The sequence below is a fragment of the Flavobacterium hydatis genome, from assembly GCF_000737695.1.
GTDB lineage: Bacteria > Bacteroidota > Bacteroidia > Flavobacteriales > Flavobacteriaceae > Flavobacterium > Flavobacterium hydatis.
This window is the reverse complement of sequence record NZ_JPRM01000034.1, coordinates 1-46,423: the sequence shown is the minus strand read 5'-3', so window position 1 is coordinate 46,423 and position 46,423 is coordinate 1. Positions and strand designations below refer to the sequence as shown.

Annotated in this window: 33 protein-coding genes; 5 read left to right on the top strand and 28 right to left on the bottom strand. The window is 32.8% G+C overall.

Annotation, left to right across the window (positions count from 1 at the left end):
- Positions 1-105: 105 nt before the first annotated feature.
- Entirely contained in the window at positions 106-2,040 is a 1,935-nt protein-coding gene (locus tag IW20_RS18660; protein WP_240478513.1) for a discoidin domain-containing protein, read from the top strand.
- A 355-nt stretch (positions 2,041-2,395) separates the two neighbouring features.
- Positions 2,396-3,778: a M20/M25/M40 family metallo-hydrolase gene (locus tag IW20_RS18655; protein WP_035625912.1), complete on the top strand. Its 1,383-nt coding sequence runs from the start codon at positions 2,396-2,398 to the stop codon at positions 3,776-3,778.
- A 70-nt stretch (positions 3,779-3,848) separates the two neighbouring features.
- On the opposite strand, the gene creD is transcribed toward IW20_RS18655, so the two are convergent.
- The 14 genes from creD to prmA form a co-directional block, all read right to left on the bottom strand.
- Positions 3,849-5,210 carry a cell envelope integrity protein CreD gene (gene creD / locus IW20_RS18650; protein ID WP_051885954.1) on the bottom strand — a complete coding sequence of 454 codons (1,362 nt, stop codon included), beginning with the start codon at positions 5,208-5,210 and terminating at the stop codon, positions 3,849-3,851.
- 21 nt (positions 5,211-5,231) lie between these two features.
- Positions 5,232-5,549, bottom strand: a complete 318-nt coding sequence (locus tag IW20_RS18645) for a hypothetical protein (RefSeq protein WP_035625909.1) — start codon at positions 5,547-5,549, stop codon at positions 5,232-5,234.
- Between the two features lie 3 nt (positions 5,550-5,552).
- Positions 5,553-6,005 (bottom strand): hypothetical protein, encoded by a 453-nt coding sequence (locus IW20_RS18640; protein WP_035625906.1) that lies wholly within the window; start codon positions 6,003-6,005, stop codon positions 5,553-5,555.
- Positions 6,006-6,068: 63 nt separating this feature from the next.
- Positions 6,069-6,365 carry a winged helix-turn-helix domain-containing protein gene (locus tag IW20_RS18635; RefSeq protein ID WP_035625903.1) on the bottom strand — a complete coding sequence of 99 codons (297 nt, stop codon included), beginning with the start codon at positions 6,363-6,365 and terminating at the stop codon, positions 6,069-6,071.
- Positions 6,366-6,368: 3 nt separating this feature from the next.
- Positions 6,369-7,058 carry a YiiX family permuted papain-like enzyme gene (locus IW20_RS18630; protein ID WP_035625900.1) on the bottom strand — a complete coding sequence of 230 codons (690 nt, stop codon included), beginning with the start codon at positions 7,056-7,058 and terminating at the stop codon, positions 6,369-6,371.
- A 32-nt stretch (positions 7,059-7,090) separates the two neighbouring features.
- Positions 7,091-7,696: a hypothetical protein gene (locus tag IW20_RS18625; RefSeq protein ID WP_035625897.1), complete on the bottom strand. Its 606-nt coding sequence runs from the start codon at positions 7,694-7,696 to the stop codon at positions 7,091-7,093.
- 83 nt (positions 7,697-7,779) lie between these two features.
- Positions 7,780-8,685 (bottom strand): hypothetical protein, encoded by a 906-nt coding sequence (locus IW20_RS18620; protein WP_035625895.1) that lies wholly within the window; start codon positions 8,683-8,685, stop codon positions 7,780-7,782.
- Positions 8,686-8,702: 17 nt separating this feature from the next.
- Positions 8,703-9,521, bottom strand: a complete 819-nt coding sequence (gene kdsA / locus IW20_RS18615; protein ID WP_035625892.1) for a 3-deoxy-8-phosphooctulonate synthase — start codon at positions 9,519-9,521, stop codon at positions 8,703-8,705.
- An 825-nt stretch (positions 9,522-10,346) separates the two neighbouring features.
- Positions 10,347-10,682 (bottom strand): hypothetical protein, encoded by a 336-nt coding sequence (locus tag IW20_RS18605; protein ID WP_035625887.1) that lies wholly within the window; start codon positions 10,680-10,682, stop codon positions 10,347-10,349.
- A 93-nt stretch (positions 10,683-10,775) separates the two neighbouring features.
- Positions 10,776-11,225, bottom strand: a complete 450-nt coding sequence (locus tag IW20_RS18600; protein ID WP_035625883.1) for a hypothetical protein — start codon at positions 11,223-11,225, stop codon at positions 10,776-10,778.
- 311 nt (positions 11,226-11,536) lie between these two features.
- Positions 11,537-12,214 carry a lysoplasmalogenase gene (locus IW20_RS18595; protein WP_035625881.1) on the bottom strand — a complete coding sequence of 226 codons (678 nt, stop codon included), beginning with the start codon at positions 12,212-12,214 and terminating at the stop codon, positions 11,537-11,539.
- 9 nt (positions 12,215-12,223) lie between these two features.
- Positions 12,224-13,495 (bottom strand): sterol desaturase family protein, encoded by a 1,272-nt coding sequence (locus IW20_RS18590; protein ID WP_035625879.1) that lies wholly within the window; start codon positions 13,493-13,495, stop codon positions 12,224-12,226.
- 70 nt (positions 13,496-13,565) lie between these two features.
- The gene (locus IW20_RS18585) at positions 13,566-13,841 is read right to left on the bottom strand and encodes an ATP-dependent Clp protease adaptor ClpS (protein WP_035625878.1); all 276 of its coding nucleotides are present in this window, start codon (positions 13,839-13,841) and stop codon (positions 13,566-13,568) included.
- Between the two features lie 34 nt (positions 13,842-13,875).
- Complete coding sequence (prmA, locus tag IW20_RS18580) at positions 13,876-14,712, bottom strand: 50S ribosomal protein L11 methyltransferase (RefSeq protein WP_035625876.1); 837 nt, start codon at positions 14,710-14,712, stop codon at positions 13,876-13,878.
- A gap of 113 nt (positions 14,713-14,825) precedes the next feature.
- Here prmA and IW20_RS18575 point away from each other — a divergent pair, with 113 nt between their 5' ends.
- On the top strand, positions 14,826-15,968 hold the full coding sequence (locus IW20_RS18575; protein WP_035625874.1) for a hypothetical protein: 1,143 nt from the start codon (positions 14,826-14,828) through the stop codon (positions 15,966-15,968).
- Complete coding sequence (locus IW20_RS18570; RefSeq protein ID WP_035625872.1) at positions 15,925-18,273, top strand: hypothetical protein; 2,349 nt, start codon at positions 15,925-15,927, stop codon at positions 18,271-18,273. Before IW20_RS18575 ends, IW20_RS18570 begins: the two co-directional genes overlap by 44 nt.
- A 404-nt stretch (positions 18,274-18,677) precedes the next feature.
- Here IW20_RS18570 and IW20_RS18565 read toward each other — a convergent pair whose 3' ends face one another.
- The 6 genes from IW20_RS18565 to IW20_RS18540 all read right to left on the bottom strand — a co-directional run bounded on the left by IW20_RS18565 (position 18,678) and on the right by IW20_RS18540 (position 28,008).
- Entirely contained in the window at positions 18,678-20,693 is a 2,016-nt protein-coding gene (locus IW20_RS18565) for a DUF349 domain-containing protein (protein WP_035625869.1), read from the bottom strand.
- Positions 20,694-20,898: 205 nt separating this feature from the next.
- A complete protein-coding gene (locus tag IW20_RS18560) occupies positions 20,899-22,302 on the bottom strand; it encodes a glycoside hydrolase family 1 protein (RefSeq protein WP_051885952.1) in 1,404 nt (467 codons plus the stop codon).
- Between the two features lie 361 nt (positions 22,303-22,663).
- Positions 22,664-23,413, bottom strand: coding sequence for a shikimate dehydrogenase family protein (locus IW20_RS18555; protein WP_035625866.1), 750 nt, complete (start codon positions 23,411-23,413; stop codon positions 22,664-22,666).
- Positions 23,413-24,810, bottom strand: a complete 1,398-nt coding sequence (locus IW20_RS18550; protein WP_035625864.1) for a tetratricopeptide repeat protein — start codon at positions 24,808-24,810, stop codon at positions 23,413-23,415. The genes IW20_RS18555 and IW20_RS18550 overlap by 1 nt, the downstream gene beginning before the upstream one ends.
- Before the next feature lie 266 nt (positions 24,811-25,076).
- Positions 25,077-26,270, bottom strand: coding sequence for an aspartate aminotransferase family protein (locus tag IW20_RS18545; RefSeq protein WP_035625861.1), 1,194 nt, complete (start codon positions 26,268-26,270; stop codon positions 25,077-25,079).
- 136 nt (positions 26,271-26,406) lie between these two features.
- Complete coding sequence (locus tag IW20_RS18540; RefSeq protein WP_051885958.1) at positions 26,407-28,008, bottom strand: OstA-like protein; 1,602 nt, start codon at positions 28,006-28,008, stop codon at positions 26,407-26,409.
- A 765-nt stretch (positions 28,009-28,773) separates the two neighbouring features.
- Here IW20_RS18540 and IW20_RS18535 point away from each other — a divergent pair.
- On the top strand, positions 28,774-30,645 hold the full coding sequence (locus IW20_RS18535) for an alpha-amylase family glycosyl hydrolase (RefSeq protein ID WP_035625852.1): 1,872 nt from the start codon (positions 28,774-28,776) through the stop codon (positions 30,643-30,645).
- A 167-nt stretch (positions 30,646-30,812) separates the two neighbouring features.
- On the opposite strand, the gene IW20_RS18530 is transcribed toward IW20_RS18535, so the two are convergent.
- The 8 genes from IW20_RS18530 to IW20_RS18495 form a co-directional block, all read right to left on the bottom strand.
- Positions 30,813-31,328, bottom strand: coding sequence for a cupin domain-containing protein (locus IW20_RS18530; protein ID WP_035625850.1), 516 nt, complete (start codon positions 31,326-31,328; stop codon positions 30,813-30,815).
- Between the two features lie 12 nt (positions 31,329-31,340).
- A complete protein-coding gene (locus IW20_RS18525; protein ID WP_051885946.1) occupies positions 31,341-32,963 on the bottom strand; it encodes an alpha-glucosidase in 1,623 nt (540 codons plus the stop codon).
- Positions 32,964-33,117: 154 nt separating this feature from the next.
- A complete protein-coding gene (locus IW20_RS18520) occupies positions 33,118-34,836 on the bottom strand; it encodes a hypothetical protein (protein ID WP_035625846.1) in 1,719 nt (572 codons plus the stop codon).
- Positions 34,837-35,043: 207 nt separating this feature from the next.
- The gene (locus tag IW20_RS18515; RefSeq protein ID WP_081912514.1) at positions 35,044-36,330 is read right to left on the bottom strand and encodes an MFS transporter; all 1,287 of its coding nucleotides are present in this window, start codon (positions 36,328-36,330) and stop codon (positions 35,044-35,046) included.
- A complete protein-coding gene (locus IW20_RS18510; RefSeq protein WP_035625843.1) occupies positions 36,330-37,388 on the bottom strand; it encodes a glycoside hydrolase family 130 protein in 1,059 nt (352 codons plus the stop codon). The genes IW20_RS18515 and IW20_RS18510 overlap by 1 nt, the downstream gene beginning before the upstream one ends.
- Before the next feature lie 84 nt (positions 37,389-37,472).
- The gene (locus tag IW20_RS18505) at positions 37,473-38,957 is read right to left on the bottom strand and encodes a RagB/SusD family nutrient uptake outer membrane protein (protein ID WP_035625841.1); all 1,485 of its coding nucleotides are present in this window, start codon (positions 38,955-38,957) and stop codon (positions 37,473-37,475) included.
- A gap of 10 nt (positions 38,958-38,967) precedes the next feature.
- Complete coding sequence (locus IW20_RS18500) at positions 38,968-42,054, bottom strand: SusC/RagA family TonB-linked outer membrane protein (protein WP_035625838.1); 3,087 nt, start codon at positions 42,052-42,054, stop codon at positions 38,968-38,970.
- A gap of 199 nt (positions 42,055-42,253) precedes the next feature.
- Positions 42,254-46,423: hybrid sensor histidine kinase/response regulator transcription factor (locus IW20_RS18495; RefSeq protein WP_035625835.1), on the bottom strand; the 4,170-nt coding region annotated here is incomplete at its 5' end.

The following is a 46,423-nucleotide window of genomic DNA, read 5'->3' as shown; positions in this document are numbered from 1 at the left end:
TTTTTTACACATAAAATCTATGTTTCTATGTGTTGAACAAAAAAATATTGATTATTCTCAACATATAAGATTCTATTAAACTTATCTATAAAATATAAAACGATTATGATGAAAAATAACTATAAACTATATTCAATAGCAGTTTTGTTGCTTTTGGTTGGATGTAAAATTCATACATCAGAACCTAAAACGAACCTTTTTGGAAAAACAGAATGGTTTGATCCAAATAAATCAGCATCAACATATTGTAACCCGGTAAATATTGGATACAATTACACGACCGAAAATCATAACAGAATCCCCGAATCTCGCCGTTCGAGCGCAGATCCAGTGATTATTACCTATAAAAACGAATACTATTTATTTGGTACCAATCAAGCAGGATTCTTTTGGAGTAAAGATATGTCCAATTGGGAATTTGTTTATGGTAGTTTCCAGAGACGACCGGCTGATGATGACCAATGTGCACCTGCAGCTTGGGTTGTAAATGATACCATGTTTTATGTAGGTTCAACCTGGAAAAAAGACCATCCTATTTGGAAAACTGCTGACCCAAAATCGGGTCGATGGACAAGACATGTCGATACGGCAATGTTGCCAACTTGGGATCCAGCGATTTTTCAGGACGACGATAAAAAAGTGTATATGTATTATGGTTCAAGCGGGAAATTACCTCTAGTTGGTACCGAAGTCGATTACAAAACATGGCTACCGGTAGGAAATCAGGCAGATTATGCAAAACTATACGCAGCAACCGAAGTAGAGGATATTCAGTATCCTTATGGCGAAATAAAAGAAGTTGTAGGTTTAGATCCTGCAAATCATGGTTGGGAACGTTTTGGCCCTAATAATGATATGGAACCCGCACCTTGGGGTAATTTTATCGAAGGAGCTTGGATGACCAAACATAATGGGAAATATTATATGCAATACGGAGCACCAGCTACAGAGTTTAAAGGCTACGCCAATGGAGTACATGTAGGAGATAATCCGTTAGGCCCATTTGTGTATCAAAAACACAACCCAATGTCGTATAAACCAGGAGGCTTTGTAATAGGCGCAGGACACGGAAATACTTTTGCCGATAATTATGGGAATTACTGGAATACAGGAACGTGTAAAATCTCTATAAAAGACCGTTTTGAGCGTCGTATAGATATGTTTCCGGCAGGATTTGATAAAGACGATGTAATGTATTCTATTACATCTTATGGCGATTACCCAATAGTATTGCCAACCAAACAACGTGATCAGACCAAAGGAGCTTCTGCAGGCTGGATGTTGCTTTCGTATAAAAAACCAGTAACCGTTTCTTCATCAGAAGAGTGTATGGAAGTTGAAACACATAGAGTTGATAATGGCGGAAAAAAGGTATTTGAGAAATTCTGTTACGATGCTAAGAATTTAACCGATGAAGATATTCAAACCTATTGGTCAGCAAAAACGAGCAATCCAGGCGAATGGTTACAACTTGATTTAGGTAGAAAGATGCAAATAAACGCTTTGCAGATTAATTATGCCGATCATAAAGCAACGCAATACAATAAGGCAATGGATATTTATTATCAGTATAAAATATTCATGTCCGACGATGCTGTAAATTGGACTTTGGTTATAGATAAATCAAGAAATGACAAAGATGTTCCACATGATTATGTTGAGCTAACAAAACCAATAAAGGCACGTTATATAAAAATGGTGAATATCCATAATGCTTCGGGATTATTTGCAGTATCAGATTTTAGAGTTTTCGGAAACGGATTGTTAGAAAAACCAAAATCAGTTTCGGAGTTTAAAGTAGATAGAAGTTCTACAGATTCTCGTAATGCAATGATTTCATGGAAAAAACAATCAGATGCAATTGGATATAATATTTACTACGGAATTGATCCAGATAAATTATACAACAGCATAATGGTTTATGATAACGGTTCATACGACTTTAGAGGTTTAGATAAAGGAATAAAGTATTATTTTACTATCGAAGCCTTTAATGAAAATGGTATAGCGCAAAAAAATCAGATTATAGAAGTAAAATAATTTAATCTGTTGGCTGTAATTAATTTTAGCACATAGAAACATAGGTTTTATACGCTCAAAAAAGGCGTTACACTTGATTTAAATACACATAGCTTGAGCTATGCGAAAGAAATGTATTTCTTTTTTGATTTCTTTCTACACATAAAATCTATGTTTCTATTTGTTAAATAAAATTTTATAACTCGAGCTAAGTTTACAGACAAAGTAATTGTACCTAACGGATTAATTTAAATTTAATCTTCAGAAAAGGTTATAGAAAATCTCATGGAGTTGTAAAGAATTTTGTTCCTTTGTGAAACTGATTTGAGTAAAGTTAAAATCAGAATAATTAACCAAACAAAATGCTATATAACCAATGAAAAAAACATCTTTATTAACTGTTTTGCTTTTAACAGGAATGGTGTCATTTGCACAAACACCAGATGAACAAAATTTAAAATCAATTTACAAAGCAGCGCTAACCCAATCTAAATGTTATACTTGGTTAGAATATCTATCCAATGATATCGGCGGACGATTATCTGGTACAAAAAATGCCGCAGATGCAGTACAATACACTAAAAATCAATTAGAAAGTATTGGACTAGACAGAGTATATCTTCAAGAAGTTATGGTACCACATTGGGTTCGTGGAGAAAAAGAAACAGCTTATATTTTAGACAATAAAGTAAAAACTGTTGTGCCAATTACAGCTTTGGGAGGTTCTATAGCTACACCAAAAACTGGAATTACTGCAGAAGTAATCGAAGTTAAGGGAATAAAAGAATTAAACGAACTTGGAGACAAAGTAAAAGGGAAAATTGTATTCTTTAACAGACCAATGGATCCTGAAAATGTTGAAACATTTAAATCATACGGAGGTTGCGTAGATCAAAGATATGCAGGAGCAAAAGAAGCAGCTAAATTTGGAGCAGTAGGAACAATTGTTCGTTCGATGAATTTAAGATTAGATGATTATCCACATACAGGAGCACAAAGTTATGGCGATTTACCAAAATCTGAATACATACCAACGGCTGCAATTAGTACAAATGGCGCAGAATTATTGAGTAAATCATTAAAGAAAAACCCAAGTTTAAAATTTTACTTTAAGCAATCTTGCGAGCAATTACCAGATGTATTGTCTCATAATGTAATTGGAGAAATAAAAGGAACAGAACATCCAGAAAACATTATGATTGTGGGCGGACATCTTGATTCTTGGGATTTAGCCGATGGTTCACATGATGATGGAGCAGGAGTTGTACAAAGTATGGAAGTAGTTCGTATCCTTAAAAACTTAGGATATAAACCTAAAAATACAATTCGTGTTGTCTTGTTTATGAACGAGGAAAACGGAGGTAGAGGTGGAGCTATGTATGAAGAAATGGCACAAAAAAATAAAGAGAACCATATTTTTGCTTTAGAGAGCGATTCAGGAGGATTTAGTCCAAGAGGATTCTCTTTTGAGACAGATGATGAAAACTTCAAGAAAATCGATAATTATAAAGGTTTATTTGAGCCTTATTTAATACATAGTTTTGTAAAAGGACATAGTGGTTCTGACATCGGACATTTAACTTCGGCTAAACCACTTGTAAAAGCGGGATTAAAACCAGATTCACAACGCTACTTTGATTATCACCATGCAGCCAATGATAAATTTGATGCAATCAACAAAAGAGAACTAGAACTTGGAGCAGCTACAATGGCTTCATTAGTTTATCTAATTGATCAAAACGGAATTTTGACTAAATAGTCTCACTATTTATAAATAAAAGCAAAAGCCACTTATAATTAAGTGGCTTTTGTTTTTTATATTGATTTTACTATTTACCCCAATCTATTTTTCTAGAAAAGTACATCACGGCTGCAAGAATTAAAAATAAACCAATGCTGCCTACTAATAATGCATAATTCTCTAATTGGATAATAACATAAATAAAGGTGTATAATCCGGTGAGTGAAGACCCAATGAATATCGGAAACTTTTTATTCTTTAAAATTGAATATGAATACGCTGTAATAAGCGATATAACAGCTATACCAGATAAAATATACGCTTTGGTAAAATTACTATGCTCAGTTATCGAAATTAATAAAGTATAAAACATAATAAGAGCCAAACCAATCATCGAATATTGGAAAATATGAATACTAATTTTGCTCATGTTCTGGATTAAAAAGAAAATCAAAAATGTAAGCCCAATCACAAGAAAACCATATTTAGAGGCACGCTCATTTTGTTGGTATTGATCTACAGGAATTACAAAGTCAACCCCAAAACTATACGAACTTAAATCAGGCAGAATATCAAAAGCTTGTTGAGAGAATGCTCTATTGATATGTAAAATTTTCCAATTAGCAACAAATCCAGTTTCGCTGATCTTTTTTGTTTTATCATCTGGCAAGAAATTACCAGTAAAGCTTGGAGAAGCCCAATTAGATTTCATTCCAACATTAGTAGTTTTTCCAATCGGTACAATCTTAATTTGCTTGCTACCATTGTATGTAATACCAAAACTATAATCAGTTTTAGGAGCTGATAGTATTTTTGTTAAATCGATGTAACCTGTTTCTAGCGCTTCGGTAGTATCAGATTTTGACGAATTATATACAGGTTCAAAAACATAGTGAGAACTTCCGAATTTAATCTTCACTTCCTCTTTAATACTTTTTAGATTCGTCGTTTTAATTAAGATAGTTGCTTTGTTCCACTGAATGGCTTCTGGAGCAATATTTTTGCTGCTAAAATCTGGTTGGACATAATTACCTTTAAACTGCATATTAGTTGTAAATACAGCCGATTCGTAATTGTTTCTATTCAATATTTTTGTGTCAATATTCGAATTGATATTCAATTCTTGAGGAAAAAAATAAGCATATTTTGTAGAAGCTACTTTTTGCTTAACCGTTTCTTTCGTCTTTTCATTAATCGTTACAGTTTCGTCATAAGAAGTATAAGGAACCTTTAAAATAGGGCCGTAGATATAGACACTTTCTCCCCATTTATCATTGATTTCGGTAATAACATCGTTTTGTCTATAAGAGCGTTCCGAAATTAAATTCTTCACATATTCCAGAGGAATTAGCAAAAATAGAGTAAGCAAGCCTACCATAATCATCTTGGCAGTATTAGACTGAAAAATAGAAGCTGGTTTTGGAGTTTCGTTTGTTTCGTTTGTTTCCATTGTAAAGGTGTTTTTAAGGTTTTATAATAAATTAAGTTTGATAATTATTGTATAGTACAAAAGCGCAATAGGTATGTTTGATAATAGAATTAAAATTTTGCGACCGATATAATCCCTTTGGTTTGGTAGAGAAATGAAACTCGCTACTAAATGAAATAACATGATAGTATTAAGAAATAAAGCGGCAACGGTAAAAAGAAAGCCAACAATCAAGATATAAGAGTTGTCTTTTACGAGTACAAACAGTGCAAAAAAGAGCGAACAAATTATAAGACTACCAATGGTTAGTTCAGTTGATGCTCTACCTTCAAATTTTTCTTCATTAATTAAGTTTTTCATAGTTTAGATTTTAAAAGTTTTTTGAATGGATTGAATAGGGGTGAATAACATTTTGGAGAAATCCAAATAATAAAAAGGCATCGCTTCTTTTCCTCTTTTATATTGCTTTAAGAAATAACCAAGTTGGGTAGGATAGAAGATAGTTCCTGACAGAATAACCATAAACAAATACAAACTCTTTTTGCGATTGCCGAAAAGATAATATTGCATCCCAATTTCATCTACTACCGTAATCCCTGTATTTGTTAGAACATGAATGATGTCATGATCTTCTAATTTGGCTTGAATGTCAAAATTGTTTCTATGAAGAAAATCTCCCAAACCATATCCTAAACTTCCTTCCGGATAAGCAAGTAATTCAGTCTTGTTAATTTCCCATGGCACATTTTTCTTCATGTATTTCTGATACGGTTTTCGGGATAACTCGTACATTTTTTCTATTAATAAATCCTTCATATTTTTTGGTTAGTTATTTTTAAAAGTACTTTGTATTTCAAAGTAAATAGGTAAAAAAAAGGCTCACTTCTTCTGAATCAATTTTTCAAGAGCGTCAATGTGTGCAACAAATGCAAGTTTACCATCTTTGGTGGCCCTATAACTAGTGTTGGGCTTTTTGCCAATAAATTGTTTTTGTATCTCGATATAGTTTTCCAGTTCCAATGCTTTAGCATGACTCGCAAGATTACCATCCGTAACGCCCAAAAGCTCTTTCAGAGTACTAAAATCAGCCGAATCATTGACCATCAATACAGACATGATTCCAAGTCGAATTCGATGGTCAAAGGCTTTATTTATATTTTGAATGATGCTTTTCAATTTTTAATAGGTATCAATTACGGTTTTTAATAATTTCGAATCTACAATGTTCGAGGGAGCAACAACATCTTCCTCAAGCGGAATATTATTACCATATCGTTCTTTTAATATTGCTTTAACTCTAGGGTCTTCTAGATTAAAATCTTTTAATTTCTGTAACGGACACAACTCAATATCAGCGCCATTTTTATAAATCTTCCAGATTAACTCAGAGCAATACATTTTAGCATCCGACCAGCCAAAATGAGGATCATAATCGCTATTTAGAAAGTTACGACTATAAATCTCCATTTTTTCAATAGTAGTAGGAGTTAAGGCGGTAGTATCTTTAAGTCTTTTTACAAGATAATTTTGATCCTTACCATGCTGAATCCATTCGTCCAGAGGAGTTAATCTTACTGGTTGAACAGCTTCAAAAACAAAGCGTTTACCATCTAAAATATAAACAATTCCGCAATGAGAGAATTTAGATTTTGTAGCAATTCTTACGGCTTCACATTGACTAGATTCAGAAGTTTGAAAAATTAAATCGCCTGCATGAATTTTGTCCAACAAATTTTCCTTTAGCTTTGGATTTTCAGTTGTTGTTTTCGAAAAAGGATTGTTCGGAAAAAACTGTTTTGTAATGTATAAAGCAAAGCAAAAGCTGATTATCAAGGTAACCCCAGCGAAAATGTATTTAAATTTTTTCATGTTTTACTTTTTTGAATTAAGACAAATAAGAATTATTTTCTATCGTATTTAAAGTGCATAATGCTTCCGTACAGAATATGACAAACTCCAAAACCAAGTGCCCAGAATTCTAATGCATAACCAGAGAATTCAGTAGCAATTAATCCCAGGATAATTATAGTAATTCCTAAATAACGTACATCTCTCAAAGTATATTTACTGGCATTTACGCAAGCCAATCCGTAAAATAGGAGAGTGACAGGAGCGATTAAACCATAGTAACCATTTCGGAGCAAAAGTAAGCCGAAAATCCCACCAGTAACAAGCGGAATCAAAAAATTAACTAATACCCTTTTTGAAGTAGAATTCCATATTTTTTCACCTTGCTTTTTGGCTTTGCTAGCAGTCAATATTGCAGCAGTTACAATAGAGAATAATAATACCAAAAAAGCAGTTAACACGATTAACTTAAACGTTTTACTTTCTAGAGTTACATAATAACTCGTATGACTCTCAATAAGACCATTGGCGATATGAGCGCCAATAAGAGCATATATTCCTGCCATAATTCCTGATAAACCACTTAATGAAATAAACTGTGAAGATTTATTCATCATGTTTTTAATTTCAGTAATATCCTGTAAATATTTATCTTCCATATAAAGTACTTTGAATTACAAAGTAAATGATAAAAAAAATAGTCACCAAATAAAATGATGACTATTTTTTATGAATTTAAAAGTTATAATCTGAAGATACCTCCGAAAGCAATAATTCTCTGGAAAAAGAAAAAGTCTTGAGAAGCACTATCATCATTACTTTGAGTAGTTTTAATGTCTTGCATATTAATATAACCACCTTTTAACTCCCCTTGAATATAAAAGTGTTTAAAGAAAGTTAAGTTAATTCCCGCTTTTGCAGACAGACCATATCCAGAAATATGAAAATCATCATGACGATCTTTTCCTAAAAGAGTTGTATTTGTTTTAGGATATAAAATTCCGGCACCTAAACCTTCAGTCAAATTAATTTGAAATTTATCTGTATTAGGTAAGCCAAACCATTTTGAAATATCATCATGTCTTGAAACCTCTGTATTAACATAGTTCAGACCATCTGTATGTTCGTACATTAAAAAAGCAGGAGGATTTTGAACAGTACCTTTATCAATACCACCTTCTTGAGCGCCATACAAAGACATATCTACTGGTGTATTATTGTAAATGCCGTTGTAAAAAGATCCAGCTTGATCTGCAGGTAAGTTAATATATCCATTAACATTAGCTGTTTGGTTTTGACTCATTACATATTTCATGTGGTCTACACCAATGGTTACACTGTAATGGTCGCTAAAAAAATAACCTAAACGTAAATTAGTTTGTGGAATAGTCATTCTTGCAGGATTAACATAATCCATATGCCATCCTTTTGGTTTGTCATGAGCAGACATATTCTCTACTGTAAAATTGTAATCTTTCCCTCTAAAGGTAACGTCTGATTTGCTGTAGCTTTCTCTGTTACCACCCCAGGAAACAAAGAACTTTCCTTTATTATGTGCAGTATATTTTTCTTGTAACGGTATTTCTTCTTGTGCAAATGTGTTTACTGAAAAACACAACAAGAAAAATAATATAAAATTAGTTTTCAAAGTATTAAGTATAAAAATTAAAATTGATTAATAGTTTTTCTGATGGCAACTAATTTTGTCATTAAATCTTCAAAATAGTCTAAATGCAACATATTTGCACCATCACTTTTGGCATTAGCTGGATCAAAATGAGTTTCGATAAAAATTCCATCAACACCTACAGCAATACCAGCTTTTGCAACAGTTTCGATCATATCAGGTCTTCCGCCAGTTACACCTACAGTTTGGTTAGGTTGTTGTAATGAGTGAGTTACATCAAGAACCGTAGTAGCATATTGTTGCATAGTAGGGATTCCTCTATAATCTACAATCATGTCTTGGTAACCAAACATAGTACCACGATCAGTAACCATTACGTTTTGGTTGTTGCAATCCAATACCTTTTGTACAGCATGTTTCATGCTTTCAGGACTCATAAATTGCCCTTTTTTTAGGTTTACAACCTTTCCAGTATTAGCCGCCGCCACAACAAGATCAGTTTGGCGCACCAAGAATGCAGGAATTTGTAAAACATCTACATATTGAGCAGCCATATCAGCATCCTCGTTAGTGTGGATATCAGTAACAGTAGGAACATGAAAAGTTTCAGAAACTTTTCTTAATATTTTTAATGCCTTTTCGTCACCAATTCCAGAGAAACTATCGATTCTAGAACGGTTGGCTTTTTTAAATGATCCTTTAAATACATAAGGAATCTCAAGTTTGTCGGTAATACCGATTAATTTTTCAGCAATACGCATTGCCATTTCTTCACCTTCTATGGCGCAAGGCCCTGCTAGTAAAAAGAAGTTACCGCTATCTGTATGCTTAATTTGTGGAATATGTTGTATGTTCATAGTTTGTAATTTTTGAAAGTGCAAAGGTAGTTAGGATTTGCGATTTACAGATTAAGAATTAAGTTTTTTTTAAGAAGACTCTCCACACTATCGATGTACTATTTTTTATTTAAAAATGCTTTTTCATGGATTTGCAGCAGCTTTCGCTGGTAGCTTTATAAATTCATGAAAACCAGCTTTCTTAAAAAATGATTTCCACTTTTATTAGGGCAATATTAGGGCATCGAAATAAACTAATCAATGACATTTATCATATATAGCGTATCAGGTTCTTTATGTTTTTCTTTAGTGTATTTGTTAGTATAAAAGCAGCGATGATAAAAAATCAGAATTTGAATAAAAGATATAATACGGAAATACAATTTATAGATAAAACAAAGAAAATGACAAAGGCAGTTTTTGTTTTTAATATATTGCTTAATTGTATTTTATGATTAGAAATTATTTAAGTTGTCTAAGCTTCTTCTTATGAAATTTTTTGACAAAATACTGTATAATAATTGTTATTGTAAGTAAAATGAAAAGTAAGAATTCGAGTATAATAAATGCAAAGAGTCCAGTCCCGCATTTAAATTGATTTGGTCCTAGATTTTGGTAGAAATTGTATCTAGCAATTGAAAACGATAGTATGGATAGTACTATTTGTAAAATAAAACTAATTAAAGTTATTGTTCCGAATTTTAATTTGATAGTTCCTTCAATTGCTTTTTTGCCAAATATAATTTGAAAGAGTAGTGGAGAAATAATTAAAATGAAACACGATATTCCGTACATTATTATTTGTTTAATTTACTTTTTTACCTTCAAGGTCTTTTTTATAGAGTTTTATTTTACTTTTCTTTCTCTCCATTTTTTAATTAAAAACTGAAGAAATATAATAAAACACAGGACAATAAAAAGTAAAGCAACGCCAAATATAACTCCTAAAAAAGGCATTCCGCATCTTGTTGTGTTTGGATGCTGGTCAAAATATTTCGAAAGATTGTAATTGGCAATAAAAATAGCTGCAACAGAAAAAATCATTTGGAAAATAAAACTCATTAAGCTTATTCTTCCAAATTTAAGTTTAGTTGGTTTTTTATCGAATATGACTTTAGTTCCAACGATTAATTGAAATAGTACAGGTAAAATGATTAAAATTAAAGGTGCAATATTTAGCATTTTATAGTTTTAAAAAGAATCGTTCTCTTTCAAGTCTATCATCTTTAAGTTTTGCTTATCCAAGTCTTGTTTCTTTCCTTTCTAGGTCTTCTTCTATTTTTTTAAAGTCAATCCAAGTGGAACCATTAAAACTCCCTTTTCGTAGATATTAAGGTATAAATTGATTGGTTTTTTCTGTCCTTCCCATTTTATTTCATAAACATCAAGAAAACCTGCACCCATGTCGCTTCTTTTGCTCGGGAAAGGGCAGCAACTTTCAAGTTTGGTATACGTTATCTTTTCGCCATTTGGTCCAGCCAGAGCGTTTAAAAAGCGTTGTTGATTAATGACTTCATCTTTAGATGTTCTGTAAAATATATTTACAGGATAATCTTTGTCATAACCATACTTCTTGTCTTTACTATATTCAGTGATTATAAACGTATTGTCTTTGTTTAAAGTTAAGTTTGGCGCATTATCATCAACATTTTTTAAAGTAGATTTTGTACTGACACAAGATGTAGCAGTAATAAGTAAGATGATAAAAAGAGCTGTTTTTTTCATGATTTTTGGCAGTTTAATGATACAAATATAAATGGTTTTTAGTAACAGATTAAAAGAAAGTTTTAAACTTAAATTGTCTATATAAGTACGCAGATGAGACAGATTTACAAAAGTAAAGACGCGGATTAAAACGGATTTTTAAAAATAATCCCAATCCTATGTTTCTGGAAGGGAGAAAATCCGTTTTAATCCGTGTTTTCGCTTTAGCGAATCCGTTAAATCCGCGTTCCTTTCGTAAAATGAGTTAGATAGAATTAAAATCTGCTAAATCTGCGTGCAAAAAAACTTTCTAAATCCGTTTAATCAGTCCTTTATTTCGTTTTTACTGAATTCAGTTTTAAAATACCAATTACAATCAGATATTGTGCCATAAGATAGGTAAGCATGATAAAAAACGAACTTTTATAAATAGGCTCATAAAATTTATCCATTGCAAGGATACTATCCGATAAGACAAAGATAATAGCACCAACAAGAATGTAGTTATTTGCAGGTTTCTTCCAGATTAAATAGCCGCTAAAAGCGTACAAAAGCATTGTAGAAATTGTTAAGGCGTAAATAATAACAGGAAGTTGCAAATCGCCAAGTTTTGGTAGCAAAACGGTAAGCATTGTTGCTAAATAAACTAGAATAAATCCCAAGCCAATAAAGAAAGCACCTTTGTTTTTAGGAACATCTGGCTTGTTTTGTTTATTAAAAAGAATAATATAAATAACATGAGATATTAAAAAAGCTACCAAACCTAATATAAAATAGATTTCGGCCTTATCGGCAAATAATAAAATTACATCACCAATCCATGAGAATAATAAAGCACCAAGAAGAATTTTTTTTGACGGAAAATCTTCAGAAAAATAAACGGCAAGCCATAAAATAGGAATAAGTAATCCCTTTAAGTACCAAGCAACATTTTCAAGATTGTAAAGAAGAATTAAAAGATAAAAAAAACTAAAACCAATATAGAATTTTAAGAGTAAAGGGCTTTTCATAATTTGTTTTTAAGAGTTTACGAGAGCAGGTTTTATGTTTTTGAAATCTACTTTTACAAAATAAGTCGTGGTTAATAAAGAGATAATATGATATCCGATAACAAGGATATTACCATAAGGAAAAACAGAATTAAGCCCGAACCAATCTCCAAAGTAAAAAATAATTGCCAAAACAGTTACTAAACGCAAGCTTTCCCACAAAATAGCAAAACGGTTTTTATCCATTAGTTCCGTATAACTGTAAATCGTTATGAAAATAAAAAAGCCATAATAAAAGATATTCGGGAAACCAATTTTGGCAATATTACTAAACAAGTAACTCACAAATAGTAATGTTATCATAACTTGAGTAATCGACCAATAAACGAGCTTATTAGAATTGTCAATTCCATATTTAGTATAATTATATACATCAGTGATTTTGTTGACAGGATATTTTTCTTCAAAATTTTCCGGACGCCAACCTGTTGGTTTAAACCAGATAGTGAATTTATCTTTCCAGTTTTCGGCACGCCACGCATCGCTAATCATTAACGCAAGATGCTGAAAGTTAATCCTTATTGGATTCCAAGTATTTGCTGGTCTTGTAATACCAAAAACTGGAGGAACTGTATCTAGTTCTTCTTGAAAAGTACCAAAAAGTTTGTCCCAGAATATAAATATCTGCGAGTGATTTTTATCCAAATATTCAGGGTTTATAGCATGGTGAACCCTGTGGTGAGAGGGAGTTACCAATATATGTTCCAGAACGCCCATTTTTTTGATATACTTAGTATGATACCAAAACTGTAAAAACAAATGAAGAGGTAATGTTATAGCGATAACACTAGCAGGAATACCAACTAATGCCGCAGGAATAAGCAGGAATGTAAAAAGATTTACAAAACTCGCAATCGGTTGCCTTAAGGCACAAGCTAGATTAAATTCTTCGCTACTATGATGAATGGCATGTTTGTTCCAAAGGAAGTTGATTTGATGTGATAAACGATGGCTCCAATAGCCATAAAAATCTATTACAAAAAATCCAACAATATAAGTGATTACAGTGGTTTCGATATGATAAATGGCAATTTTAGAAACCAACCATTCATACGAAATAAAGGTAACGGTAAGACCAAGAACATCCTTAACCGAATTTGTAATTCCCGAACTTATACTAGACACACTATCTATTAAAGGGACGTGGTCTTGTTTTATGTATAAACCATACGATTTCTCGATTATAATTAATAATAAAAAAATCGGCATTGCAATAATTAGTATTTTCCCGTATTCTTCCATAAAAAAAAATAGTGTATTTTATTCAAATATAGAATAAATTACACTATTTTTTAAATTATTGATAATTAAATTAAATAATTTCTGCGCTCAGTCCAGCTTCTAAAAGTTGTGTGCATTGCGGCTTTAATTTATCCATCGAGCCCGTTTTTACAGTACATTTTCCGTTATAATGTACAATAAGGGAGCATTGCTCTGCTTGTTCGGGGGTATGATTACATACACGAATTAAAGTTTCGATTACATGATCAAAAGTATTTACATCATCGTTATACACAATAATTTCGTTATTAAACGATATTGCTTCTTTTTCCCGAACTTTTTCTCTTACTTTTTCTTTAGTACTCATTTTTTTAGTTTTTTGTACTGTTGTAATTCAATAATTACAAATTTACATATTTTAAAGAAACCCAATTATTTCTTTGAAATTTTTTAACATATTTCAATCCTTTTTCAGTACACGAAGCATCGATGTAAGGAATGTCTTCTTCATAAAAACCACTTAATAATAAAGTTCCTTTTGGATTCAGACAGTCAACATAACTTTGCATATCATTTAGCAATATGTTACGGTTGATATTAGCTATAATTAAGTCATATTTCTTACCTGCTAATAAAGCAGCATCACCTTCGTAAACGGTAATATGCTTGCAATTATTGCGTTCAGCGTTTTCTATAGAGTTTAAATAACACCAGTTATCGATATCGATAGCATCGATTGGTTGTGCGCCTTTCATTTCGGCAAGAATTGCAAGAATAGCAGTTCCGCAACCCATGTCAAGTGTTTTTAATCCGTTAACATCCATTTCTAATAAGTGCTGAATCATCATATGAGTTGTTTCGTGATGACCAGTTCCAAAACTCATTTTTGGCTCAATTACAATATCAAACTCGGCATCCGTTTTTGGATGAAAAGGAGCACGCACATGGCAATTTCCATCAACATCAATAGGTTCGAAGTTTTTTTCCCATTCCTCGTTCCAGTTTACTTGCTCAATTTCTTCAAATGTATATTCGATTTTAAATTCATCTGATTGTAAAATATGAATATCTTCCAGAATAGCTTCGTCCCATAAATCTTTTTGAACAAATGCAGAAATTCCAGTTTCGGTTTCAGTAAAACTTTCAAATGCTTTCTCGCCTAATTCGGCAATTAGTATTTCTGATCCTAGCTCTTTAGGCTCAATTGTAAAGTGATACCCGATATAAATGTTTGACATGTTTATTTTTTTTGCAAAGGTAGCAATCGAAACTTAAAATTGTTTAAAAAAAATAAAGAACCTTATTCTTTTATGCATTACATTAGCTTTAAAATTGTAAGTAGTATTAGAAAATGAAAAGCTTAATTATTATACTGTTGTTTGTGGTAATAAATAGCTCTGGATGTGATGATAAGAAAGAAGTCGTTCGATCTTTTTGTTATTGGAAAACAAGTGCTTATTTTGATAAAGAAGAAGATTCTATTTGTAAGAATTTGAATGTAAAACATATGTATGTACGGTTTTTTGATGTGGATTGGAATCCATATACCAATGAACCTCTTCCTGTTGCAACAATAAGTCGAATAGATCTGAGTGAAAGTACTCCTGAAATTACGCCAAGCGTTTTCATTACCAATGATGTTGTTTTAAAGTCAAGTAAAGTACAATTAGATAGTTTGGCCAAAAGAATTCAGAAGAGAGTAAAAGAAATCGGGCTTAAGTATAATGATGAAAAAGCATATAAAAAAGCCAGTACAATTGTTTATTCAGATTACGGGAAACAAAACGGGCAGATCAAAAAAGCATTAAATTTAGACTCTATAAAATCAATTGAATTAGCGAAGTTAAAACCAAACTTTAACGAGATTTTAATTGATTGTGACTGGACAGAAAGATCTAAAGACAATTATTTTTATTTATTACAACAGGTAAAAAAAGAATTTAAAGATTCTCAATTATCTGCTACTATAAGATTATGGCAATACAAATATTGTGAGAAAGCAGGAGTTCCTCCAGTAGATCGTGGATTATTAATGTGTTATAATTTATCAAGTCCTAATGATTATAAAACCAAAAACTCTATAGGAACAAGCGATGAGCTAGAAAAATACATTACACATAGTGATTATGATCTGGATTTAGATATTGCTTTGCCTTTATACAGTTGGTCAGTAGTTTTTAGAGGAAATGAGTTTAAAGGCATAGTTTCAGATTATGAAGAGCTTATTAAAGATTCTACGCGATTTAAAAAAGTAGCAGACAATAAATACCAACTTCAGGATGATGTATTGATAGGGCAGACGTATTTGCGAAATGGGGATGAGATAAGAATCGAAAAAATTTCTGATGAAGAGATAAATAAAATGATTTCGATTATAAAAAACAGAATACCAGTTGATAATCATACAAAAGTGACTTTCTTTTCTTTTGATAAAAAATACATCCACGATTATGGTATCAAAAATATATCCGGGTATTACGCGCGTTTTCAGTAGCTTTATTTTACTATTTACTTTTCAGGTTTCATTTGCTTGCGGATGGTATGAGTCGGCAGAAACGAGCCGTTTGGCCTTGTTTAAATCAGAAAGGAAAGGGTTTTTAAAACTGCATTACTTTTGTTATTCTGCAAATAGCTTTCATGAAGTTAACGAAGTATCTAATAAAGATCAGGAGTTAAATTGTTTAGAATGGCAGAAAAAAATAGGTGCAAACGTTTCTACAGCAGATATCTATACCATTTTATACGAAACAGATTCTGATGTATTTCAAGCAGCCTACCAAAGTAATTCTTTGAAGCAGGTTTTTAAGAATAATACTTTTATTGCAACTTTGTTGCGTTTGAAAAATAAACCCTTTTTAGATTATTTAATTTTAGCTAAGAAATTAGAATATAATAATGTTCCAAGCTCCAAATGGGAGTCCTGGAGCGGAATAAGCAGTTATCCAGAAAACGTAAATACTGTTGCAATAGGCGATTATAATCAAAAGATTTTGTCTGCCAAAGATGCTTTTTTAAAACAACGTTACGCATTTCTTATTCTTAGAGATCGTTTTTATAGCTCGGACAAAACCGAAGTAATCCGTTTATACGATACATATTTTGCTAACAATAAAGGCACAATTTTAGAACCTTGGGCATTGTATTATAAAGCGTTATGTATCGATAGTCTTCCTCTTCGAAATTATTTGTTAAGTCAGGTTTTTGCTTCTTGCGATGATAAATCGTTGGCTGTAATGCAGCATTACAATTTTAAGCATACAGCTGCTACGCTAAGTTTAGCAAAAAATAATGAAGAACGAAACATGATTTTGGTTATCGAAAGCATGCGTAATCCTGCACCAGATTTAAGTACAATAAAGCAAGTTTATAAATTTGATCCAAATAGTATTTATTTTAGTTTTTTGGTTCAGAGAGAGGTAAACAAACTTGAAGATTGGATTTTTACACCCAAATATTCAAATAATAAAGTTCCTGCAGTAAGTTTTGATAAAATGAGTTGGTATGATAATTATGAAAAAGCCAAAACAGATAACTTTAATAAAGATATTTTATACTTAAGAGAATTAAAACAGTTTTTGATTGATGCATATAGTGAGGTTTCTGGAGAGCAGAAAGATTTTATTGCATCGGCAATTGCTCAATTGTGTTTTATAGATGACGAAATAGATTTAGGGAAAAAATATGTAAATATGATTTCTGTTAATGCTAATATTTCCATTCAATTACAAAAAAACATTCAGTTGGCTCTAATAACATTAAAGCAAGATAATTTACAAGATAAAAATACCCAAAACAATCTCTTTAGTTATTTTAATGTAATAGAAGATTTAGTTCAAGAGGATATTAGTTTGCTTAAAAACTTATATAGTTTGTATAGGATTGCAAGTGATGAATTTTCTAAACAAGGAGATAAAGCAATTGCTGGTTTGTTGTTTTTAAAATCTATGCTTAAAAAAGGAGCAATAGATAACTCTTGGTATTATTATGTACCTTCTTTTTACGAATACACAGGCTATTTTGAAAGATATGCAACTCTGGAGGATATGGATAAATTGATTGCATTGTATCAAAAAGAAGATAAAACACCGTTTGAAAAATACATTTGTGCAGGAACATTGGCGCCAGATATTAATTTTTATAGAGATGTAAAAGGAACAATTGCTTTTAGAAAAAATAATTTGGCAGTAGCTTATCAGGTTTTTGCTAGCATGCCAGCTAATTTCTGGGATAAAAACTACGAGTTTAAAAATAATCTTAACGAAGATCCATTTGTTCCTAAAGTATTGCAGAAAGCAAAGGAAAGAAAGTTTAATTATCGTTTTAATAAAGCGGAGTTTGTTGCTAGATTAATCGAGTTAAAAAAAGAAAATACTGCCACAAGTAATTTGCTGTTGGCACATGCTTATTTTAATATTTCTTATTGGGGTAATTCCTGGATGATGCTTGCTTATGATTGGGCTTCTGGCACTGGAGTAACGAATTCTGATTATATGTATGGAGGAGATAATTATGATTCTGAGATGATGTATCAAAATTCAAATTATTATCGATGTACACTGGCTAAAATGTATTATGAAAAGGCATTGAAATTATCTAAAGACAAAGAAGAAAAGGCATTGGCAAGTTTGATGATTTTTGAATGTAATTATTACGATTATTATAGAAATTCTGATGTTTCGCCAGATAAAGTTGCTGCTTTTAAATCAGGAAAAGAAATAGCCGATTTTTATTCGGTGTATAATACAACAAAAACATTCAAGCAATATAATTGTCCGCTTTTGGAGATGTTTATAAAATAAGGTTTAGGTTCTTGTTTCGGAAAGGGATTAACTTAAATTGTCTACAAAGGGACGCGGATGATACGGATTTACAAAAGTAAAGCCGCGGATTAAAACTGATTTAAAAACAATCAAAAATAAAATCCGTTTTAATCTGTGTTTTCGCCTTAGCGAATCCGTATAATCCGCGTTCCCTTCGCAAAGAGTCATATAGAATATGGCAGATTAACTGATTTAACCGCAAAGGACGCTAAGATTTACGCAAAGTTCACAAAGCATATAAAAACACAAAGCTTTGCGAACTTTGCGGTTTTACGAGAAATCTTACTTAAAAAACTTTGCGGTTAAATTGTTTTAGCTAGATTAAAATAAAAAAGAGCGATAAAATTAATTATCGCTCTTTTTATTTATAGTCTTTAATAGATTTAGTGGTTATCTAAATTTCTTAATTGGTGTAATTTTTCTTTCCAAACATCAAGGCTTTCTTTGTGAAGTGCAATGTTTTTACGAACTTCCAGAACTATTGAATTTTCTTTCTTAGCATTTTTGGTATTGGTAAAGAACTGAATGTTATTTTCTAATTGGAAAATCTCATTTTGAACTTCTTCAATTTTACGCATCAAGAAAATTTTCTCGTTGTCTAACTTTCTAGTGTCATTACTTTCAGATAAATTATCAATTCTATTAGCAAATCGAATCATTTCTGTTTCTTTTTTGCTTAAGCTTAATTTTTCAAAAAGAGCATCTAGTATTTTATTAAACTTACCTTCAATGTGACGTCTAGGAAATGGCACTTTTCCGAAGTTTTTCCAAGTCTCAATGTGTAATTTTATAGCATCAAGGTCTGTTTTGTGGTCACCAGTAAGTTGGAACTCACGAATAGTTTCTAAGTAAGCTTTTTTATTATCAAAAGCAGCTACTTCATCACCATTTTCTTCGTTTTTGTGCTCTTTTAGTTTATCAAAATAACTATTACAAGCATCTTTAAATTCTTTCCAGATTTTATCAGAATATTTTCTAGGAACATGACCAATTTGTTTCCACTCTTCCTGAATTTTTTTCATTACAGGAGTAGTCGATTCGTAATCGGTGCTTTCTTGTAATTCTTTGGCTTTGGCTACAAGAGCCATTTTTTTGTTTAAATTGTCGTTTTGATCCTTCTTAATATCTTTATAAAACGAATTTTTAAAAGTATTAAAGTTTCTCACGGCAGTTTTAAATGCTGACCAAGTCGCTTCGTTTACATCCGAAGGAACTTTTCCTGCAGCGAAGAATGCAGAGCGTAAAGCTTCTACTTTTTCTATTTGTAACAACCAAAGTGCGTGTGTATTTACCTTTTCGGTAGCAAGAACTTCGATTTGTGAAATAATATTTTTCTTAACTTCTAGATTTTCAAGTTCTGAGCCTCTAATGTTTTCAAACAAAACTTCGCGTTTGTCATGGATTTTTTTAGTTAATTCACTAAACTTATTCCATATTTCATCACGGTGTTCTTTAGAAACCGGACCGATATCTTCTTTCCAGATTCTATGTAAATCTTGTAATTCTCTAAACGCTTTGCTTACATCAGCTTCATTAACTAATTCTTCTACGCGAGCTACAATTTTTTGTTTTTGTTCTAGATTGTGTTTAAAGTCTAAATCTCTGGCTTCACGATCTAAATGTAAATAATCATAAAAATTCTCTACATGAAAATGGTAGTTATTCCATACGTGATTGTATTTATCTTTTGGGATAGAACCAGCATTTTTCCATCTTTCTCTTAATTCATTAAAATGTTTAAGAGTATCTTTTATGTTTTCTTGCGGATTAATAAGCTCTTTTAATTCCTCAACAATAGCCAATCTGTTTTCTAAATTTGATTTTAGATTGGTTTGTAGATTTTTAAAATGTGCATTTCGGTGATCTCTGAATATGTTATAATATTCATCGAATTTCGTTTTTAAAGGAGAATGATATTGAAATTCTTCGTTTGGATCTTGATTCTCAGCATTAAATTCTTCTCTTTTTTCTTCGATAAGATGATTATACTGTAGTAAAAACGATTTTTTAATCTCTTCAATATGCTCTTTTACAGACATAACTTTGTCTGAAGAAACTAATTTTTTTAGTTCCGCAACAAGTTCGTCAAGCGAAAAAGTATTATAATCTTGCATCGGAATGTCATGACGCTCTTTTAGAGTTTCATCTTCACTTTCTTCAGCATTAGAATTGGTTATTGCATCTAGTGCTGTCTGATTTTGAGTTTCAACAACAGCTTCTGTATCCGATAATTCTTCCTCAGAAAGAGTTATTGTGTTTTCAGATTCAGGCACAATGTTCTCTGTTTCATTCTCAATAATTTCAACTGAAGTTGTTTCATTGTTTTCAGCAGAATTTGCAGATCCATTTTCTAATTTTCCATCTGCATCTTGCAGGTTATCATTCTTTTCTTCTAACATCTTGTCAATGTATAAGGTTTGTACTTTAAATCTAGAGCGAAAGATAGTAAAGGTGTTCGGAACTACAAAATAAATCCTTTATTTATACTGTATTTATGTTTAAAATTCTTACTAATGGGTTGTTTTTGAGGGGCTAAAAGAGAATAATATTAGTGTGGAATATTTAAAAATTTTTGATTTTTTTTATCTAAAGTTGTTTTTTGAGCTATTTTATGTCCGAAAAACGTTTTACAATTGCCTGATAAGTTTTGCCTCCATTTTTTAATTTTCTTTCTTGAGTTTCTAGATTTACAGCATATAATCCGAATTTTTTGTCATAACCTAAGCTCCATTCAAAATTATCTATTAATGACCAGTAATAATATCCTCTTACGTCGTAACCGTCTTTTATAGCTTCGGATATGGCGTATAATTCTCGTTCTATAAACAAACTTCTTCTGTCATCTTTGGCGTCGGCAATACCCGTTTCGGTTATAATAATTGGTTTCTTTATTCGTGACATTCGTTTTATAGCTCTATAGATTCCTTCGGGATAAACGGTATAATCCATATCAGTCATTTCTTCGCCTGCTACTGGCGAAAACATTTTTTCATGTTCTACAAATTTAAAGGTTGTAGCATAATGCGAATAGTAATTAAGACCCATAAAGTCTATTGTATTGGGAGCGTCTTTGTCGATATAATTTACATTAGCTTCAAACGGAACGCCGAAATGATATTTTCCGGTTTCGAAAAAGTTCAATGACGAATTATTAAAATTATCATTGGCCACCAAAGCTCCAATCCAATCGAGGAGATTCCATCTGTTTTTAGGTTCAAAAAAGAAAATGTCTTTTACAATTCCTATTTGTGATTCCTTGCCGTTTGGTAAAGCTTTCAATATTTTGTAAGCTTGAGTATGTGCAATTAAGATATTTTTTAAAACTTGTCCTGCAATTTTAGAGTTCTTTTTGCCAGGAGGGAATATATCCGACATAAACGCCAAATTGGTATATACATTGATTTCATTAAACGTTGTCCAGAATGTAACCCGATTGCTGTATCTTTTAAAAACGATTTGTGCAAATAACAAAAAATAGAGGATATTTTCTTCTTTTTCGAATCCACCTTTATTCATAAACCAAAGCGGTTCTTCAAAATGGTGTAATGTGATGTTTGGAATGATTTTCCGGCTCAATAAGTTATCAATTACATCTGAATAATGCTGAATTGCTTTTTCGTCAAATTTGCCTTCTTCGGGGTTTATTTTACTCCATGATAAAGAGAAACGATAGGAGTTAACGCCTAGTTCCTGCATGAGCTCGATATCTTTAGGGTATAAGTTCCAATGATCTGTGGCAAGTCCGGCTTTGTCACCGTTATCTATACGCGGTTTACCATCTTTATTTTTCTGATTTTCCCACCAAGACCAATTGCTATTGGTATGTCCGCCCTCGACTTGATGTGCGGCTGTTGCTGTTCCCCAATGAAAATTTTTAGGAAAGTTTAAATCATTGGTGTTCCTCTTGGTCCAATCCCAACTTATAACGGGGTATTTTATAGTAAGATAAATAATTATAAGAAGATATAGTATTGCAATAACAACGAGTACTTTTAAAAATATATTCATGCTTTATTTATCTGTTTAACTAAAACAAAGCTAGAGTATTAAGGTTAAGTGATTATTTTATGGTGTTATGTTAGTATTAAAAAACAGCAATTAATGGTTGTGTTGTTATGTTTTACTGTTGTTTAGAAAAAAGGAACGCGGATTAAACAGATTCGCTTAGGCGAAGACGCGGATTAAAAACGGGTTTCATTTATAGCTTTTTAAAAATCCGTTTTTATCTGCGTTTTTGCTTTTGCAAATCCGCGTCATCTGCGTTCAAATAAACGTTATCCGCGTTCTATTATTCGAGAAATAGTTGTAAAACAAAAAAGACCACAATCTTGTAATTGTAGTCTTTATAATATTCTTTGGTAGTGATTTTCTATTTATTCCAAATCTTCCAAGCTTTTTCAGCTTGAAAAATAAGCATATCGTATCCGTTTTTTATTACGGCTCCGTTTTCTTTTGCTTTTTTTAGGAATGTAGTTTCTTCGGGGTTATAGATTAAATCGTAAGCGATATGTTTTTTTGTAAAATACTCATACGGAATTGCTGGACAAGCTTCAATATTTGGACTTGTGCCAACTGGTGTGCTATTAATTATAATTTGATAATTATCAAAAGTTGTTGCATTGATTAAATTATAATCTATGATGTTTTCTTTGGCTTCGCGAGAAACAAATGTGTATAAAATACCTAATTCGTCTAGTGCATAAGCTACTCCTTTGGATGCGCCGCCTGTACCCAAAATCAATGCTTTCTTGTGGTGAGGTTGCAATAAAGGTTTTAATGATTTTTTAAAACCATAATAATCGGTGTTGTAGCCTTTTAATTTTCCGTTTTTGGTAAATTTTACAGTATTTACAGCACCGATCAATGTGGCTTTTTTTGATAATTTATCTAAAAAAGGTAGTATTTGTTCTTTGTAAGGAATTGTTACATTCAATCCTTTTAAATCGGGATTGTTTTTTATTAGTCCTGTAAAATAGTTAATCTCTGGGATATCAAAATTCTCATAACTACATCCTTTAAAATGTTCGTCGCTGAATTTTTCGGTAAAATAACCTTTTGAAAAAGAGTAACTAATGTTTTTTCCTAATAAGCCAAAACGCCTTTTTAAAGTATGAATCATTATTGTTTTTTATGTTTTGTAATATAATTTTGTACCATTTTCTTAGTCCAAACCACTGGGAATAGGTCTTCGATTAAAATATAATTGTCAAAGTTTAATCGTAATCCATTACTTAAGTGAAATTTGGCTTTGGTATTGTCTTGTACCATAAAATACAATCCTGCCAAACGGTATTCGATTTCATTTTCTTCTGGGAAATATTCTGTTGCTTGCAATAATGTTTGAATTGCGCTTTCGAATTCGCCCAAGAATTGAAGGATATCTACCCAAAACAACCAAGTATCGAGTGCATAATCACCAAATTCGACTGCTTTTCGGTAACCAAATTCTGCTTCTTCAAAAAAGTTCATTTGTTTGTTTATCATCGCATAGCGTTTCCAATACAAACGGTTTTGATTATCGATTGCTAATGCTTTATTAACAAAGAACAAGGCTTTCTGAAAGTTCTTTTGGCGTACATAAAAATCAGTTATGGCAATCCATCCTTTGTCTAAAAGTGGATCTTCATGAACAGTTTTGTTGTAATATTTTAATGCTAAAGCTTTATTGCCTAGTTTTTCGTAACATTTTCCTATTCTTAATAGTGCATACGATGTTGCATCATCTAGTTCGATGGTGCGGTTGTAGCTTTCTATCGCTTCGGCATATTGTTTTAAACGTTCGTAGGCTTTGGCTCTTTCCATAAAAGCTCCAAGAAACTCATCGTCGATTAGGGTTGCATAATCAAATGCACGGATGGCGCTTTCATATTCTTTTACACCATAATGTAAACGCCCTAGCTGATGCCAAGCAATTTCGCTATAAGGATTTTTGTTTATGTATTGGTTTAAATAGGTGATCGCTTCTTGGTTTTGATCTAAAAATTCAAAGCAATACACTACGTTGTATAAGGCCGATTGGTCTTCTAAATCTTCTTCGAGACATTTGATAAAGCTATCTTTTGCCATTTCAAGATTGTCCATAAAAAGATATTCCATACCGATTAAATTGTACACATCGGCAAAATCATCTGTATATTCTAGGGCAATTTTAAGCAATTCGACTGCTTTTTCGTGTTGATCTCTTTTAGAATAGATGTTTGCTTTTTGGATGTAAATTTCTTCGTTGTTTGGTTCGATTGCATACAACTCATTCAAGAGCTTTTCGGCTATTTCGAGTTTGTCATCATACACCAGCATCTCTACTTGTACTAGTTTTAAGCCTGTAGATTTTGGATGTTGATCTAGTGCTAGTTTTAAGGCTTTTTTTGCTAAATTAGCCTTGCCTATGTCCAGATAATGAAGGATAATCTCTTCAAATTCTTCTGAATCAAAAAAGAGTACTTTGTTAGTTTTTAACATTGACTCAAATTTGGATAGGGATAGGTTATAATCTTCTTCTTCGTTGCTTAATTGCATACTTTATTTTTTTGATATTAGCCTATTATAAATTTAGGCAACATGTTTTTGTTATGTGGGGAAAGAAGGAATTGTTGTGAACAATTTAATTAACAATATTTGCAGTACCTGCGATCAGTTTTTAGGTGAGTTTTTTATAAAACTGAATGTATTTAAATTCCTAAATGTTTTGTTGTCAACGATATGCTTTAGCCCAGATAAAAGCGATATCCTTTTGTTTTTTTCTTTAAAAAACAAAAGATAAAGCGGATAGCTGGAAATAGCTCCTAATTATTCTGTTTGTTTAAAATTTCATCCATTACATTTAGGATGATGGCACAACCTTCTCTTATTTCTTCTTCAGAAATTGTTAACGGAGGTGTAATACGTACGGCACATCCTTCAAACAGCAACCAGAATAAAATGAGCCCTTTGTCCTGACAGGTTAGGATAACTTCGTTTGTTATCTCGGCACTCTCTGTCATGGCAGCAAGCATTAATCCTCTTCCTCTAACTTCCTTAATCAAAGGATGTACCAAAAGTGTTCTGATGAGTTTTTCTTTTTCTAATGTTTCGGGCATTAGGTTTGTTTCAGTAATTTCTTTCAAAGTTGCCAAACAGGCTGCCGCAATGACAGGGTGCCCTCCAAAAGTGGTTATGTGTCCGAGTTTTGGATTTTCGGTTAGTAGATCCATTTTTTCTGCCGATGCTGTAAAAGCGCCTACTGGCATTCCGCCTCCCATTCCTTTTCCCATAACGACGATATCGGGTACGACATCGTAATTTTGGAAACCAAAAAGTTTTCCTGTTCGTCCAAATCCTGGTTGGATTTCGTCGACTATCATCATGGCTCCAACTTCGTCGCAACGTTTGCGCACTTTTTGAAGAAAATTATCATATGGCTCTATAAATCCAGCTCCTCCTTGTATTGTTTCGAGTATTATTCCGGCCGTTTTAGTGGTTATTTTTTGTAAATCTTCTTCGTTATTAAACGTAATAAAGTCTACATCGGGAATTAAGGGTCTAAAGGCTTGTTTGCGATCTTCGAATCCCATAACACTCATAGATCCCATTGTGTTACCATGGTAAGCATTATGGCATGATATTAACTGGCTACGTCCTGTTGTTCTTCGGGCTAGTTTTAAGGCTCCTTCAATAGCTTCGGTCCCTGAATTTACCAAATAGGTTTTATTTAGTGATTCGGGAAGGAGGGAAGCCATTAGTTTGCAATACTCTACGGCTGAACTTTGGGAATATTCTCCGTAAACCATTACGTGCGAATATTTGTCTAGCTGATCTTTTATAGCTTGATTTACTCTTGGATGCTGATGTCCTAGTGTACAGGCTGATACGCCTGCTACGAAATCTAAATATTTTTTATTATTGGTGTCGTATATGTAGGATCCTATGGCGTGTGAAACTTCCATTCCTAAAGGATATGGTGATGTTTGTGCTTGGTATTTTATAAAATCTGAATTCATTCTTTTTCTTTTAAGGTTCAAAGAGGCAAAGGTTCAAAGGTGCTAAGGTTTTTTCTAGTTTAAAGTTGTCAACTGTTGTGGTTGCAGTTGCTAAAAACTGTCACTGCGACTGTATACTAAAAATTGAGAGTATATACTACTTCTTCGCTTTAGTTGTTTTAGCGGACTTTGTTCCTGATTTCTTTTTGTCGTAATCGAGTGTTTCTTTCCTGACTTTCATAGGAACATTTTCTTTGGCATTTTCATCTTTCCCTTCTTGAACTAATTTATCGTTCTCTTCGTTTTCTTCTTTTGTGAAAATATCATCCTTAGATTTTATTTTTTCATCTCCTCGCCAAACCATACCTCGAAGTTTTCGAGCATTTTCGGGCAATTCGGCTTCGGGGAATATATCTCCGTCAACTTGATTGAAGAATGTAATGGTTTCGATAGCATTGTTTTCTAAAATAAGATTGATTTTACTACTTACGTTTTTGTTAATTCCTATGAGTTCATTGGCATCATTCCGCATATAGTAAACGACTTCGGTATTTTTTATAACATCGACATCATGTAGTTTTCCGTCCCTAAATTTTCCGAATAAGTTTAATCCCTTGACCTGATTATATCCGGTTCCTAAGGTGTCCTTAGAGATTATAAAGGTATTATTGAGGACTTTGAGCGAGTCTAGTTTCTTGGTGTTATTATCGCCAATAAGGTGCATGATATCACCTGTAATTTGGCTTTCGCCGTTCCATAGTATTGGGTTTCCTATTAGTTTTGTTAAAGCTGTTCTGCTATTAGAATGTATAGAATCGCATTTTCCGCTCATGTCGGTTTTAAAAAAGCGAACATTATTAAAAGCACGTATAATACGATCGCCTTCTTTTCCTGTAATCATTAGTCTTTTTCCGTGTATGTAAACGGAATCGTTATCGACAAAGTTTATTGCAACGGCTCTCTTGGTTACAAACATGGAATCTTTTTGTTTGTATATTTCGGCATAGTGTCCTTTTACAATTCCGCGATTTATAGAGTCGGTAATTTTTACATTTCTGGTTGCCGATGCAAAATCTTTATTTCGGTCGTAATATAAACTATCGCCTTCTATTAAGCGGGTGTCGTAGCGAATGTATGATTTCCTGAGAAAATGTGCCAGATTCCTTTTAGTATCATAAAACCCTTTTTCGGTATAGATATAATCGGTTTTACTGGTAATTGTAGATGGTCCGAATAGATAGGAATGTCCAGAATTACTGTAATAATCTAAATGATTTGATTTTATAACGCATTTAGGATTGGTTACTGTAACTGCGGTTAGGAACACAAACTTTTTTTGTGCTACGTAATATCTTCCTGATTTACTTTCTAGAGTATTTTCTTTGTTGATAATCGTTCCTTTGGAGTTATAGAATACTTCCTGAACGTTTCTATCAAAATTGATGGTATCGGTTTGTAATGTTGCATCTGGTGAACTCATAACAGCATTTCCTGTTGCAAATGCTTTTTTTGAGTTCCCGCTATATTCGGCGTATTTACTATTTAAAAATAAAGTATCTCCTTGTACCAGCTGTACATTTCCGAAGGCTTTTAGGTAATTTTCTCCTTGAAATAAATAGGCTTTATTACAGGTTAGTACCACTCCATCGTGGTTTACTTTTACGTTTCCGGTAAGTAAAATGGCACCTGGCATTTCGATTTCATTTCTGTCGACAAAGTCAGAATGCTCGATGTTAATTATTTTTGGAGCTTGTGCCATTCCTAAATTAACACTTAAAATTAGCAAGCAGCTATATATGAAAAAGAGTGATTTCTTCAATTGTTTAAATTTTTGTCAAATTTATGAAAAAGGACGCAACCTTAACAGATATTAGGATTTATTTATAACTGATATTATTAGATTGTTTTAAAGTCTTTTTGTCAAAAATTGTATGATTTTACTCGAATTGTGTTGGTTTTATTTAATTCTTTAATTTGTGAGGAAATGGAACGCGGATAAAAAGGTTTTTTTATTCTGTAGGGGGGGAGATTTAACCGCGGAGTTCGCAAAGGATTACGCAAAGGACGCAAAGCTTTAATTTTTTTAAACCTTTAATCTGTGGCGAAAAAGAACGCGGATAAAACAGATTCGCTAAAGCGAAAACGCGGACAAAAACGGATTTTTTAATTTGTGGAATCAAAAGTTTTACCATTAAGTTTCATTAAGGTTTTAGCTTAATTTTTCTTAATATCTTAATGGTGAAAGAAGTTTTAATTTGTTGTAGAAAAAAGTTTAACTGTTAAGTTTAATTTTTCTTAATATCTTAATGGTGAAAAAAAATGTGGTAAAAGTATTAACCGAGAAGTTTTAAAATCCTTTTAAGTTATCAACAAATAGATTTACTAACACGTTGTAGTGTTAGTAGTGAAAGCGTTTTTTTAGTTAAATTTTTTTCTAGGATTTTATGTTTTAAAAAATAGATTAAATTTAAAAATTGGTTAATGCATTTTGACCTTAAAATTAATATAAGCACATTATAAAAATATGATAAAGGCACGCGTTATTGTGGCTGGGTTTACTGCAATGGTTTTGGTTACTGCATGTAAAACAAATGACATAAGACAAAATACGGACAAGAAAGAAGTTGTTTCTGAAAATAAAGTTGTTGTATATCAGGTTTTCACTCGTTTGTTCGGGAATACTAATACGACAAATAAACCTTGGGGAACTATCGAAGAAAATGGAGTAGGGAAGTTTAATGATTTTAGCGATAAAGCACTACACGAAATTAAAGATTTAGGTGTTACTTATATTTGGTATACGGGTGTTCCTCATCATGCATTGGTTCGTGATTATACTGCATTCGGAATTTCTAATGATGATCCAGAAGTGATAAAAGGTAGAGCGGGATCTCCATATGCTGTAAAAGATTATTATAATGTAAATCCTGATTTGGCTGTAAATCCTGCTAATCGTTTGCAAGAATTTGAAGCTTTGGTTGCGCGTACGCATAAAGCGGGTTTAAAAGTGATTATCGATATTGTTCCTAATCATATTGCTAGAAAATATGAGGGTAAAAATAATCCTGCTGGCGTAAAAGATTTTGGTGCCAATGATGATGTTACGGTGGAGTACAAACGTGATAATAATTTTTACTATATACCGAATACTCCGTTTCAGATTCCTGATAATGATGTTCCGTTAAATGGAGAGAAAAACCCGCTTGTAGATGATAAATTTGATGAAAATCCTGCAAAATGGACTGGAAATGGTTCGCGTAAGGCTAAACCAGACCAAAATGATTGGTACGAAACGGTTAAAGTAAATTACGGTATTCGCCCAGACGGTTCTAAAGACTTTCCTGAACTTCCTGCTGGTTTTGATAAAAAATCTTACCAAGAGCACTATAATTTCTGGAAAGATAAAGATGTTCCTGATTCTTGGAAGAAATTTAAATCTATCGCTTTGTATTGGACTGATAAAGGTGTTGATGGTTTCCGTTTTGATATGGCCGAAATGGTTCCGTACGAATTCTGGAGTTATATGAACTCGGCTATTAAGGTTAAGAAACCTAATGCATTCTTATTAGCAGAGGTGTACAATCCTAAAGAATATCGCAATTATATTCATTTGGGTAAAATGGATTATTTATATGATAAGGTTGAAACGTATGATAAGCTAAAAGATATTATTAAGGGGAAATCATCTCCTGATGAACTTTCGGATATTCAGCATGATATGGTGGATATTGAACATAATATGTTACATTTTCTTGATAATCATGACGAGCAACGTTTGGCAAGTTCAGAATTTGCTGGAACTCCAGAAAAAGGAAAACCTTTGATGGTGGTTTCTACAACAATAAGCACTTCGCCAACGATGGTTTATTTTGGACAGGAAGTTGGAGAACCTGGAAACGAAAATGCGGGATTCGGAAAACCTTCCAGAACTTCGATTTTTGATTATATTGGTGTACCAAATCATCAGCGATGGATGAATAATGGCAAATTTGATGGCGGTCAACTTACACAATCGGAGAAGGATTTGAGAGATTTTTATAAGCGATTACTAAATTTCTCTATAAATAGTTCGGCTTTGATGGGTGGTTTTCAGGAGATTCAATCTGTAAATCGCAAGTCGACTACTAGATATGATACTGGTATTTATTCTTATGTGCGTTGGTCTAATAATCAAAAGCTAATTGTTGTTGTTAATTTCTCTGCTGATAAAACGAGCGAATTTGAATTAAAAATTCCTGCGGATGTTATCGCTAAATGGAAGTTGAAGGATGGTGAATATACAATTACAGATCAATTGTATTTACAGAATAAAACAAAACTGAATGTAAGTAATGGTGAAGGTAAGGCTAAAGTTAAAATAGCGCCATCGGAATCGTTTATTTATGAGGTGAAGTAGATTATTTAATCCTGCAAGGTTTTTCTAGTCTTGTAGGTATGATAATCAATATATAAATACCTAACAGGTTTTAAAAACCTGTTAGGATAACTACATCCAATATTTGGGGTATAATTTCTAAACCTACAAGGTTGAAAAAACCTTGCAGGATAAATAAACATAGATATTTATCTTCCAAAATCATCTTGTAATCGTACAATATCATCTTCATCAGATGGATTTTCGGGATTGGTATGTTGCCAAATTTCGGCTACGATTCCCCATGATTCCAAACCAATTAAGCGATGACGTTCTCCTTTGTCTAATTTTATAAATGAACCTGGAGCAAGTTCTTGTATTTCTCCTTCTTGGTCGGTTAAGCTTGTTTTTACACCTACAATTCCGTCAAGTACTTTCCAAATTTCGGCTCTACGAAAGTGAAATTGCCATGATAAACGTTTGTTTGGTGCAACAATTAAAATTTTAGGACTCAGTTTATTGGTAATTTGTATCTCTGACATTTCAAGATGAGGAAAGAATTTCTTAGCAAATGCACTAGCTTGCGTTTCATCTATTACAAAAAATCCTCCCCAAGGTCGGGTTTGATCTTGTTTTATAATGATGAAATTTTCTTTTTCGAGTGCTGTAGCGATTTGTTCGAAAACTGCTTTTTTTTCTGTATTTGGTGATAAATTAAAATTCATTTTACTGTTATTTTAGTTTCTGTAAATAATAAAGCTATTTGGTTTTAGGATTTTACTTCCCATTAATAAGGTAGCTCCTGCGGGTAATGTTATTTCTTTTTTTAAACCGAAGTTAATGATAACGGTGATTTTATCTCCTTGGTAAGATCTCGTAAATGATATTTGATCTTCTTGATGTTTGAGGTTATCATAATCTCCGTATTGCAATACTTTTTCTTTGTTTCGTAATGCTATTAATTTTTTATAGGTATTGAGTATAGAATTCTTTTGAGGTGTCAAAACGTTAACATTCGTTTTTTTATAATCAGGATTAATTTTAATCCATGTTTTTTCTTTTGAGAATCCAGCAAAAGAATCTGAATTCCATTGCATCGGGCTACGTGATTTATCGCGATTGTGTTCGTTTCCTTCTATAAGCGCTTCATTTTTACTTTTGCCTTGAGCAAGTGCCAATTCATAATGTGTTCTTCCTTGTATATCGACCATTTCGTCTATATTCTGAGCAATGATATTATGCATCCCAATTTCTTCACCATAGTATATAAACGGAACTCCTTTGGCAGTTAGTATTAATGCGGTTAATGCTGTGGCTCTGTCTGGATTTCCATTGGCTAATCGATCTATCATTCTGGGCATATCATGGCTACCAAAAAATAGAGTGGGATAATTACTCATATTTTTCTCCATGCTTTGTAATTCATCGAAAATACGCTGGGTCGAAAATTCTTTGATGCTCCCAAAGTTGAAATTAAAAACAACATCTAATAAATCTTGCGATTGGTATTGTTTTAGAACTTCGATTTTATCACTTCCTATTTCTCCCACAATAAAACGGTTGTCATATTCATTTACGGTAGATTTTATAATGCGCATGGCATTTTTTACACCTTCCTGATCTATATCGTGTATGTGTTCTTGCTGTCCATTTTTTATGGGGTTATCTTTTGTGATTCCGTCGGTATTCAGGAAATTAATTACATCTAATCGGAAACCATCTACACCAGCATCAAGCCAAAAACGCAATACATTTTGAATTTCTGTAACTACTTTAGGATTCGACCAGTTAAGATCGGCCATTCTTTTATCAAACTTATGATAGTAATATTGATTGGTTAAAGTGTCTTTTTCCCAGGCTGTTCCTCCAAAAAAAGATTCCCAATTGTTTGGTTCATCTTTCCAAATATAATAATCACGATACGGATTATCCTTTGATTTTCTTGATTCCTGAAACCATTTACTATCGGTAGATGTATGATTAAAAACCATATCTATAATCACTTTAATTCCTCTTTTGTGTGCTTCGCTTAAAAAAGTATCAAAATCGGCTTTGTTTCCATAAGTTGGGTCTACTTCATAATAATCGGCGATATCATAACCATTATCAACTTTGGGAGAGGTCAGAAAGGGGGTAAGCCAAATACCTTTTATACCAAGTTCTTTTAGATAGTCTAGTTTTTGAGTCATTCCCTTAAAATCTCCGTATCCATCGCCATTACTATCGGCGTAACTGGGCATATAGATTTGATAAAAAACAGATTCTTTCCACCATTTTTGGTCAATGGGTGTTTTTTGAGCATTTGTTGTGTTTAGCATTAGAAGAAAGAAAAAGGTAAGATAGAATAGATTATGTTTCATGAATAGTGTATGGTTAATTTGTTGAGTAAGTAAAAAAATACCTAACAGGTTTTTAAAACCTGTTAGGATAAAGATGTCTAGATTAACTAGGTTTTATTCTCATTTTTGTTACCCTGAATTCCTCAGGATGACAAACTAGACTGGAGATTGATACTTATTTTTTCTCTTGCGATTTATAATCTACGACAATACCATCTACTAGCATTTTTTCTCCGTCATGGGTTACTTTTCCTCCAGCAGGCACACAAATAATTACAGCAGAACTCAAGGCGCTGATATTAATTTTGGCAGATGAAGTTACATTTCGGGCTATAAAACTTCCTGAAACGGTATTGTATAAATCTACTTTTTTACCTTTTTCGGTTTTTATGGTTACTGTTTTATTTGCTGTATATGGATTATAGTATAAATACGATGGATAGGCTTTATCGCTGAAAAAGTCTGTGGCTAGTAAATCAAGTTGCAATATTCCGGTAACATTGGTTGCACTAATAATACCTCCAAAGATTCCTACGTGCCCGCTTCCGTATACACTAAATTGAGATTCTTTAGGATTTTCTCCAAGTACCCAAAGCGGACCGTCGCCTTGCGCTACAGGACCTTTTAGGTTTTCGTATTCTTTATAACTCGATTGCTTTATGATTCCTTCATATCCAATAACTCCTTTGGTAACTTCGGCAAGTTCAGGAATTGTTTGGTGTTCTTTTGGCATATATTGCGGATAGAAGAAACGGGAAGCATTTGCTGCATTCAGCATCCATTTTCCTATTGCGGTTGCATAAGATTGGTCGTATCTTACCATTGGTACTAATGGCCAAGCGGCATCATAGGTATTCATCAGGAAGCCGTAACCGCCATGATCTACCGTGCTACCAAATGTTCCTGATATATCATAACCATTCCAGTTACCAACTAATGCGCCCCATCCTTCACGGCAAATTGGTGTTCCGTCGAATGTCCAATCTAGCATTTTGCTTGTATCGTATTTTGCACCTTCTTCGGCATTAATTCTTGCTGCTAAATATGCTCCAAACGGCATTAATACTTCGTAAGTAGGATTTTTTGATTGCGATTGTAAGGCTGTCAATGCACTTTTTGCTCCTTTTAAATACTTAGCGTCTCCAAATTTTTTATATGCCATATGCAATACCCATGCATGTCCCGCTGCTGCATCAGGTTGCGTACAGATATGGTTGGTCATTGGTGTCATTTTGTTATAATCAAAATAAGAGTAATCGTAGTTTCCATTTAAGATTACATCTGCCTCATAAAATTTATCGGCAATAGTTCTGGCAATTTCGGTAAAACCAGGTTCGTTGGGATATTTATCATAAACGGCAAAGAACAAAAGATTAGGATATACATCATACCACCAATCACGACCATAACCTCCGCCTAATAAAGCAACTTCTGGACAGGTATTATTCATCATAATATTCCAATTAGTCTCTTTGTTAAAATAGTTTTTAAGCATTCCAACATAATTAAGGTTTGGCTGATTTTTGTCAATACCAACTAATGTAGCGCCTAATGTTGCCCCCATTGTCGCCAAAGCTTCGTGAAACATACCATTGTTATGATCCGGTCCTTGTCTTACATCGGCCACAGCCGTATATAATCCTACAACTGTTTGCGGGAAGTTTTTCTGGCTGTCATCCATCCAAACCATTGGCCAGTATTTGCCTTTGGCATTAAAGTCATATACCGTTTTATCAAAATCTAACGCTAGTTTTTTATAATCGATGATTTTTAATGGTTGTGGTAGATTAGGCATTTGGTCTATGCGAGGAATATTTTGTTGTTTTACTTGTGCTGTTGCATTTAAACTAATGACTAACAGACACGAAGTTGTAATTTTTATAAATGTATTCATAGTTATTGAATTTTAATTTTAGGTAACCGCTGAACGTAATTAATTTTAACACATAGAGACATAGATTTTTGTAATCTTCAAAAAAGGCGTTTCACTTATTTAAAGTACACAGAGGTAGCTATGGGAAAGAAATGTATTTCTTTTTGAGTTTCTTTTTTACACCTAATATTCTATGTTTCTATGTGTTTAATGATATTTTGAAATGTGTTAAAGTAATTTTACCGCCACTTCTTCCAAAACTTTTGGATCTGTTACATCTTCTGATGAAAGCTCAATTCCTTGTTTAATGATTTTTTTGCTAATAAAAATGGAACATAATTGTAGTAAAGCAATAATTCCGATGGCATATCGTAAAGCAAAATCTTCGGAAACAGCGTAATATAAGGTTAGGAATGTTCCTGCGCCCAAAAGTCTGCCAATGTATAAACCTGCTTCATGATTAAGGATATATGTAAATTCGCCTCTTTTTTCTATACGAGATACAATATCAATTACCTTAAGCTGAATAGGGAAGTAGGCTAGATCCATTAAAGGTTTTGCGATAAGCAACAGTAACAAAAATATGATTACCCCTGTTTCATTAAATAATATCCCATTGATGCACGCGCCCAAGGCGAACAAAATTAATCCAACAGAAAAAGTTTTAATTCTATCCGATGGTTTTGAGAAACGCCCAATAAAATAAATTATAATGGCTGCTAAAATTGCTCCAATAGATTGTGCTTGTCCTAATGCGCCTTCTTCTCCTAATATTTTAAAAATAAGCATGGCAGGAGCTGTTACCAAAAATCCTTGTGCCAAACCCTTGAAGGTTGCCAGTGATAATAGCTTATACCATAAGGGATGAAACTTGAAAAAGATATACTTTTTTTGAGCAGGATTTTCAAATTTACCTCTATAACATACTATTGAGGCTATTATCGTAATAAGAAAAACAATTCCTGTAATTATTTCGTACGCTTGGTGTTTTTGGTCTTCGCCAGTTTTAGATTGAATAAACCAGCCAATTGTTGCCGGTATTGCAATAGCTATGATGGTATAAATAAAGGTTTCTAGTCCGTAATAATAATTACGATTTTCATCATTTGTAATTGCCAAAGCAAGATAATCCCGATTAGACCAATATAAACCAAACGAAAGCCCCATAGTAATCCCTGCAATACCAATTCCGGTTAGGTCTAATGTTTTCAGCGACATCATAATAATCATGGAAACACCGCTTAGCATCATTCCGATTGAGTATAGTTTTCGGATGTTGAAATGTTTCAACAAGAACCCATTTAATAAGAATGTAAGCGGAATCCCTGTATAAATTGCCAACTGATAAATAACAACTTTTGAGGTGTCATTTGAATTCCTCATGATGTATGCAGCGACAAAAATATCGATTACGGGTAATACCAGTGCATAAACTAAGTTTGTAAAAATCAGTATACGGAAATTATGGGTTTGGCTTTTAAAATGGTCAATTTCTGATATAAGTTTTTTAAACATTAGTTATTTTTTAAAAGTAAAAGAATCTCTTTAATCGAAAATTGAGCACCACAAACAAATTCATCCGAAGCTCCGTAATATATGGTAAGTGTATCTCCATCTGGTTCTACAACATGACCATTTGTAAATACTACGTTTCCAAAAAAGCCACTTAACTCATATTCTGTAGTAGGAACCATTATAGGTTGTTCGGTTCTTGCAATTACTTTAGAAGGATCTTTTAAGTCCATCAAAAAAGCACCTAAACAATATTGATGATTTTCATTGGCTCCATGATAAATTTCTAACCAACCTTTATCTGTTTTTATAGGAGCAGCGCCTGCGCCAACTCGTTTACTATCCCAAAGTCCTTTTCTGGTTTTTATGATGCAATGGTGATTTCCCCAGTGAATACCATCAGGAGAAGAAGCTAGCCAGATATAATTACCACCAATATCTACACTACTTGGGCGATGTAAGGCATAAAAGAATCCGTTTATTTTTTCTTCAAAAATGGCACAATCTTTATTGTGTGCAGGTAATATCATACCATGTTTTGTGAAGTTTTTCCAATCGGTTGTGGTACGTAACCCAACGCCAACACCATTATCTGATACAGAGGTAAAGGTTAGGTAATATGTTCCCTCGATTAAGGCAACGCGGCAATCTTCAATCCCAAAAGTTTCGAGCATGCCTTCGCCAACTAGTGATGGGTAATTTTCGGGTTCATAAAAATTGTGTCCATCTTTGCTACATAATAGGCGTAGGTGAGATAACGTTGTTAAATAATCAACGCCTTTGTAGTTTATTACTCTAGCATCGGTTGCTATTAATTCGGGATCATCTTTTGGTATCTCGATGATTTTAATAGCACCAGTTTCTGTTAATATAGGAAAGGAAATGATACCGTCTTTTTGCTTCGGTCTTTCGGCTACTCGTACCACTAACCAGGTTTTATTTTCATATTGAAATACTCCTGGATTTAATAAGCATGTAATTTCTAATCCTTCTCTGCTTGCAGGGATATCTATAGGTGATAATAAGGGGTTATCTGTAAAACGTTTTGCTATATCTTTCATGTTTTTGTGGTTCTATGTTTATGGTATTTTAAAGAATACCCCCAATTTTGTTTATGTAAATCAGGGGGTATTCTTTATTAAAATTTAATATCCAGGGTTTTGAGTTAAAGTTCCTGCCGATGCATTAATTTCTGATTGAGGTATTGGATACAACATGTTTTTGTCTTGGAATTTTTTTCCACTTGCATTCATTACTTCTTTCGCAATTCCCCATCTTTTTAAATCAGCCATTCTTTGGTTTTCAAAACCAAGTTCGGCTCTTCTTTCCGAGATTAACCAGTTTTTAATAGTCGCTTTATCCGATGATGCTGGTCTGTCTACAAGTGTTCCTGCAGGTACAGTACTTCCATCGGCTGTAGTAGTAGTTCTTGCTCTTGTTCTAATTTTATTGATATAAGCTATTGCTGTGGCATAATCTCCGGTTTCATTAAGAGCTTCGGCTTTCCAAAGCAATACATCGGCCATACGAATAAATACTTTATTACTTGGGGACTGATCGTTTCCTTTATTATCACCATTGGTAGTTCCTAATATTTTATTTACCCATAGCTGATCTGCATTTACGGTATATAATTTTCTAGGATCATTAGGTTCAAATGAATTTAAGAAATCTGTTGTAGGAGCAAAAAATCCCCAACCTGCCAATGCACAGAATCCATTTCCTCTAGCAGGAACAACATTACTTTGATGATCAAAAGAAAAAATTACTTCATTATCAGTGTATTCCGTTCCTACACTAAAGTTATCAAAATAATTGGCATTTAGTTTATAATATCCAAGTCCTTCTAATTCATTTACATAAGTAATTACATCTGCCCATTTTTCATTATACAGTGCCGATTTTGCCTGAAGCGCAATTACAGCTCCTTTGGATACTCTCCATTTTTCGGTATCTGAGCTATATTTTGAATTAGTCAATAGGTCTTTGGCTAAAGCCAAATCAGTATTAATCTGTTTCCATACTTCAGCTTTTGGAGCTCTTACCGCTTTTTCAAAAGCTTCTTGATATGTTTTTATAGGAGTCAGGATTAAAGAAACATCTCCAAAATTATTAACCAATGTGAAATAGTAAAACGAACGTAAAAAGTAAGCTTCTCCTAATAATTGATTTTTTCTGGCAGTACTGATTCCTGTAATAGCTTCAATTTCTGGATTTACTAGAAAATTAATTGCCGTATTGGTTCTTTTTATTCCTTCATAATTGTATTTCCATACCCCATTAACACCGCCATTTTCGGATGTGAATGTATAATTATCTACTTCGTCCATCCAAGGTTGGTCTGAGTTAGAAATCCATGTTTTTTGCATATCATCAGATGCTACGTCTTGCAGGATAATATCATTATTGGAAACAAGTCCATCAGTCCAGTTCCAATTTCCCATTATGTTTAACGTGTTTGAAAACATTAAATAGGAGGAACTAACAGATTTTTCTACCGTATTAAGAGTAGGAGTAGCATTTATTTGATCATCTGTTACTAAACCTACAGGATCTATCGTTAACTCATCACTACAACTTGTAAAGGTTGCAAGTCCTATTAGTAGTGTTGCTATATGTATATATTTCATGATCGTTTTTTTATAAGTTTAATTTTAATCCTAGGATATAAGATTTCGATTGCGGATACGTTCCCATATCGACCAATGAGGTAGATTCTGGATCTAGTCCAGTATATTTAGTAACGGTAAATAAGTTCTGACCTGACATATAAATACGAAGATTGGCTGCCCCTATGATTCCTTGGTTAAAAGTATATCCGATCTCTACATTCTTTAATCTTAAATAAGAAGCGTCTTCGATAAATGCACTAGACATTTGTCCACCTCCATTAGGGTTAAAGGTTACTCTTGGAATTGTATTACTGGTTCCTTCTCCATTCCAAGCATCTAATATTGCTGTAGTAGAGTTAAGGGGCATCTTGGTGCTATAAGCTGTAACTTGTTTTGAGTTATTATAACGGTCAACACCTTCTACTCCTTGAAAAAGAAGTGAAATATCGAAGTTTTTATAACTACCATTAAAAGCAAAACCATAATTAATTTTCGGAATAGGATTTCCTATAAAAGTTTTATCATTGGCATCGATTTTACCATCGCCATTTAAGTCTTTAAACTTCATATCTCCAGGTAAAGCCCCGTTTGTATTGCTGTACAACTGAGAATTTATTTCGGAAGTGTTCTGATATATTCCATCAAAAACATAACCATAATACGAGTTTATAGGTTGTCCAACAGTTGTTCTGGTGTTTGATTGCAGATTGTCAATATTTTTGATGTACTGCTGTAAAGCTTCAACTCTGTTAGTTAATGTTGTGAAGTTCCCACTGATACCATATTTAAAAGTATGGTCATTGTTCTGGAAATTAGCTCCAAACTCAAAACCTTTATTGTTTATAACCCCTGCATTTACATAAGTAGATTCGATAACACCTACAGTTACTGCTGGTAAACCTACTGTTAATAGGATGTCCTTGGTTGTTTTATCAAAATAATCAGTAGTAATAGATAGTTTATTTTTTAGGAAGCTAAAATCCAAACCAAAATCGGTTTGAGTTGTGGTTTCCCATTTGATATCAGGATTTCCGTAACGGATAATTTTTACATTATCATTTGTTTGAGAAACAAGCGTTTGGTACGTGTTATTAGGAATCTCTTGATTCCCTGATTGTCCCCAACTTGCTCTTAATTTTAAGTTTGAAATCCAATCGGCTTTTTCCATAAATTTTTCTTTGGATATAACCCAACCTCCAGAAACCGAAGGGAAATAACCCCATTTATTATTTGGTCCAAAACGAGAAGAACCATCGGCTCTAATAGTTCCCGAAGCATAATATTTGTTATCATATCCATAAGTTGCAGAGGCAAAGAAAGATACTAAAGCCCAACTACTACCGCTACCGCTGGCATTGTTTTTTACATTTAACTCTCCATAATCTAAATAACGGAAAGGATCGCTGGTATTATCATAATTAGTTCTTGTTCCGTATATATTATCACTCTTATTTATTATGTTCTCTGTACCTAATAAGGCGTTGATGCTATGTTTCTCGTTAAGAGTTTTTACATAATTTAAGGTATTACTAAAAGTAAAAGTCATATCCTGTCCCATATCATCATTAAGAGAAGAAGGTCTGTTTATTCTTCCCATTCCAGGATATAAAGGATCTCCGTTATCATCATCACCAAAATTCTGGTTGAATTTTTTATTATGAATAAAAGAGATGTCAGCTCCGAAACTGCTTCTAAATTTCAAAGACTTATCATTTAGCAAACTGTATTCTCCGTATACATTTCCAAAAAGTCTAAATGTTTTAAGTTTATTATCGATAAGATTTGCTATCGCAATAGGGTTGTAGGCAGAGTCATAATCATGGCTCCATCCGTTTTTGGTATTATTATTTAGATAAAAAGGTAAATCGGTATAAGGATTCTCTGCGGAATAGGTTGGGTCATTTACATCTTTGTAAACGCCAAGAATAGATGGTCTAAACATGGCATAACGTATTACACCCATTTCATCGCCACTAGAAGATAATTTATCCTTAACACTATTAGTAATCTGGATATTGGTTCCTACTTTTAAACGTTCAGAAAAATTAGAATTTACATTGGCTCTAAAGTTTATACGCTCATATTGGTTATTGTTTCCTACTATAATTCCTTTTTGGGCAAAATAACCCCCAGAAATTAAGTACTGTGTAGTTTCGTTTCCGCCACTGGCCGAAAGCTGAAGATTTGTCGTTTGTCCTGTAGTAAATAATTCATCCAACCAGTTAGTATTAGCCAATGGTATTCCGTTTACAGATCCAGCATTTTTAGCTGCCTGATAGGGACTTGTAGCGTTTGCAGCATTACCAGTTGTATTATGCCAAGCACGATCAACTACTGTTAAGTATTGATCAGCATTTAGTAATTTAGGAAGATTTGTAGCGTAATTTAACCCCGTATAGTATTCGATATTAAGACTCGATTTTCCTTTTATACCGTTTTTGGTTGTAATAAGGATTACACCACCGGCAGCACGAGAACCGTAAATTGCTGTTGCAGCAGCATCTTTTAATACAGTCATAGACTTAACATCCGATTGATTTAGGAAATTGATATCGCGAGTAGGAACACCATCTACTACATAAAGTACTTCATTGTTTCCTATAGTTCCTACGCCTCTTATGCGTATTTCGAGTCCATCTCCGGGTTGTCCTGAACTAGAACTTACTGATACGCCCGCAACCTGACCTTGTAATGCCTGACCAACATCGGCTACTTTGGTTTTAGATAATTCGGTCATATCTACAGTTGTAACAGCACTTGTGATGGCTGATTTCTTTTCGCTTGTATATCCTACAATAACAACCTCATTTAAGGTATTTGTATCTGTGACCAGCGTAATATTTAAGTCTTTTTTGCCACCTACAGCAGCTTCTTGAGTTTGATACCCGATATAACTAAAAATCAATACATCATCTGGAGCTAAATTTGTAATGGTATAATTACCATCAAAATCGGTGATGACATAATTAGAAGTTCCTTTTACATTGATATTAACTTGAGGTACCGGACCGTCACTATCAGAAACGACACCTTTAACGGTTTGGGCATGCATAATGCTTCCCAACATAATTGCTCCGAGGAGGAACAATTTGTACATATATTTTTTCATCATCATAAAGAAGTATTAATTGGATTACTAATTTGTTTGTTTTTTTTCATAGTTTTTCTTGGTAAATTATAATTCGTGGTTTTACGATAACGTTTGAATTAATTATCGTTTATAAAATTAGCTTGAGGATACAACAAAGCGTGTACACTATTTCTTCAAAAGTGTACACTGGGTTTTATTTGTTGTTATTCAGGTGTTTATGTAGTTATTGGCTCTTTGATTTATATTTGAGCTGATAATTTTTTGGAGTTAAATCGTATAGTTTTTTAAACTCACGGTAAAAATAGGAGCGGTTGTTAAACCCAGATTGATAGCATACCTCTGAAACGGTTAATTTATTTTTTCTTAATAATTCCGCAGCATATTTTAATCGAATGGTACGAATTAAATCACCAGGTGTAAAACCAAAAAGCTGTTTAGTTTTTCGGTACAATTGCGAGTTACTAATACCTAATTCTTTTTCGATAAATAAACTCTGAAGATTTTCATTATCGATATTGTTACGAATAAGTTCAATAACTTTTTTTATAAAGTCTTTTTCATCGTTATTTATCGGAAGTTCCGATAGGTTTTCGACCAAAGTATCTTGTTTAAAATACCTCGAAATCAATTCTTTTTCTTCCAGAAGTTTTTGTATTCTTATTAGCAAGTGATCTGGATAAAACGGTTTTGGTATATAAGAGTTAGCACCACTTTCTATTCCCTCAATTCGGTGTATGACCGAGTCTTTTGCGGTAAGCATAATAAAAGGAATGTGGCAGGTTTTAAGATTGGTCTTTATCTTTTTGCAAAGTTCAACACCATCCATAAAAGGCATCATTACATCGCTAATAATGATGTCGGGTATTACGTCTTCAATAATTTTTAGTGCTTCCAGACCGTTATACGCCATAATAAGTTTATACTTTTCGCTTAATAACTCATTAAGGAGAACATGAATATCTTTTTCGTCTTCGACTATTAATATTATTTTTCGATTATCGGCAAGTTCCTCCAGAGATAAAATTTTGTTTGGAGTTTCATCTGGTTTTATAGGGTTTTCTTCGAGGATATTCTTTAAATGATGCGAAATTAAAATCGGACTTAGAGCCGTATCTAATTCTTTTTCGGTAAAAACATCTTTGTTACAAGGGATAAGAATTGTAAAGGTCGTTTCTTTATTCAGTACACTGGTAACCTGTATTTCACCTCTCAATACTGTAACCAGTTTTTTTACATAAGCCAGACCAATACCAGTTCTAAACATATTATTGTCCGTTTCCTTGCTAGAATCAGCCAAGAAAAATTGATTAAACAAGGAGTCCAGTTCTTCTTTCGGGATTCCCTTACCAGTATTAGTGATTGTAATGTTTAATTTCTCAGAATCCTTATCTTGAATATAGAGTTTAAGGTTTATTTTTCCGTTTACAGGAGTATATTTAAAGGCATTCGACATAAGATTAAACACTATTTTTTCAATCTTATCCTTATCGTACCAACCAATTAAAGTAGGAGGAATGTTGAGGTTATACTCTATATTTTTTTCTAAAGCCCATTCATCAAATAATTCCGCAATTTGTTCTACCAAATTTACCAAATCAAATTTTTTCACGGTTACTTCGAGATAATCATACTCAGCTTTCCTAAATTCAAGAAGTTGTTGCGTTAAGAATAGTAAACGAGAAGAATTTCGTTGAATCATCTGTATGAATTTCTGATTTCTTTCGCTGAGGTTTGTCGTTTCCGAAAGTTTTTGGATAGGACCAACAATAAGCGTTAAAGGAGTTTGGAATTCGTGAGCAATATCAGTAAAAAAAGTAAGCCTGTTTTCGTGCAATTCTTTTTCCCTTTGTCTAAAAAGGATATTTTGGTTTAATGATTGTCGCTTCTTGTAGTAACTAAGCACAAATAATACAAAACCCAAGAACAGCAAAGAATAGATAATAATAGCAAGATTCGATTGCCAGAATACAGGTTTAACCCTAATATCGATAGCATGAACCGGTTTACTCCAAACGCCATCACTATTAGACCATTTTATCCATAAAGAATAGTTTCCTTTAGGAACATTAGTAAAAGAAATAATGCGTCGGTTATTGATGGTATTCCAGCCTTTATCAAAATTCATTAACTGATAGGCATATTGGCACTTTTCGGTATTTATATACGTTAAAGCAGTTAGCTCAATGTCAAAAAAGTTTTGGTTATGATTTAAAACAATCGAAGGATGAGTGTTTGAGTCTGGCGTAATTACCAATCCCTGATAATAGGGGATAGGCTGGTTCTGACCGCTAATTTTATCAATAAAAAGATCTGGAATAGTTGTAGATACTTTTATTTTTTGAGGCAAGAAATAATTAAATCCCTTTATTCCTCCCATAAATATAAATTCAGAATTTAAGTCTTGATAAAAAGCTCCATCTGCAAATTCATTATTTTGCAAACCTTCATTTTTGGTATAATTAGTAAATTTTAATTCTTTAGAATTAAAGTTAGACAAACCAAAATTGGTACTTAACCAAAGGTTATTTTTTTTATCGGCAACAATTCCGTGAATCGTATTATTAGGTAGACCATCCTTTACCGTAAAATTTTTAAATATTACTTTTCCATCATTTTTTATAGGTTCTAACAAATTAAGACCAAAACTAGTACCAATCCAAAGCCTGTTTTTAGCATCGGTTTGCAAACATAGTATGTCATTATTGGATAGGCTTGTAGAGTCATTGGGACTGTTTTTGTAAACGTTAAAGTGTTCCGATTTTTTGTCAAATAAATTTAAACCTCCCAAACGAGTTCCAATCCAAAGCTGATTTTTATTCTTAGGAATTATAGAAAAAACAATATTACTGCTTAAAGCATTTTTCTGACTACTGTCAGCAATATATCTTTTAAAATCAGTGATTCTTAAATTTTCTCCAGAACGTTCCATCTTGCAGCGAATCATTCCATATCCATTTGTTCCAAGCCATATAAAACCGTCTTCATCTTGATATATAGAATAGATAGATTTAAAGAAACCACAATCCGCATTACCTACGATATCAGCCCAATTAATTAATTTTGATTTTTTCAAGTCAAAAACAGAAATGCCTTCACCGTCACTACCAATAAAGATTAAATTATTTTGTCCTTTGCATAAAGCAAAAACAGCATTATTTATAGCGCTATTATTTTCATTGAAATTTTTATATTCTAATGGTTTTTCGGGATTGAGATAAAAATTAGAGGAAAATCGGAACAAACCTTTCCCTTTTGTGCCAACCAAAAAAGTATTCTTATCAACTTCCAGAAACGTTCTTACAATAGCTCCGTCTAATTCTGGAACCTGCGATTTAGAAATAAGGTTAAATGATTTCTCGAGTGGATACATTTTAATAATTCCGTCGCCATCCGTTCCAGCCCAAATAATATTTTCATTACCCCTAATTAAAGTTGTAGTTTTTTGGTTATTCAGATATTTCAGCCATTCATGATTAATTATAGTGCCATCAGTATCAATAATATAATGACCTGATTTACTAGATACAACAAGTCCTTCAGGAGTATTCCCGATAGTGTTTTCGATATCTTTTTTTAAAAGTAAAGTACTTTCATTATTTGCAAAAGAAAATAAGCGAGATTCTCCTTTTACCGATATGGTACATATTTTTTGTTTAGAAACTATTCCAAATGTCCGAATGTTATCCGAAATTAATGTTGTTTTAGTGATAGATGGTTTTCCGTTTGGATTGTTTTTAAGAGATAATGAATAGAGTTTATTATCTTCAAATAAAACAAGTAATTCCCCACTTAAAGAGAATTCCATTTTTATTACCGCTTTTTTCGAAAGTTTTTCGGTATTCAATAACTGAAAATTAGCTCCGTCATAGTAACCAATTCCCCAGTCTTTTACAGCACAAAATACTTTTTTAGAAGGATCGAGCGCCATATTAAATTCAGATTCAGATAATGGAGGTATATTTTCTCTCGAAAAGTAATAATGCTGAAAAGTACCTGTTTTTTTATCATAGCAATTAATTCCATGAATAGTAAGTATCCAGATTTTGCCTGTACTATCTTCATCAATTTTAAGAATGACTTGGTTGCTTAAACTATTTTTATTGTTTAGCTCAGGTCTGAAAATTTTAAAGTTATTTCCATCATATCGATTCAAGCCATCCCAAGTACCAACCCAAAGTAAATTTTCCGAATCCTGAAATATGCTATTAATAGAACTATTTGATAAGCCTTTGGTGTTATCCAATTGCTCTAAAGAATATTTTAAGTCTAATGATTTATAAGAATCCCAAACCGATTTATAATCAGGATTATTAATTTTTGATTGTTCTACTTTATCAAACGGATTTTTTGAAATACTATCTAAAGTAATTTTCTTTTCATTATTGTTACAAGC

What these genes read in the sequence shown, in the direction of transcription:
- IW20_RS18660 (WP_240478513.1), top strand. Translation starts at nt 106, where the DNA reads ATGATGAAAAATAACTATAAACTATATTCAATAGCAGTTTTGTTGCTT.
- IW20_RS18655 (WP_035625912.1), top strand. Translation starts at nt 2,396, where the DNA reads ATGAAAAAAACATCTTTATTAACTGTTTTGCTTTTAACAGGAATGGTG.
- creD (WP_051885954.1), bottom strand. Translation starts at nt 5,210, where the DNA reads ATGGAAACAAACGAAACAAACGAAACTCCAAAACCAGCTTCTATTTTT.
- IW20_RS18645 (WP_035625909.1), bottom strand. Translation starts at nt 5,549, where the DNA reads ATGAAAAACTTAATTAATGAAGAAAAATTTGAAGGTAGAGCATCAACT.
- IW20_RS18640 (WP_035625906.1), bottom strand. Translation starts at nt 6,005, where the DNA reads ATGAAGGATTTATTAATAGAAAAAATGTACGAGTTATCCCGAAAACCG.
- IW20_RS18630 (WP_035625900.1), bottom strand. Translation starts at nt 7,058, where the DNA reads ATGAAAAAATTTAAATACATTTTCGCTGGGGTTACCTTGATAATCAGC.
- IW20_RS18625 (WP_035625897.1), bottom strand. Translation starts at nt 7,696, where the DNA reads ATGGAAGATAAATATTTACAGGATATTACTGAAATTAAAAACATGATG.
- kdsA (WP_035625892.1), bottom strand. Translation starts at nt 9,521, where the DNA reads ATGAACATACAACATATTCCACAAATTAAGCATACAGATAGCGGTAAC.
- IW20_RS18605 (WP_035625887.1), bottom strand. Translation starts at nt 10,682, where the DNA reads ATGCTAAATATTGCACCTTTAATTTTAATCATTTTACCTGTACTATTT.
- IW20_RS18600 (WP_035625883.1), bottom strand. Translation starts at nt 11,225, where the DNA reads ATGAAAAAAACAGCTCTTTTTATCATCTTACTTATTACTGCTACATCT.
- IW20_RS18595 (WP_035625881.1), bottom strand. Translation starts at nt 12,214, where the DNA reads ATGAAAAGCCCTTTACTCTTAAAATTCTATATTGGTTTTAGTTTTTTT.
- IW20_RS18590 (WP_035625879.1), bottom strand. Translation starts at nt 13,495, where the DNA reads ATGGAAGAATACGGGAAAATACTAATTATTGCAATGCCGATTTTTTTA.
- IW20_RS18585 (WP_035625878.1), bottom strand. Translation starts at nt 13,841, where the DNA reads ATGAGTACTAAAGAAAAAGTAAGAGAAAAAGTTCGGGAAAAAGAAGCA.
- prmA (WP_035625876.1), bottom strand. Translation starts at nt 14,712, where the DNA reads ATGTCAAACATTTATATCGGGTATCACTTTACAATTGAGCCTAAAGAG.
- IW20_RS18575 (WP_035625874.1), top strand. Translation starts at nt 14,826, where the DNA reads ATGAAAAGCTTAATTATTATACTGTTGTTTGTGGTAATAAATAGCTCT.
- IW20_RS18570 (WP_035625872.1), top strand. Translation starts at nt 15,925, where the DNA reads ATGGTATCAAAAATATATCCGGGTATTACGCGCGTTTTCAGTAGCTTT.
- IW20_RS18565 (WP_035625869.1), bottom strand. Translation starts at nt 20,693, where the DNA reads ATGTTAGAAGAAAAGAATGATAACCTGCAAGATGCAGATGGAAAATTA.
- IW20_RS18560 (WP_051885952.1), bottom strand. Translation starts at nt 22,302, where the DNA reads ATGAATATATTTTTAAAAGTACTCGTTGTTATTGCAATACTATATCTT.
- IW20_RS18555 (WP_035625866.1), bottom strand. Translation starts at nt 23,413, where the DNA reads ATGATTCATACTTTAAAAAGGCGTTTTGGCTTATTAGGAAAAAACATT.
- IW20_RS18550 (WP_035625864.1), bottom strand. Translation starts at nt 24,810, where the DNA reads ATGCAATTAAGCAACGAAGAAGAAGATTATAACCTATCCCTATCCAAA.
- IW20_RS18545 (WP_035625861.1), bottom strand. Translation starts at nt 26,270, where the DNA reads ATGAATTCAGATTTTATAAAATACCAAGCACAAACATCACCATATCCT.
- IW20_RS18540 (WP_051885958.1), bottom strand. Translation starts at nt 28,008, where the DNA reads ATGGCACAAGCTCCAAAAATAATTAACATCGAGCATTCTGACTTTGTC.
- IW20_RS18535 (WP_035625852.1), top strand. Translation starts at nt 28,774, where the DNA reads ATGATAAAGGCACGCGTTATTGTGGCTGGGTTTACTGCAATGGTTTTG.
- IW20_RS18530 (WP_035625850.1), bottom strand. Translation starts at nt 31,328, where the DNA reads ATGAATTTTAATTTATCACCAAATACAGAAAAAAAAGCAGTTTTCGAA.
- IW20_RS18525 (WP_051885946.1), bottom strand. Translation starts at nt 32,963, where the DNA reads ATGAAACATAATCTATTCTATCTTACCTTTTTCTTTCTTCTAATGCTA.
- IW20_RS18520 (WP_035625846.1), bottom strand. Translation starts at nt 34,836, where the DNA reads ATGAATACATTTATAAAAATTACAACTTCGTGTCTGTTAGTCATTAGT.
- IW20_RS18515 (WP_081912514.1), bottom strand. Translation starts at nt 36,330, where the DNA reads ATGTTTAAAAAACTTATATCAGAAATTGACCATTTTAAAAGCCAAACC.
- IW20_RS18510 (WP_035625843.1), bottom strand. Translation starts at nt 37,388, where the DNA reads ATGAAAGATATAGCAAAACGTTTTACAGATAACCCCTTATTATCACCT.
- IW20_RS18505 (WP_035625841.1), bottom strand. Translation starts at nt 38,957, where the DNA reads ATGAAATATATACATATAGCAACACTACTAATAGGACTTGCAACCTTT.
- IW20_RS18500 (WP_035625838.1), bottom strand. Translation starts at nt 42,054, where the DNA reads ATGATGATGAAAAAATATATGTACAAATTGTTCCTCCTCGGAGCAATT.